Genomic DNA, 57,367 nt, shown 5'->3' with positions numbered 1-57,367 from the left:
AGAATCTTGGCAACCAGCAGCAATTTCTGAAGCCAAACTATTAGAATCTCAAATAATTGCTAGAAAAGTTACCGATGCCTTAGGAGGAGCCGGAATTTTTGGCGTAGAGTTTTTTATCACCAAAGATGAAGTAATTTTTTCGGAACTTTCCCCCAGGCCCCACGATACAGGCATGGTGACATTAATTTCACAAAATCTCAATGAGTTTGAACTACATTTAAGAGCTGTTTTAGGGTTACCCATTCCTAACATAGAACAATTCGGACCATCAGCTAGTGCCGTAATCTTAGCTTCTGAAGAATCAGATTCGATTGCTTTTACAGGCGTAGCAAATGCTTTATCAGAAAAAGATGTAGATATCCGGCTATTTGGTAAACCAAGCGCCTATCCTTATCGACGCATGGGAGTAGCTTTGGCGAAAGGTGTGAATGTGCAAGAGGCACGAGAAAAAGCAACGAGAGCAGCCAGTAAAATTAAATTAGTTTGATAGACTTCTTTAAGAATTTGTGATCTGCTAATCCTCAAGATGTTGACAGCGCAATAAGTAAACAGATAAATACTAAAGCTAAGAGCAAAAGCAAGGCTTGATTGCGTTTTATCCAAGTTTTTACAGTTATGCCAAAGCTTTTATGAGAATCCTGCTGTTGTGATTGTAATTTACTCTCTTCAATATTTTGGTAAAGAGTACAATCTTTAGCGTAGGGACGTTGGGGAAAATTGCAAGTATCATCAGCATGATAGGTGCAGCTATCGCACAGATACTCGTTTCCAGCAGCACGGTGCAATGGAATACCAGGATGCCCGTAAGCTTTGAGAGTCATGCGGCAATAAGGACAAGTTATAGCCTGACCATCGACGGCTTGATGGCAGCGGGGACAAGATACAGTAGCCACAACTTAAGCGTAAATAAGTAAACAATTTGATTTTAGCTATTTCCCAGGCGAATGTTGAGTTGAAATTTTTCTCTAAAAAGTAGGGTTGGCATTGCCCACCTACACTTACTTTAAATTCTGATTGCTACAAGTACATGATTATCAATTTTGCTTCCATAACTCAGAATTTCTTAGCAAACTTAACCATTCATCAAAGTTATCATTTACCAGTAAATTCTTATCTATAGCGTCTACTCCTTCAGATCCTACAGTAGTAGCAATTACAGGTAAACCTGCCTCTAACATTTCCAGAGTTTTTAACTTAATACCAGCCCCTTGCAATAAAGGTACAATCCCTACCTCCGCTTTCTCAAAATATGGAGTAGGATTTTCTACAAAACCTGCGATCATAATCTGCTGGCTGGCTAATGCTAAAACTTTTTTAGAGGGACTAGCACCAACAATATAAAGTTTAAATTTTGGATCTTGCTGCTGCAAAGGTCTAAAACATTTATTGATAAATATCAAAATGGCTTGTTCATTTTCTGGCCTATTCATAGCTGCCCAAAATAGCAAACTTTTTTTTTCAATTTTGGCTGGATGACGCTGGACTTGATAAACAAAACTACTGATTTTGGGAGGTTTAATAAAAATTTTTGCTTCAGGAATGCTAAATAGAGAGTTCAAAATATCGCGGTCTTTTTTAGATAGTACCCATAGTTCATTGACAGAATAGTATAAGGTTCTTTCATAAGAAAATAATCTGGCTGCTTCTATGCCAAAAAGTAGATTATTCTCTGCTTTTCTTAAAAAAGATTGAAAAATAATATCATGTATACTAATTATAGTTTTAGTAGACTGTAAACTAATTAGCTGTTTTACATATTCAAAGTAAACAGCTGCATGAGAATATTCAAAATGAATTACATCATAGTGATTGTTTTGCAGCAACTCTAGCAATTTTTCTAATACTGCATTTTGCCAACGAGTAGCAAACTTAAAGGGAACATAAAAATGAGATAAACAACTTATAATTTTATTGATTCTTTTAATTGGATAAGTATAAACATTAATGCCAACTAGCGAAAATAAGTCTGTAGCAGTAGTGATTTCTATTTGATTAGCAATAACTAGAACATCAACATTTACCCCAGTACTAATATAGTTCTTAAGATGCCTCAATGCTATCTTTTGCCCAGCTTGAGGATAGATTTCTGTAGGAGCATGAGCACAGATAAACAAAATTTTTGCCATAAATTAACTACCATTTACCGTAATCATCGGAAATAGGGCTTTTAATATATCTATTAATAAATTTTTTCGCTTTTCTTGCTAAGGGTGGTTTGAGAAAATATCTGGCTGGAATTGCAAATATCTCATGAAATATCCATATTATATAAGCTTGTATCCTTTGTGATTGTAATTCTCTACCCAAGTGTAAATATGCTTTGTTACTCACTAACCAAGATTCTCTAATTAATCTGGCTCTATCCCAAGGTTTAGTAGAGGAACTCATTCCATTTAGCGAATAAGCAGCCAGAGGAGAATTAACAAAATGAAACTTGAGATTAGACAAATATAAACGCAAAATTAAATCATAATCTGCTGTAATTTTATATTGTAAGTCATATAATCCTACTAAGTTATAAGCTGTTTTTTTAATAAAGCAGCTAGGATGATTTAGTGTAAATCTAATTGGTAATTTATTTAAATTACCTGGAAGAAAGGTAGCAATATACTTTCCAGAGAAATAGTTATCTACAGGTGCATAAATGATATCAATATCTGGTTTTTTACTAAATTCTGTTTCTATTATTTTAATTGTACCTTCATAATACCAATCATCAGAGTTAATAATCCCGATAATGTCTCCTGTGGAACGGCTAACTCCTTTATTCATGGCATCATAAGGTCCGGCGTCAGGCTCAGAAATAAATAAATCTATTAGGTTTAAATATCTTTTGATGATTTCACAGGTGCTATCTGTAGAACCGCCATCAATTATGATATATTCTATCGATGAATTATTTTTTTGAGAAATCACGCTCAGTATTGTTTTTTCAATAGTTCTTTCCGAATTAAAACTGGGAGTGATGACAGTGATTTTCATCTTAATATCCAAGCCTATTGAATAATGCTATTCTATTTTGTTTCTCATTATCAATAGACATGGCTAAAATACTAATAAAAAGCAATGGAGCAATTCCTTGCAGTCCAGTGTGTAGGAATAAACAGAAAAATAGATAGGAAAAAATAAACTTAAAATTTTCTTGAGTGCAGTAGCCGCTAACTATTCTTAAAAAGATGAAAAAGTAAAGGATTCCCAGAGGAATACCAGTATAGGCCATTACTTCTAAAAATGAGTTATGGATAATCGCACCAATTGGTCTGAATACAGATTCGTAGTTTTCACCGTAGCCTTTTAATGCTAAATCTAAATTGTTAGCATAAGAATTAATTAAAAACCGATTTGCTTCAAATCTAAATAAATTGGATTGGTCGTTGAAAGAAAATAAGCGATTTATACTTGTATCGTAAGCAAATCCAACTTCGACTCTGTTTAAAAAAAACTCTCCTACAAGCAAACCAAATAGATTACCTAGGATAAAGATAATAGAGATATTAATTTTATTGACTATTCTAAATAATGGTTTTTCTAAAGAAGTTAAAATAAAGAAGATGCATAAACTGATAAAATAATTACGGCTGGCGAATAAAACTGTAGATACCAAAGCTAAAATTATACCTGGTTTAAATTTAATTTTTATACATAAAAAGAAGAAAATCAGCATAAATAAGCCGGAGACATTAGGATCGCCATTACTTAAAGCGATTCTTTGGCTACCATCAAACTCTAAACGTCTATAAAATATCATTTGGTAAATCATCGCTACAGTAGCGCACCAACATAAGCCAACTAAATAGCTGCGTTTGATATGAATTTGAGGGCTACCACTAAAACAGATGGCAATTAGACAAATGGGTAAACTATATCGAAATAGCTGATATGTAGAAAAATTCAAGAACGTTACTACTAGAACAAGACATACAGCTAAAATATCAACAATTAGTAATTTACTTCTGTAATAACAGAGTTGGAGAATTAAAATAATTGTCAGTAAAGGTAGACAAACTTTTGCGTATGGCAGTTTTAGTTCATAGGGAATAAGATATAAAACTACTATGCTATAAAAAATTAAGCTGTAGAAAAAATAGTTGGTTTCTGTCTTGGTTATGTTGGTGTTGATATTCAAGATATCCTCTCTAGGATTTGATTTTAGATGCAGAGTTGAATATTGGTATCGTTGTAAGTGTTACTTACTAAGCATCTCACTAAACAAATGAGAGTAGCGTCGTGCTTGCAAATCTTGTGAGAATTCTTGTTCGGCTTTTTCACGGGCACGTTGTCTGAGGCGTTGTAGGCGATCACTATCTGCTAAAATCCAAGCAATGCCATGTGCAAAGCTTTCTACTTCAAAAGGTTGAGCAAGGTAGCCATTTTGCTGGTGTTCAATCATATCGGGCATTCCGCCAATGTTGAAGGCGACACAGGGAGTACCGCAACTTAGCGCTTCCATAACAGTATTTGGCAAGTTATCTTGCACGGATGGGGCGACAAAAATATCTCCAGCTGCATACACTAGCGCCAAGGTTATATCATCGTTGAGGTTGCCTAAGTAATGTAACTTAAAGCCTAAATTTTTCTGTTCGTTGGGTGGGGATGAACCAAAAACAACTAATTCAATCTTGTCTTGATATCCAGCTTTGTGTAAACTTTCTATTGCCGATAATAAGTAGTGGAAACCTTTTCTGGGATGATTGGTTGAGGCGGCACCAAATATTAGTAGTTGCTTATCTTGGGGGAGATTTAGCCATTCCCTTGCTATTTTTCTATCTATCGGTTTGTATCTTTGAATATCTAAGCCGTTGGGGATAACTTCAATACGAAAGTTTTGCAACAGAGAACTTTTTTTAGCACAATCAGCCAACCAAATACTTGGTGTGACAATTGTACAATTCATCTGCTTCCATGCTTTAGCTTTGCGTTGCCAGATCCACCGCGATAAATCCTGCTGTTTTTGACTTTGAAGTTGTACACAAGCACCACAGGATTTGAGGTAGCGATCGCAATCCAAACTATAATAGCAGCCACCTGTAAACATCCACATATCATGCAATGTCCAAACCAATGGCTGAGTAAACTTAGCAACAGTCTCAATTTGTAGATAACCGCAAGCCCAGTGGATATTAATAATATCTAGAGATAGTCGTTTTATTTTAGATTGAATTAAATCAGGGAACCATTGGGGAGAAAATTTCCCAATGGTATCATTTGCATACAAATTTAGTGGTAAGTTATCTAAAGTTGGTCGCATCTGATTAAGCCATTTCTCTGGCTTGTTTTGCGCACCAATTACTGTGCGATCGCTGCTAGTCTTATACTGTACTAGCATTTGGGAATCTATATTTATTTTTCTTAGTCCTTGGTGAAGACGAAACGCTGCACGCGCCGCGCCGCCAGTGATATCAAAAGTACTAAGAAGTAGAGATTTCATTTAAATTACACCTTTTTGGAGCAGAAAACGTAGCTATCAAATATGCCATTTTTCCTATCGAGATAATTAGAAAAATCTATTTTTGTTACAAAACCGATATTTTTTAGTAAATCAAAAATATCAATGCCAAATGTTCGATATGCCAAAATCTTTCCGCGAATTTTGTCTCCATGATATTCTGGCGGTAGGAGATGAATATCTTCTTTCCCAGAAGTATCAACACGAACAATAGTTTCTCTATCAAAGTTACAAGGAACTGTAAAAATATGATAACTACCCGGTTTTAAAATGCGGTGTACTTCCTTGAATCCCTGTTGATGATTTCTGACATGTTCAAATATATCTTCGGTAATGACAATATCAAATGTTTCATCTGCAAAAGTCAAATTTTCTAAATCTTGGCAAAATACTCTTGGACGCATTTCTGAGCCAGGTTTAAATTCAGGAGAAAATGTAGAACAGATATATAAGTTGCGTTGATGTAATACTTGATAAAATGCATCATCGATATCGGCATTATAAATACTCAATGCTTGTGTTTGGGGAATCTCGGCTATTGTAGAGACAGTTTTAATAACTTCATGAATAATGATTTTAGCCACGTGTCTTTTACGTGATGAACTGCGGCAAAAGGGGCAATACATATTATTGCGAATCGATTGAACATCAATACAAAGAAAAGCAGTGTTTTTACCACAGATATTACATTTACCAAATTGGTGATTGTCTAAGTTTTGGAGAACTCTTGGAACTACATTGATAAGTTTCATCTGGCTAATGTATTGAGGAGATGCAAAAACTCTAGTGAGTTTAAAGAATTTTTTATCACGCTGAGACGCAGAGGTGTAATTAAGAGTTGGCTTTCCGGCAAAATAGCTGGGTAATTGTGATTAAGAAAATTTTAAAATCTTGCCACAAAGACCAATGTTTTAAGTACTGCTGTTCTGCATTAAATTTATCTGCTAGCGATAAGCCAAATTGTTTTTTTACTTGCCATACTCCTGTAATACCTGGCAAAGCATTTAATAACTGCTGTTGTGGGCTAATATTGATAGCGTCGTACAAAGTCTGACGGTATCGTCCCACAAAACTCATGTTGCCTTGAAGGACATTGAATAACTGGGGTAATTTATCTAAGTTGTATTTCAGCATCCAACTCCCCCAGGTTGTAGTGCGAAAGTTGTAAAGGTAAAATAGTTGGCCTCGTTTGCCTACGCACCATTGCTTAGTTATTACTGGTTCTGCTGAACTGATGCGAATTAGGGCAGCCAGCACGATAAAAAGCGGACTCAGTATAATTAATAAACTCGCTGCGATCGCCCAGTCAAGCGATCGCTTTAAGCACCAGCGAATTGGGCTAAAGTATTCAGGTAGTTGTCGGTATCGTGGTATCCGCAAGAATATTCTTTTCCCAAAACGGTTACATAGGTTTGCCCAAGTTTTTAGCTTTAACTCGCCAAAAGCTGTATCTATACGTACCAAACCAGCTGGAGAGTATTGCAACCACTCAGCCAAAAATTGCTCATTGCGATACGACAGCAGATGAATTTCTTCTATTTTATCAGCCTGTCTGACTAGCAGTTGTCCTTGACGAAGTTTGACTTTGTAGCCGAGGCTGGTATTTCCGACACTAGATTGAGTAGCGTATTCTTTAAAGCTAGTAGCTTGATAATCCCAATTCACCTGTGCTAAAAATTTGTTCTTACCAAATAACTGCTTATCCAAGTCAGGTGTAGCAGTCGCAGATGTTGACTTGTGTGAATCAGCCATATTTTGCACAGTAATATTTTTATCACCTATGTATACAGGTCATTTACAAGGCTATCTGCTAAAACTGATAATTGCATAGACTTTGCTATCCCAATCACAGGTGGATAGACGTCCGAATATCTGCATCAGTTGAATCAAAGCTAGCTAAAATACTGTGTACCTTGCTTAATTTCATACTTATCATAAGGAATAAAGAATCTATTTGGACTTAGTAAAGCAAGGTTATATATTCTGTAGTATTTTAAACATGTTCAACAGCCTCAGCAGATATCTTTCCACTGTTTACAAATGATTAGTAATACCTATAGCTTCTTCAAAGTAAACATAAAAACAATTAATGAGCATCTCACTAACTCCATTGCTTGATCTAACACAACTTGACTCAAAATTCTAGCTATATTACCGCAGAGATCCTTAGGTATATTAATCAAGCCTCATTGGTATATAACTTCCAGCAAGCAATTTTTTAAATCTACTCTTTTTACTTGCTAAATAAATTCCCTACGGAATTATAACTTTGATTATACAGGAAAGTTAACTTATTAACTGGGTACTTATGTGTATTTTCTCAAAAAGCTGGATTTTACTTATACAAGTTTGGATTTTAAATTTGAGATTTGAGATTTGGAATCGCCTTCTGCGCCTGGGTTTGCTGAATTCAGTCGTTGCAATTATTTTTTAGATTGGTATTACTTTGTGGGCTAAAAATTTAGATAGATAAATATTTTTTTGTAAAATAAAATACATAAAAATATTTAATGTTAACAGTTAGATCTGAAGTTTTTCGGCTAGTCAACAGGATTTTCTACAATATCATCACCAAAAAAATGTATAAAAAAATATGATTTTACTGAGGTTGTAAAGTAGTAAATTAGTGAGAAGATAGTAAAATTCAGTAGAAAGAGTTGACTCTGTAAAGACTTTTATTCTAATCTCGATATTCTCAGTTGAATAAAATTAATACTTCGATGAGGAAAATTGTGATTATCTAACATAACTAGTTGACAAAGTTGCTTGAATATCCTAAGTGTGTAGCATGGATTGCTATCTATATAGCTATATATAGGTAGAAAATAATTCAGTAATTAAACGTTGTATTTTACTGCCAAGATGTTTCCAAATTAACTTCGTGGAGGTAAAACCGTAAATTATTGTCGGTATCAATTTATCCAAAATTTAGTTAATTGGATGCAGAAGGCAGCGTCATCGCCTTTACACACAAAGGAGTGTTTATTAAGGTGTGTAGATAAATGACATTGATCAACGAGCTTTCTTTTATTATTGTTTCGTGGAACTCGGCTCAGACTTTAAGAGGTGCAATCGAGTCATGCTTGACTGTAATTCACCAATACTATCCACGTACAGGCAGAATTGTAGTTTATGACAATGCCTCTATTGATACTTGCCCTCAAATTCTTGATGAATTTACCAGAAAATATCCCCACACGTTTATTGGAATTAAAGGTAAGCAAAACTTGGGCTTCGCTACAGGTAATAATCGAGCAGTTGCAGCTTCACCCAGCAGAATGTATGTATTGGTAAATCCAGATGTCACATTTAAGGCTGAGGTAATTACCAAGTTAGCAACCACATTAAATTCAGATCGAGATATTGCGATCGTTTGCCCCAAGCTAGTTTATCTTGATCGTTCAGTACAACCTTCAATCCGTAGATTTCCTACCTTTAGTTACTTATTGCTCAAGCAGTTATTAGGTGAAACGCTGCAAACTTTATTACATCCCTTTGACTACTACTACGATCAGATGCCTCCTCCTCAAAAAGCGGTTGAGGTCAACTGGGCAATAGGAGCTTTTATGATGGTATCAGGAGAGTACATTGCACGGTATGGTTTATTTGATGAACGTTTTTTCTTATACTTTGAAGATGTAAGTTTATGTTTGGATGCTTGGCAAAACGGTTATAGAGTTTTATTTCAACCCGAAGCATCTGCACTACATCTTTATCAACGCTCGAGTACCAGTTCACTATTTAACTACCTGCGGCTAGTACATATAGTTTCAGCCTTGAAGTTTTTTGCTAAATATAGACCTTATCAAAAAAGATGGCAGTTAGTACTCTGGCTGCTAGAGATGAATTCTAAAGTAAAAAATTCTCTGCGGTTACTAACCTCAGTCATACCTCGAAGGTTGCAAAAAAATATTGTTTCTATCAGGCGACCGATTTAATCAGTACTACCAGCAACCTAAAATTATTTATGCAAATTGTGCTGCCTAAACTTATCCACAGAATCCTCTTAAAAACCAAATTTTGGCAGGAAAACTATCTAATTATCAAATTGTTTCAGCCATTGAAAGGAATTGCCACTATAGCGGTAGTACTCACCTTGATAGGAGCGTTTCTAGAGGCAACTGGGATTGGTTTGGTGGCATTTTTATTACAATGTTTAACCAATACTAACCAGCCACCGCTACAAACTGGTATCGGTTGGTTAGATATTTGGATTTTAGGGACAAATGCTACTGTATCTGAGCGAATATATCGCATATCCGGGTTGATTTTAATCAACGTTTGGGCGCGTGCTATCTTTACTTACTTGGGACGTTATTGCGCAAAATACTGTGAAGTAAGTTTAATAGATAGTCTGCGAAAACAGATTTTTGAGCAGTTTCAAAATCTCAGCTTAAGTTACTACACACAAAAGCGTTCTGGAGAACTATTTCACACATTTTCAACTGAAGTGAGTGAAATTAGCTACGCTTTAAATGAAGCGATCAATTTTGTTAGCAAAAGCTGCATTATTTTGGCATATACTATTGCCATGTTTGTAATTTCTTGGCAATTGACCTTAGCCACAGTCATTCTATTTAGCTTACTAGCAGCAGGAGCGTCAAATTTAATCCGGCGAGTTCGCGCAGCTAGCGTAGAAATGACAACTGCTGCCAGTGAGTTAGCATCTACGGCTGTAGAATATGTTGGGGGCGTGCGCACTGTACAAGCATTCTGGACTCAAGATTTTGAACGTAGACGTTTTTATAAAGTCGCAGGGAAGGTTTTCAAAGCTTGGATGAAAATGAATTCAATTAGTGGAGTTGTTCAACCATTAATTGAGGCGATTGCAACAACGATTTTAATTGCGATGATTCTAGTGGCAGTCACTACCCTCGTAGCTAGTGGTAAACTGCATGTAGTCTTGTTGCTAGCTTTTCTGTTTGCCCTGTTTCGCCTGTTACCGATTATTGCCCATATGAACAGTTCTTGGGGCTTAATTGCTACTTATTACGGTTCAACAAAAAATGTCCAAGAACTGTTAAGAACTGATAATAAAACTTACCTGGAAAATGGGGAATTAGAGTTTTCTGGATTAAAGCGATCGCTCGAATTTATATGTGTATATTTTAGCTACGACGATCGCAAGTTAGTATTAGAGGATATCACGCTGAGCATCGAACGCAATCAGATGGTAGCATTGGTGGGGGCTTCTGGTTCAGGTAAGACTACCCTAGCAGACTTGCTGATGCGCTTTTACGATCCGACAGCAGGCAAGATTTTAGTTGATGGTATGGACTTGCGGCAATTCCGGCTAAAATCACTGCGATCGCGCATGGCGGTAGTCAGTCAAGATACGTTTATTTTCAATACAACCGTACACAACAATATTGCCTATGGCTTAGAAGGAGTGGACGATGCAGAAATTGAGAAAGCTGCTATACAGGCGAATGCGCTGGAATTTATTTTAGAGTTACCGCAAGGATTTAATACAAAACTAGGCGATCGCGGAGTTCGTTTATCTGGGGGACAACGCCAACGCATTGCTATAGCCCGCGCCCTGTTACGCAACCCAGAAATTTTGATTCTTGATGAAGCCACCAGCGCCCTCGATTCCGTTTCCGAACGCTTGATTCAGGATTCACTGGAAAAGCTAGCGGTGGGTAGAACAGTAATTGCGATCGCCCATCGGCTATCTACTATTTTTAGAGCAGACAAAATTATCGTACTAGAACAAGGGCACATCGTAGAACAGGGAGGATACCAAGAACTTTTGCAACAGCGTGGCAAATTCTGGCAATATCACCAAATGCAGTATCAGTTAGGCCAAATTAGCTCTAATTGAAAATTCAATTAAGCTGCTGCGGAACTTCAAAACTACTTTTTATCTCCTATACCTCTACGTTTAAGTTCAGTAATCAAATCGGATTGCTATATTTTTAACTCATATTTCAAAAAATCTCATGTTCTCATGAATCAAATAGATTTGAAAATGTAGTTATGAACACGGCTGTTGCCTTAATCATCTTTAATAAACCAGCTACTACGGCAAAAGTGTTTGAGGTAATTCGTCAGGTTAAACCTCCCAAACTTTTAGTGATTGCTGATGGGCCTCGTTCACACCATCCAGAAGATATCGAAAAGTGTGCTGCTGCCAATAAAATTTTGGAGAGAATTGATTGGAATTGTCAAGTAATTATAAAATCTTCTCATATCAATCTTGGCTGTAAACAGCGGATAGCAACTGGTCTTGATTGGGTATTTCAGCAAGTAGAAGAAGCAATTATTTTAGAAGATGATTGTTTACCGCATCCGACATTTTTTGACTATTGTGAGGAATTATTAGATAAGTATCGCCACGACCAACGCATCATGACAATCTCCGGTAATAATTTTCAGTTTGGTCGCCGACGTACCGAAGATAGCTATTACTTTTCTCGCTATCCACTAATTTGGGGATGGGCAACTTGGCGAAGAGCATGGCAACAGTATGATTTAGAAATGAAGCATTGGATAGCTATTAGAGATGGTAATTGGCTACAAGATATACTTGATGATTCAACCGCTGTTCGCTACTGGCATAGAATTTTTCAAAATTGTTATCTAGGCAATATTGATTCCTGGGCTTTTTCCTGGACTTTGACATCTTGGCTACAAAATGGTTTAACTATTCTGCCAAATATTAACTTAGTTTCTAACATTGGCTTTAGTACCGAAGCTCACAATACAAAAGATATTTACAGCCCCTTTGCTAATCATCCAACTCAAGCAATGGAATTTCCTATTAAACATCCCCAGTTTATAATTCGTGATGCACAGGCTGACAAATTTACACAGCAAACTCAGTTTCGTTTTAGTCTGATATCCCAGCTTAAAAGTCAAGTCAAAAAAAAACTGCAATTTTTCAGTTAATTCATTGTTTACAAGTAGGGTAGGCAATGCTCATCCTACAAGTATTTTATGTGACAACATAAATTATGAAAACTGCTGTTGTTTTTATCATCTTTAATAAACCAGACACCACTGCAAAAGTGTTTGAGGTCATTCGTCAGATTCAACCTCCCAAACTCTTAGTCATTGCTGATGGGCCTCGTCCGCATCGCCCTGATGATGTACACAAGTGTATTGCTACTCGAAAAATTATTGAACAACTTGATTGGGATTGCAAAGTATTAAAAAACTACTCTGATAAAAATTTAGGAACTAAGATACGTATAGCAACAGGACTAAACTGGGTATTTCAGCAAGTAGAAGAAGCAATTATTTTAGAAGATGATTGTTTACCACATCCGACATTTTTTAAATATTGTGAGGAATTATTAGATAAGTATCGCCACGACCAACGCATCATGACAATCTCCGGTAATAATTTTCAGTTTGGTCGCCGACGTACCGAAGATAGCTATTACTTTTCTCGCTATCCACTAATTTGGGGATGGGCAACTTGGCGAAGAGCATGGCAACAGTATGATTTAGAAATGAAGCATTGGATAGCTATTAGAGATGGTAACTGGCTACAAGATATACTTGATGATTCAACCGCTGTTCGCTACTGGACAAAAATATTTCAAACTTGCTATCAAGGCAACATTGATACTTGGGATTATCCCTGGACTTTGACATCTTGGCTACAAAATGGTTTAACTATTCTGCCAAATATTAACTTAGTTTCTAACATTGGCTTTAGTACCGAAGCTCACAATACGAAAGATATTTACAGCCCCTTTGCCAATCATCCTGCGCAAGCAATGGAATTTCCTATTAAACATCCACAATTTATGATTCGAGATACAAAGGCTGATAAATTTACACAGCAAACTCAGTTTCATTTGAGTCTAATATTTAGACTGAAAAGCAAAATTAGAAATCTACTTGTCAAGAGTTATTTTCGTTTACTAAAAACCAGCTAATTGCTTTTTATTTGCTTGATAATATTTTAGCCAAGCTATGCAGATTTTTACATAGAATGTTTGGTATCAATTACAGCAAAAGAGATTTATCAAATTGTTTTTATTTTAGTTAGATATAAAACATCAATTATAATTAGTCTCAGTGTAATCATTGAAAATTGTTTATTTCTTTGCGTGAGGAATCCTTTAGACTAAAATGGCGTCTATAGTTTAATCAAAATTCACCTCAAAAAGATTTTTTTAAAATCTTCCTGATTTATTATTTCAAGATTAGAGGATTTTATAGTGACTAACACTAGTCTAAATCAAGGGCAAATGCTCAATAACTCTCCACAAAACGCGGTTGACATCAAACAACTCACTACAATTCTGTTTCACAGACGTTATCTTATATTGGGTATTTCCTGTGCAGTGATGTCAGTTGCAACCCTGTTGGCTATCTTTGCCAAACCGACTTACCAAAGCTCGATGCAGATACTGGTAAGTTCTAACTTATATGAAGGAGTACGCTCAAATAATGTTCAAGGAGGTGCAGACAGCGATTTTACAGATCCTAACTTTCAAGTTGTGGACTATACAGCTCAGTTAAAACTAATGCTGAGTTCTAAGTTAATCCAGAAAGCTGTAGATGTGCTGCGTCCTAATTATCCAAATATTAGTTTAGAAGATATCAAAGGAAAAAAAGAAAAGGGACAAAAATCACCTTTAGATGTAACGCAGATAGAAGGTGGAACGGGGATTAATAAAGTACCCAGCCAAGTATTTGAGGTTTCATTCAAAGATAAAGATCCAGTTAAAGCACAAAAGGTACTGCAAGCACTACAAACTGTTTATCAAAACTACAACATAGAACAACAAAACGAGCGTTTACATAAAGGACTTTCTTTCGTTAATGCTCGCTTACCCGAAATCAAAAAAGAAGTCAGCCAATCTGAAAAAAATTTAGAAGAATTCCGCAGCAAGCATAATTTACTCGATCCAGAAGTACAAAGCAAAATTCTGCTAGAATCTTTGGCGGATATTCAAAAACAGTTACAAACTACTCGCGCCCAACTTCAAGATATACGAGCTCGCCAAGCAAACTTAGAGCAAAAAATGGCGTCTTCATCCCAAAACGCCATAGTTTCTTCTCGTTTGAGTCAGTCAACACGCTACCAAACGCTACTGAATGAGATTCAAAAGACTGAACTAGAGCTGGCTCAGCAGCGGCTACGGTATACAGATAATTCTCCAGTAATCCAAAATCTCAAGCAGCAACGCCAGAGTCAAGTGGCGCTACTCCGGCAAGAGGTAGGAAGATCTTTAGGAGATAAAATTACAGTTACACCAAATCCCCGGCAACCGCTATTGACCCAAGGGCAGATGGTAGGTGTCGACTTGAAACTGGTAGAAGAGGTAATTGAAGTACAAACAACTTCCCTAGGGCTACTTGCGAATGAAAAGAGTTTAGTTGAGTCCGAACAGCGACTCCGCTCTGAACTTAATAAATATCCTCGCCTCATAGCCGAGTACAATCGTCTGTTGCCACAGGTGGAAACAAATCGTAAAACCCTGGAACAACTGCTCCAAGCGCAACAGTCTTTAGGGCTAAAAATTGCTCAGGGAGGATTTGATTGGCAAGTATTAGAAGAACCAGATCGGGGAACCTATATAGGTAGTGGCAGATTATTCTTGTTAGCTGGGGGATTAATTATTGGCCCGATTTTAGGTATTGTGGCAGCCTTGATTTGGGAACTATTTCATGATGTTATCTATTCGCCACGACAATTACAAAGGCTGACAAACCTGCGATTACTGGGAACAGTGCCAAATATTGCCGAACGTGGTCTGAAGAAGCGCCTTTCTCGGCTTTCTTGGAATAAGCAGCAAAAAATAAGTCCTTTAGGAGTAGAAACTAGCCCCAGGTTGCCATATCACGAAAATTTAGATATGGTCTACCAAAACATTCAAATATTAAAGTATCCTCTGCCTTTTAAATCGCTAATGTTGACTTCAACACTAGCAAGTGAAGGAAAAACTACCATTACTTTGGGACTTGCGGCTAGCGCGGCTCACATGCATCGCCGGGTACTAGTGATTGATGCCAATTTGCAGCATCCTAGCCTGCACAACATCCTTGAACTTTCCAACGACTGGGGTTTATCTCTGTTATTAGTCGATGAAACTAATACCCCGGTTGCAGATTACATTCAACCTATTCATCCAGACATTGACGTGTTAACTGCTGGCCCTACACCAGAAGATACAGTCAAGCTACTCAGTTCGGCACGGATGAAAGAGCTAATTGAGGTGTTTGAGCAAACCTACGATTTAGTGCTAATAGATGCTCCGGCAATTTTGGACACAGTTGATGCCAGAATCGTGGCATCCTTATGTAATGGGATTGTGTTGGTAGGGCGTATGGGTCAGATTACTCAAACTGAACTAATTCAAGCTAGAGACATTTTGAGCAAGTTGAATTTAATTGGCGCGATCGCTAATGATGTCAAAGATTCTCCCAAGGTATAACTGCTTTGGAGAGTTCGCTGAGGTCAAGTTCAACAACAAAGCAAACATTTCAAAGATTTTGCTACTAAAAGGAATGGTAGCTTCAAATGGTCGCTTAATATTTTGCTTTTTGAGTCCATAATTGCTGTAATTTTTAATACTTTGGGTATTGCAGGACTGTTAATTACTAGCGATCGCGACTGTTTTTGGGGAATTTACGTTATTGATTTGGACTTTTACTAACTTTTGATGATTAGATAGTTTCACTATTTTGCCTAAAAGCATCTTAATGAAGTGTAGCCGCATTTGGGTTTAGCGATATCAACAACGCCTACTATCTTAGGTATGAAATTAATTAATAACTTTAGCTAGTAACAGAAAAAATACAACATAGATAACATAGCTTAAATATACTTTGAAATCTTCTGTTGCCAATGCTGGGTAATAGATTGCCGTGACTCGAAAAGCAATAAAAACTAGCGGAGCATAATCTATGAAGCCAGATGAACTTCTAAAAAACTATGCCGCAGGCACAAGAGACTTTACTGGTGTTAACCTCAGCGAAGCAAATTTGAGAGAAGCCAATCTCAGTGGAGCAATTTTAAATAGAGCGATTTTAGATGGTGCTAAGCTCAGCCATGCTAATTTAACCAAAACTAGTTTGATTGAGGCAGATCTGAACGGAGCAGATTTAAGCAATGCCGATCTCACTGGTAGTAATCTCACTGGAGCCATCTTAGATGGAGCCATTTTAGATGGTGCAGTTTTGGATGGAGCAAATTTGAGTCAGGCTGATTTAACTGTCGCCAAGCTGATTGAAGCTAACCTCAGCGAAGCAGAATTGCATGAAGCAACTTTGGTAGCTGCAAATTTAGATGGGGCTGATTTAAGTGGTGCAGACTTAACTGTAGCTGACTTGACTCAGGCGAATCTTGCTCAAGCGGACTTGAACCAAGCCAATTTAAGCGGTGCAAATCTAGATAAAGCTAATTTGGAAGGCACAATCTTGGATGAGAATGGTTAAATTGGGCATTAGTCATTTGTTCTTTGTCATTGGTAATTTGTCTCTCTTGTCCTCCCATTCCCTACTGCGGAAATTCTTACGGTATGATACTGAGGACTAGCTTGTGATTGCGGCGCAGAACTCTGAATTGCGATGTTTCACGACAAGCCGCTACGCGTCTACGCACTTTCACTGTTTCGGGTGTGAAAAATTTGTGCGTCATATCAAGTCCGTTTGAACACTTTTCATTGCCTAGGCGAAGCCTTCCCCAAGGGTACAAGGAAAACCAGGGAGGAATTTCTTCACTAAATCCCCCTTGTCCTCCCCGTCTTCCTACTTTCCTGTTTCTTCTTTTTTTAATCCTGGCAAGAAAACCCGATTTGACTACCGTCCGATATGACGACTAGCCAGTTGAATGGCGTCAGAGATATCAACATCGCCATCATTGTCTGCATCCAGGAATGAGTTAAGTACTGGATTTCCGCCTGATTGGGGATTTTGTGCATTCGCACCAGACTGTAAGAAATTCAGTACCACAGGCACTACGAAAGGTAGTAATTGTTGAATCATACCAGTATCCAAGCCAGTCCGCTGAGCAACAACCTCAGCCACTTGTTGAATACCACCACCAAATACTGAATCAACAGCTTGAGAGTTAGGAGAAGTACCTGCAAATTGATTGACTATAGATTGCACTTCTTCATTGCCCTGTGTGGCTTGCTTTTGTTGTAAAGACGATCGCACTTGACTACCCACAACTGACAACACCGATTGGATAGTAGAAGGGTCTACACCAGTGCGATTACTCAACTGATCTACAGTGCTAATAATACTTCCCAATTGCCCTAAACTGCCTTGTTGATTGGGATTAGCAACGGCACCGAGAATTTGATCAAAAAGTCCCATAAGTTTTTTCTCCTTGTGTTAGTCTCAACACCAGTGGTTCTGGACACATTTGAGATGAACTACGCCTAAAAGAATAGTAGAAGAATCACCAATGAGACATCAGCCGCTAGCCGTGATGTTAGTAATGATTGCCGCGATATTAATAACGTTATGCGGATGATGCTGATTTGAAACCCAATGATGCCTCAACTCATGTACCAACCACCATTGACGTTTATTGTTTGCCCTGTGATGTAAGCATTTCGGGCAAGCATCACTGCCACGTCTGCCACTTCTTCGACCTCCCCAAATCGACCGACTGGAATTAGGTCAGGACGGATACGAGGATTATCGGAGATCATGTCTGTAGCAATCAGTGCAGGAGCGATCGCGTTCACTGTAATTCCTTCTTTCGCCAAAATAGAAGCATAAGCGTGCGTTAGCCCCAAAAGACCAGCTTTGGAAGCGGCATAGTGCGGACCAATCACCCCACCTACTTGAGCCGCAACCGAAGACAAATTGATAATTCGGCCCCATTGCTGCTGTCGCATAGGCGGTAAAACTGCCTGAGTGACCAAAAAAGCAGATTTAAGGTTCACGTTAATTAATTCATCCCAGTCGGCAACGCCGATCGCCTCTAATGGTTGAGGACGTGCAATACCTGCGTTGTTGACGAGAATCGCCACTGTTCCCAAACTTTGCTCAATTGTTTCCACAAGGCGATCGACATCAGCCGAGTTTGAGACATCCGCTTGCACGGCAATTGAGCGACCGCCGAATTGTTCAATTTGTTCGCATAGGCTATTCGCTTCGTGCTCACCATTGCGATAGTTAATTGCGACGTTAGCCCCAACTTGAGCCAAAGCTTGAGCAATTGCTCGCCCAATCCCGCGATTTGCCCCAGTCACAAGTGCTACTTTGCCTGAAATAGAATCCATATGTCAAATCAGCACGTACCAAAATCTAAAATTAAAAATAGTATAAGCTGGTAACAGTTTTCACCAGACTGGGATTAGCGAATACCAAGCTTTACATTTGCCGCAGCAATCCACAAAAGGAGCAGATACATGACAGCGAAGAACACAGCGCTGGTACTGGGTGGACAAGGCATTATTGGGCGCAATTTGATCCATTACCTTGAGGGCAGGGAAACATGGCGAATCAAGGCTATTTCCCGCCGCGCTCCTGGTTTTGAAACGCGCGCAGATTTCCAATCTATCGATTTGCTTGATCCAGATGCGATCGCCAAGAAACACGACTGGCTCAAGGACATCACACATATTTTTTATGCTGCCTATCAAGAATATAAAACTGCCGCCGATCTATCGAAATATAATGTTGGTATGCTGCGTAATATTGTCGAAGCGGTGGAAAAGGCAGCAGACGGCTTCCGCCATATCACATTCATCCAGGGCGGCAAGGCTTATGGTGCGCATTTCGGACTGTACAAAACGCCAGCGAAGGAAACCGACCCACGCCATTTCCCTCCCAACTTCTATTACGACCAAGAAGATTACCTGCGCGATGCAGCCAAGGGCAAGCGTTGGGGATGGACGGCGCTGCGACCTGACATCATCTTTGGGTTTGCAGTTGGCAACCCGATGAATCTCAGCAACTTGATTGCCGTCTATGCGAGCCTGTGCAAGGAGCTAGGCGTGCCGTTGCGCTATCCCGCTAGCCCTAAAGCCTACCAGATTCTCGCCAATGGCACTGACGCAACCTTGCTAGCGAAAGCGATGGAATGGGCAGCGTTGAACGAAGCGTGCTATGGCGAGATCTTCAACATCACCAATGGCGACGTGTTTCGCTGGAGCCAAGTCTTCCCACAGATTGCCGAATCCTTTGGCATCAAATGCGCCGATCCGCAGACCTTCTCACTGACTGAGGCGATGCAGGATAAGGAACCAATCTGGTTCGAGATGGTGCAAAAATATGGACTTGCACCGAATTCACTGAAAGACCTTGCTAACTGGCCGTTTGGCGACTTCATCTTCAACGTCGAGAATGACGCTTTCTTCGACGTGAATAAGGCGCGGCGCTTTGGTTTTCACGAGATGCACCTCGACAGCGGCGAGGAGATTGTAAAGTTAATGAGCTATTTGAAGGAACAAAAGATCATCCCGGTTTAGAACAGCTTGTTTGATTGAGATGAACTTGCACGCTCTAAGTGTACAAAGAGCGATCGCTTTTCCCAAAAATCCAGAAGCGATCGCACTTTAAAATAGGTAAGGTGAATTATAAATATTGCCCAGAAGCTTATTTTGTAAGTGTTTGGGTTTAATATCCTGCTGTGAGGATTTCTTGATTATTCAGTAATTTATTGGGCTTTACCAACTTTTTGGAACTTTTAGTTGGTAGATTATGAACTAATAAATTAAAAAACCTTGAGATACTGTAAATGCATAGTAAACGTATCTTGGCTTTTGTAAGTTGGGTGCTAGCCTCGTTGGTACTATTCATTGCCTGCAATCAGACGAGTACACCTAACCCTACCTCAATTGCTAATCCAAAAGCCCAAGCGGTAAGTTTGACGGTATCAGCCGCCGCTAGCTTAAAAGATGCAATGAACGAAATCAAGCCTCTTTACAGCAAAGAGCAGCCAACGGTAAAACTCACCTATAACTTTGGTTCATCAGGTGCTTTGCAACAACAGATTGAACAAGGTGCAGGAGTTGACATTTTCATTTCAGCAGCAAATAAGCAAATAGATGCCTTAAATCAAAAAGGTTTATTAGTTGATGGCACCCGCAAGGACTTATTAAAAAATAAATTAGTGTTAATTGTGCCTCAAAGTTCTAATGATGTAACTGATTTCAAAGATTTAACTTCCTCACGCATTAAGAAAATTGCTTTGGGTGAACCCAAGAGTGTACCGGCGGGACAATATGCCCAACAAGTTCTCACTTCCTTAAAAATTGCCGACCAAATCAAAAGCAAATCAGTTTATGCCAAAGACGTTCGTCAAGCCCTTAATTATGTAGAGTCTGGTAATGCTGATGCTGGGATAGTCTACCTTTCAGACACGAAAAGCACTCAAAAAGCAAAAGTTGTAGCAACTGCACCTGAAAATAGCCATTCCCCCATTGTTTATCCCATTGCTGTACTCAAAAGCAGTAAGCATCTTGATGCTGCGAAAAATTTTGTGCAATTTTTATCTGGAAATGCAGCCAAAAATGTATTTGAAAAACAGGGTTTTAGCCTAGCTGGAAGTTAAAAAAAGATAATTTTTGACGGCTATGTATTAATTACTTTAGTACTTTTTTAAGCCTTAAAAGTTAGACGAAGAATTATGGTGAGTATTGCCCAACTGACAACTCTACCTTCTACTGAAATTCTCCATAAAAAGCTATGCCCCAGGATTTATCTCCTCTGTGGATATCACTGAAAACTTCTTTGTTAGCAACATTCATTACTTTCTTTTTAGGTATTGCTGCTGCCTATTGGATGTTGGAATATCGCGGCAAAGGTAAATCATTAATTGAGGGTATATTTATTGCGCCTTTAATTTTGCCTCCTACAGTTGTCGGCTTTTTGTTACTGCTGTTTTTTGGCAAAAATGGCCCTGTAGGGAAACTTATGCAGCAGTTTGACTTCACAATAGTTTTTACTTGGTATGGTGCAGCGATCGCAGCTACAGTTGTATCTTTTCCCTTAATGTATAAAACTGCATTAGGAGCCTTTGAACAGATTGATAGAAATCTGCTGCGAGTAGCGAAAACTTTGGGTGCTACAGAGAATAATATCTTTTGGCGCATCAGTTTACCCTTAGCACTGCCAGGAATTATCGCCGCCACAACTTTGGCTTTTGCAAGGGCTTTGGGAGAATTTGGTGCAACCTTGATGTTGGCTGGTAACATTCCTGGGCAAACCCAGACGATCCCAATGGCGATTTACTTTGCCGTAGAAGCAGGTGCAATGGAAGAGGCCTGGTTTTGGGCGATCGCAATTATGGTAATTTCTCTATCGGGAATTATTGCAGTCAATTTCTGGCAGGAAGTTAGGGGGATTGGGAGGCTAAAGGACAAGGGGACAAGAGGACAAGGGGGACAGGGGAGTGAATTATCTTTGTTATATACACCATCCTCTTCAGTAGGGCTATTTGTAGATATTGAAAAACGACTGCCGAGTTTTCATCTCAAAGTTACCTTTAATACTGATCGGCAACCCTTGGGATTGTTGGGGAGATCTGGTGCAGGTAAAAGCATGATTCTGCGTTGTATTGCTGGGATAGAAACACCGACCAGAGGACGCATAGTTTTAAATGGTAGAGTACTGTTTGATTCAGAACAAGGAATTAATCTGCCTAGCCGCGATCGCCGCATCGGTTTTTTAGTGCAGAATTATGCTTTGTTCCCACACATGACTGTGGGTGAAAATATCGCTTTTGGTTTACCCAAGGGACTATCTAACGGCAGTATCCGCATACAGGTTGAAGAGCAATTATTAGCGATGCAGTTACAGGGATTGAGTGAACGCTATCCGCACCAACTTTCTGGCGGACAGCAGCAAAGAGTAGCTTTAGCAAGGGCGTTAGCTAGTCAGCCGGAAGCATTGCTTTTAGATGAACCTTTCTCTGCACTCGATACCCACCTGCGGAGTCAACTAGAACAGCAAATGACAGAAACTCTAGCTAATTACCAAGGTGTAGCTTTGTTTGTCACCCATAATATGGAAGAAGCTTACCGGATTTGTCCTAATTTGTTGGTATTAGAACATGGTAGAGCAGTTCAACATGATTCCAAATACGATATTTTCGAGCATCCTGTAACTGTAAGTGTTGCTCAAATCACTGGTTGCAAAAACTTTTCCCGTGCAGTGCTTTTGCAAGCATCACAAATAGAAGCGATTGATTGGGGCTGTAGCCTCCAAGTTCTGGAACCCATTCCTCAGGAATTATCTCACGTCGGTATTCGTGCCCATCAAATCACCTTTACCACAGACTCCAACCAAGAAAATACATTTTCCTGTTGGTTAGTCAGAACTAGTGAAACACCCCACCGGATAACTTTGTTTTTAAAACTGCATTCTCCTGCTACTAGCCCTCATGATTATCATTTACAAGCAGAAGTCTTCAAAGAAAAATGGGCAACCATGAAAGACCAGCCTTTTCCTTGGTATGTGCGTTTAGATTCCCTACGCTTGATTTTGATGGAATAAACTAAAATCAGAACTGGAATTTTATGAAAAATCTAAATTTTGGGGAATCGAAATTATAAATTCAGTGCCACCTTCTGGACAAGAGACGCATTGTAATGAACCACCATGTTTTTCTTTAACAATCTGATAACTGATTGCCAATCCCATTCCAGTTCCTACACCAATTGGTTTAGTTGTAAAAAAGGGATCAAATATCTTTTTTTGAAGCTCTTTTGGTATTCCTGGTCCATTATCAGCAATGCGAATTAGAACTTGATTATCTGTTGCTTCAGTACGAATGTGAATTGTGGGATGTTCATTATTTTTCTGATTGATAGTTAATAATGGGCAACTACGTAATGATTCTTCCAAAGCATCAATAGCATTACTAATAATATTCATGAATACCTGATTTATTTGCCCAGCAAAACACTCTACTAGAGGCAGGCTGCCGTATTCTTTAATGACCTGAATTCCAGAGTTACCAGGCTTACCCTTCAGCCTATGCCCCAGGATCATCAGTGTACTATCAATACCCTCATGAATATCAACATCTTTAATTTCCGATTCGTCTAAGCGAGAGAAAATTCGCAAAGAAAGAACAATATCTCGAATCCGTTTCGCTCCAATTTTCATTGAGTCGAGTAATTTGGGTAAGTCCTCAATGAGAAAATTCAAATCGTTTGCTTCTATTTCTGCCTGAACCTCAGAAACAGGATTGGGGTAATACTGTTGATAAACTTGTACTATTCTAAGTAAGTTATGAATATATTCTTGAGCATAGGTGAGGTTGCCATAGATAAAATTAACTGGGTTGTTAATTTCATGGGCCACACCTGCTACCAATTCACCCAGGCTAGACATCTTCTCACTCTGGATAAGCTGGGTTTGTGCTTGTTGTAATTCTTGGAGTATTTTCTGGAGTTCAATTTCTGCTTGTCTGCGTTCTGTTACTTCTTGGAGCAATTTTTCTTGAGCATTCCTAAGTGCTAAGTGAACATTAACACGGGCTAGAACTTCTTCAACTTGAATTGGTTTAGTAATGTAATCTACTGCTCCCATTTGTAGCCCTTTTACTTTATGCTCTACATCAGATAAAGCAGTCATAAACATTATAGGAATATCTTTTAGGCTTGCATCTGCTTTCAACCGACGGCAGGTTTCAAATCCATCAATACCAGGCATCATCACATCTAGTAAAATCAGGTCTGGCTGGATTATTGGCACTTTTTCTAATGCCATTTCACCACTCTTAACGACTGAAATATCGAAGCCATCTGCGTGTAAAATATCAAATAGCAACCGGATATTCATTGGAGTATCGTCAACAATTAAAATAGAGTTTTTTTCAACAGTTTCCATAATTTATTTATTTGATATATATACTTCGACTAAGGAAGCGATCGCTTCTATTTCAAACTCCTCAGCAAGCGCCAATAACTTATCAGCAAAAGCTGTATACTTCGTATCTATTTGCTTGATGTGGTTAGTCTCTAATTGGATATTGGCAACATCACAACGTTGAACAGCTTGATAAAGCGCCATGAGTTCGGATGCAGGAGGTATAACCATTTCTGTAACCGAAGCTGAAGCATTTTGATTTTCATATTCATAAATCCATGTCAACTGCAAATGGTTTTGTAATTTATCCAGCAACTCTTGAGCTTGTATGGGTTTAGGCAGAAAATCATTGCAGCCAGCGTCTAGAGCTTTTTGGCGATCGATGTCAAATACACTTGCTGAAGAACTTATGACGATCGCATTTTGCAGAGCCTTTGACTGGCGTAGGTGTTGAGTCATCGTCAACCCATCCATGACAGGCATTGCCAAGTCGGTAATTATTAAGTCTGGCAGAAGTTTGGCAGCTTGTTCTAAACCTTCTTGACCGTTGCTAGCTTCAAAAATTTCAAAACCGATGGGTTCGAGTAAATTCACTACAACCGAACGATTTTCCCAACGATCGTCCACAATCAAGATTTTCCTGGTTTCGCCTTGAAAACCGACAATATTACTTTTAGGAGCAATGATAGATGCTTGTGTCCATTCTTCAGTTTCAGCTAGCTCTACCTCAAACCAGAAAACGCTACCTTCTTTGTATTGACTTTGGACATTAATTGTACTGCCCATGAGAGCCACAACCTTTTGGCTAATAGCTAACCCCAACCCTGTACCTTCTGCTTGCTGTTCAACGCTACCAGCTTGCTCAAAGGGCCGGAAGATTTTCTCTAGTTGTTGGGGAGTCATACCTACGCCGGTGTCTGCAATTTGAAAGCGAATTTTTTGCAGATTTTGTTGGCGATCGCCTACGACCTCAACATTAAAAGTAACGCCACCGCGATCGGTGAACTTAATCGCATTACCCAAAAGGTTAATCAAAACCTGTCGCAGACGTTTTTCATCAGCACAGATGTTTCGAGGAAGTTGTTTACTTGGCTGATAAATGAAGTAAATTCCCTTCTGTTCAGCCCGGATGCGACAAATTTCCACTACACCTTGCAGGAAGTTGAGAAATGGAAAATCTTGAGCATGAAGTTCCATTTTTCTAGCTTCGATTTTCGAGAGGTCAAGGATATCGTTAATTAGTGTCAGTAGCTGAGAAGCACACTGATGAATAATATCAATACCTTTGTGTTCCTTCTCTGTTAAAGTTTGGGAGCGTTGGAAGATTTGAGCATAGCCGAGGATACCGTTGAGGGGGGTACGTAGTTCATGGCTCATGTTTGCCAAGAATTCGCTTTTGGCTTGGCTTGCACCATCAGCCAGAATTTTAGCTGCTTTGAGTTCAGCAGTACGCTCTTCTACCCGTTGTTCTAATTCATCTTTTGCTTGTTTGAGTTTTGCTTGTGCTTTCCTATTTTCATTGAGTACAGCCGAGAGTACAAAGGTAGTTAAGGCAACAACACATATAAAAGATTGCAGTAGCAAAAGAGATTGATATACTGATTCTTTTGCAAAAGATCCAAAACCGCGAGCTGTTCCAAAAACTGCGATCGCTGAGATGACAATCACAAGCAACGTTGATTCCCGTTGTCTAAATCTAAAAGCTGACCAGAGTAACAGTGGAATCATCATATATTCCACAGGAAACCCACCCCAAAAGGCTATCCGACTGATAACAATCAACGATAACAGTAACAGTGCAAACTCTATAATCTGTTGTTTTTGGAGTCTTTGCTCCTGTGGTGGCTCTAGTAACCATGCTAGGACTACTGGTGTAACGATCAGTGTACCGGCAAGAACCGCTGTCAACCAAGCCCGCCAGACATTTCCATATTCTGCCCAAGGAGTACTGCCAGTTAGACAGAGTACACCAATGGCAACAGTAGAGCTAATCACAGGATAAGGTACAATCAGCACCACAAATTTGAAAACATCCTGTGCCCTCTCCAGCAAATTGCGACGACCGATAAAGCGATTGATCAAAAAAGCCATCATTAATGGATCACTCATGTCGATCAAGGAGATGCTGATACTGCTTAGAAAGTTGTTTTGATAAAAAATTAAAAAATTAGCAATTAATTCACTCAGAAGAATAGCAGGCCAAATACGGTACCCAAACACTAGAATAGTACCTAAATAGACACCTGTTGATGGCCAAATTGGCGCTGTTCCATCTTGAAAAGCGATTGTTGCTGATAACTTACCAAGACAAAAGTGAATAACAGGAAGAATTATAAAGGCTATTAATACAGCGCGGTCTGTAATAAATTTAAATCTTTTGTACATAGAAATTGGTTACATCACTCTTCTTCAATTAGGTATGCTACTTAATTAGTAAAACTGAGCAGATATAAGGCTGAATTCAGTAATAACTAAATGAGGGGTGTTGTTCAGCAATTCCACACCTTAGATGTGCAACTACGCTACCCTGAAAGGCATTACTAAATGCTTCAGTTCCGGCCCATATTCAATAATTCCCAAAAAATGTACTCAATTAACAGTTTGGTAATATAGGACTCATATTTGATTTTTGAAAAAAACTCAGTACACTTTTATTCCTTCTTCACTGTTCCCTGTTCCCTCCCTACGCAAATAATTTCAGGCATCAAAACGGATTCCTATATCTATAGCTCATATATTTTTAAAGTGATTGAAGAGGTTAGGAATCTGCGGATTAATAAGCTAACCCGCCTTTAAGTTGCAGAATCCTTAGCCTCAGAAAGACGCGGCGACGCGGAGAAAGGGAGACGCGGAGATGCAATTTTAATGATTATTAGCTTAGTGTCCCAAGCAGCTGGGTTTTGACTGCGCTCAACCCTCAGCCGTCGAGAGTTGAGCGCAGTCGAAGCTCGGTTTACTGGTACTTTATTTTCATGCAAGTTCCTTATCTTGCAGAAAATGTAAAGATTGACGAATCAGATAATAACTTTGCCTCTGACTGTCAGAAAATTATTAATATTAATTAAGTTTATAATTTATAAAATCCTTGATTTTAACATTCAAATATGTGGAAAATATGAGGAAATCAGAAAATAGTTAAGATTAGTAATTTGTTAGTAGGAATTTATTACCTAAATCTAGAATTAAACCTCATCCAAGTTGAGAATTCAAGTTTTTCAAAAGGGAATAGAAAATTGGGAATATAGGACTTATATTTGATTTTTGAAATTAGACGTAGGGGAGCCAGCGCCGTGCGTGGGTTCCCCCCGTTGAGGCGACTGACGTTGCGTTAGCCTTTGGCGTAACGCACCAAAACCTTTGATTGGTGTGTTAGGCTACGCCATAATACACTCTACACATACTTAGATTGATTCAAGAATCAAATCAGATTGCTATAGTATAGAATTTGGAAGCAAAACTTGCTCAAGAAAAAACTCTGGGTTTCAAAGTAGACGCAGTTTAGTAAATTTTTTAAATCTTTGCTGATTACTGGTAGTGTTTTGTAGGAAGGCTTGGGAGTCGGCGTTTTCGCCAACGTTGAAGCCGAGTCCACAGCAACACGCAGGCGAACACCAGGGTTGAAAGTAACACTACACTAGCTCCAGAGGCGATGTCTAAGTAGTAGCTGAGGTAGATGCCTACAAAGGCGATCGCAGCGCCTAAAATCCCAGAAAGAATCATCATCAGACCAAAGCGATCGCTGAGCAGCCGAGCAATTGATGCGGGGATCACTACCGCAGAGATAATTAAAGTTACTCCCAACACATTCAATGTTGCCACTAGTAAAGTTGCTAGCATCAAAGCAAATAAGGTATCCATTGCAACTACAGGGACACCATGAACTTGAGCAACTTCTCGGTCAAAAGACCAAAACAGTAAAGGGCGATAAAAGAAAAATACCAAACTCAAAAGCACAACAGTTACTACCGTCACCACCCACAAATCACTAGGTGAAACACCCAAGACATTACCAAATAGAGCCGCTTCAAAGTTTTGGCTAAACTTGCGATAAGTGCTGATGACGGCTACCCCTAAGGCAAAGCTAGCTGTTGTGACAATTCCAATGGCTGCATCCGAGTAGACTTTGCGCCCTGTCAAGTACTGAATTAGTAAAGCGGCAGCAAAACCCCAAATTCCAGAACCAATATAGAAGTTTAAGCCCAGCACGTAACTCAGCACAGCTCCTCCCAAAATCGCATGAGATAGACCGTGAGCAATGTAGCTCATGCGACGAGTTGTGATATAAACTCCCATCACACCGCATAATAATCCCGCCATCATCCCAACTAAGATGGCACGACTAAAAAAATCGTAACGAAAGGGCGCTAGAAGAAAATCCATAAGTCAATTTTGGATTTTGTGATTTGAATTTGCTTGCTTCAAGATTTGAGGCAAGTTGTCTTGCATTTGATGGCGTAGGGAAGTCCCGCCACTAGCAATTAAAATCCGGTCTTCTTGTTGAAAAACTACCATTTCTCCACCAAAAGTCTTTTCTAGATTGGCGGGAGTAAAGATATCAATCGGTTGACCTTGACTGATTAAGCCGTGGTTGAAACATATCACCCAAGGTAAATGTGTTGCTACTGAATTGAGGTCGTGGGTAGAGAGCAAAATTGTTAAGCCTTGCTGATTCAAATTAGCCAACAGATGCAAAAGTTCGTGTTGAACGTGTAAGTCAGAACTACTTGTTGGTTCATCAAGAAGGACGATTTCTGGTTCTCCCACTAAAGCGCGGGCGATAAAAACCCGTTGTTGCTGTCCGCCAGATAAATCGCCGATAGGTTTATGGGCAACATTAGCAACTCCCACACGTTCTAGAAGTTCTTGCGCCGCAAGGCGATCGCTTAATGAAGCCCAAGGAAACATCTTCTGCTTTTGGTAACGCCCCATCATCACCACTTCCAAAGCTGTGACTGGAAAAGTCCAATCGACTGTTTCCACTTGCGGTACGTAACCCACCTTTGGCGGTGCTACTCCTGGTTTTAGCCGCCTTCCCCGGAACCAAATTTCCCCAGCCCAAGGATGAACTAACCCTAAAATTGCTTTGATGAAAGTGCTTTTACCGCAGCCTGAAGGCCCCACCAAGCCAGAAAGTTGACCAGGATATAGCTTCAAATCTACCGCCGTAAATACTGGCTGATTTTGATAACCGCAAGCTAAGTTTTTAACTTCAAGTATTGGTTGCATTTAATTGCGATACCTTTTTACTTAGCTGTTGTGGTTGTGGCGGTTGCTGTTGGGCCTACGACATTGGTTGTATTGAGACTGTCAACTAGCTTGGAGTTACCCTTCAAACCATCAGCGATAATTCGCATATTGTTAGCCATCATGCCAATGTAGGTGTGCTGAGGATTAGTATTTTGCATTGCATTCGCCGCTCCCTGTCCAGGTAACTCGTCATCAGCAGTGTTGGCTGTTTTGACCTTAGCTTCGCGGGCAATTTGCTCTTCTACCTTGCTAGGGTAGACTTCAGAGCCAAAAATTGCTGGAACGCCGACTTTACGCACCTGATCGATCAGCTTTGCCACATCTTGGGCGGAAGGTTCCTTAAAATCTGAAGGTTGAATAGCACCAATTACTTCAAAACCATATTCTCGTGCCCAATAAGCCCAAGAGTCATGGTAGGTCAAAAGTTTGCGGTTCTTGGCAGGAATACTGGCTACAACTTCTCTTGTTACTTTGTCGAGTGCATCAAGACGTTGCAGGTAGTTTTTCAAATTAGTTGCATAGTAATCCTTACCAGCAGGGTCTAACGCAGTTAACTGTTGAGCCGCTAGTTTAGCGTAAGCCTCAGCATACTTGGGATTTACCCATAAATGTGGGTTAGGGTCTCCCTTTTCTTTAGGAAAACTGAAATCAAATAACCATTGGTCTTTAGTGATTGTATTACCACCAAGTTCGTAGATTTTAGTGTCTTTAGGTTTAGAAGCTTTAGCTAGTTTTTCCGTGGGGCTTTCCAAGTGTAATCCATTAACAATTACCAAATTAGCCTTGGACAGCACATCACTATCGCTAGGACGTGGTTCAAAAGTGTGGGAGTCGGTGCCTTCAGGAATGATACCTTTAACTTCCACGCGATCGCCTGCAATATTACTAACAATATTGGTCAGTGGAGCTACTGTTGTGACCACTAAAAGTTTATTTTGGTGGTTGTTTACAGGTTTTGCAGCCGTGGAATTTTCTGATGGGCTAGGAGCTACAGCTGTGTTCTGAGGCGCACTGCAAGCTACCAGTGTTAAATTCATTACTAACAGCAATGCAGAGATCTGTTTCATTTCTAAATAATTAATGAAAATTTTGATAACTAAATTATCAGTAGACCAATTTCTAGTTTGGTCAAGCAATGCCCCCTTAGGGCATTTTTAGGCAATTTTTAGGTTTTTTTAAGCTATATCTGCTTTTAGATGGAAATATCGTATGAATAATATTGATAACTTCCTTCTTTAGAAGGTAGATTTTTTTAAAAAAATGCGATTTTGTAAACCAGCTGCTAATTGCTGTCACTATTAATGGTGTTCCATCACTCTGGAAAAAGAAAAATTGAATAACATTTCTATACTTAGTGAAGTAACCTGAGTTCGGGTTAAGCCAGAAGCTAAAAAGCTTATTGTGTATAGATTGAGCAAAATTCTAAGTGGTAAAAGAAGTGATTAAAGTGGAATCGTTTCGTCAATAAGGTTCACAAATGAGATTAATATCAACAACATGCCTTTTTGAAAATATATGAAAACAAAGTTTCAGACCGGACAACGAAAAATCAAGGGGTTTGAGGATTTCTTATCCCGAACTCAGGTTGAAGTAATAATCGCAGAACAGTGGGAAGCCTCTTTGCGTCTAACCTCCACTTCGTTGCACTCGCTGCGGACAGATCACAAGTAATTTGCTGAACATGATATTACAGATGCGATCGCTATATCCTAATGCAGACATCTACAGTAATCAGGCGATCGCAAATCATACCCAAGGCTCTTTCTAACACAAATTTTAAATTAAACCGTATTTATAAGTAAGATAAATAGATTTTTTAGTATCATTGTATCCATTTATCCAAGACATAAAACTTACATTTTCCCTCTTACCCAGTTGGAGAGCTTTTCCTTTAGCTTTATCCAATCTTTACCATAATCATCAGCATTATGCCAAATGAAGATGACATTTCGATTCCTCTGCCGATATGCTTAATTTATAACGAATTTGCATTTAGAGCGAACCAGAATGCTTACAAGTAGCGTCATGCAACGATTGACCTGTAGTTCTCTAATTATTACATCTTTCCTAGCAATAGCAGGACAGTCCGCTATGGCGCAAAGTCCGATAAATCATCCTCAAATGGGGATCAAGTATTCACAAATATCTACCGAGTTAGATAATAACACTGATATAAAAGTTTCACAGACAAGTAGCAGAATTGATGAAAAAGCAGCTTTTAACTTAGTTTGGAAACTTCCTCAAGTCAAACGTAAAGCAAAGGAAATTGAACGCCTTTCCAAAGGAACTATCCGCGTTGCGGCAATTGTTGATAGTTCACCAACCCCAGAAACGCCTTACTACACAATTCGAGTAGTGGAAAATCATGTAGACCACGTTGACACAATATATTTATTTCGTGTCTTAAATCCTACTGGCGTCATCCAAGTTTACGATATTCTCAAGGATGAATATATATCATTACAAGATTGGAAACCTAACTGATTTTAAAACAGATAAATATCTGTGCTTTGATATCCAGAATATCGACTTTTGATGAGTAGTAAGATTCCTGACTTTTTCAAGAAGTCGGGAATCTGGTAATTGTTGGATTTCGCTACACAGTTGAGATGGAGCGAGCAAATAGCTGTTAAGCTAAAACTTGTTAAACTACATCTATTTTGAGAACCATAGTTTTAAAAGTAGTGGGAGCATCTTGCTCTCTGCTCTTCGTAGCGGGAAAGATGCGCGCACTACTCCAGGTTTCAAAATGGACAAGGTTTAAAAGATAATTCTTAACTTTGGTTGTTCACAACAATGTCCGACAAAAAGCCCGTAAGTCCTTGGAATTACAAACCGTGGTGGTGTCAGCCCTGGTCTATACTGCTCACAGGTGTAAGCATAATTAGTGGTAGTTGGTTAATATTTAAAATCATCTGGCTAACAGTTCTAATCTCTATACCTATATTGATATGGATGGGCTTTTTTATATTAATCTGGCCGCAACTAATTATTCGTAGTGGCATTTTGGATTCATATCAAAGTAACATTTTAGACGATTGATAACTAAGTGGGTGGAGTTAAACCGAAGTATATATAGTTTTCTCAGGGAAAGGATTTTTTACTTTCCCCAAGCAAAATATAGTTATGGTTATGTATATTTATCTAGTCACGTCAAGCATTAAATCTCGTAGAATGTCTAAAAATTTCTAATTTCCTGATTTATACATTATTATTAATTTCTCCTCAGCCTCTTGGGGTATGAGAATGATTCATAAGATATATTTATAATATATTTAATTACAAAGCAACTTAATATAAAACAGCACTTTAGTTAGAAGTTTAGTAAATAATTAACTATTAATCTATTTGTTGTGCAGTTAACTTAAATTTCTGATTCTGAAAATTTTGCTTCTAAGGAACAACCAGAGCTATTTTTCAGGGACATACATAAGTAGTTAAACATAATTAATTACCCAATGTCATTGCGCTAAGCGAAGCCATGCCCGAAGGGCTTTATGTAGCAAAGCGAAATGTAGACGCGCAGCGGCTTCCCGCAGGGTAGCAATCCCAACCCCCATGATTGCTACCCTGGGGGAACGCCTTCGGCGCTAAGCGAAGCTATGCCCGCTAGGAGAAGGCTTTACGCTTCGCTCGCAATGACTGTAATTAATTTTGCGTGGTTACTTATCACAGATGAAGGTTTTTTACTTAACCTGCACTATTCAAATTTAATTACCGAACTTGTTTGAGAGGTTACTCTATGCAAAAAGCAAATGACCAACAAGGCTATTTCCTGAAATACCTTTCCCTCGCACCTGTGCTTGCGGTTCTGTCGATATCAATTGCTTTTTCTACTTGGGCAGTGTTTAACTTTATTTTTCCAGATCTGCTTTTCCATCCTATGCCATAAGGGGTACTGGAGTTAAACTAATCTTTGTCTTAGCAAAGCCAGAGAAAAGGAACAAAACAATCTGCGATCGCTCTTGTAAAGCTGTGACAACAAAGCCAAGTCAGGGGCGATCGCTCGTAGCTAGTTTATACTATTTAATTTCTTGCATATTTTTCACAATTTTCGTTACTAGATTTCTCGGTGTAAATCTAACAATTTCAGCAAGTAATTTATTTTTTAACCCAGGAATAGCAACAGTTTTACCTTCCATTAAAGCGCGATAACCGATTTTAGCTACTGTTGCTGCTTCCATCATGTTATTATTTTCTACCTGTTTAGCACCCGCAATCCCTGTTCTTTCATGAAAGGCTGATTCTGTTGGGCCTGGACAAAGGGCTGTTACAGTAACACCTGTACCTTCTAATTCGCTCGCCAGTGCTTGTGAAAATGATAATATATAGGCTTTAGTAGCGAAATAAACTGCCATTAAAGGGCCTGGTTGAAAAGCAGCAGCAGAGGAAAGATTTAATATTTTTCCTTCACCTTGCTTTACCATATCTTTCAGGAATAACTTAGTTAAATGGGTAAGACATACTAAATTTACCTGTAGCATTTCTAATTCAGTATTCAAGTTTGTTTCATTAAATAATCCATAAATACCAAATCCAGCATTATTCACTAGCACATCAACTTTGATAAATTCTTGTTGTAACTCAGTAAAAATCTCTTCAGGTGAGGTTTTTATAGATAAATCTTTGACAATAGGTTTAACAGAAATACCAAATTCGTCTCGGAATTTATTAGCAACTTCAGCTAATTTGTGCGCCATTCTGTCTACTAATACCAGATTGTAGCCATTAAAGGCAAAAATATATGCTAGTTCGTAGCCAATCCCATTAGCTGCTCCAGTAATAAGAGCAGTTTTTTTGGGGTTTCGTTGATGTGTTGTGTTCATAATAGAAAATATGTGAGTTTTACTTGATGAAGCTTTCATACATTTCTAGTATTGCTCTATTACCATAGTGGCTATTAACAATAATCTTGGAACAAACAAGAAATGTTTTTGGTCGTTACTTTTATATATACTTGTTTGATGTTGTACTTAAGGCTTAAATTGTTCTAGTAAGACAAACACTTGGATAATAAATGTTCAGTTTGTACGCATAAGACTCTAGTAAATTGCCACAAAAGATTTAACGAAATCTCAAACTTTCAGTTAAATTTTTAGCTTCTAAGTTTAGAAAAGCCAGGATTTAAGCCAGTCTATTTTGAATATACTTTGCTGAAGAGAAATCTATTGTATTTATGAGAACAAACTGAAAATTTTATAAAGTTATGGCTTGCCAACAAAAAAATTATCTAATACCAAAGTAGGATTCTTACAATCCGTAGAGTAATTTTTTGTATTTCAGATATTTTCCCACCTAAAATGCGCTAAAATAACTTAATTTTTTAGAGCTTGATGTTTTTACTCTGAGTTCTTATATCTACATATATTAAAAAAAACTCATCCAAGGCTGACGTTTGATTATTAACAAGTTCATGTATGGATATTTATATAGGTATAAAAACTAATTAGTAATTAAAGTAACAATAAAAATTCCTCTTAGTTAGGTGGTAATTTTTTCATATTTATTGCCTACCTAAGAGGGTAAAAATATAGTGATTTCTAATTGAGTAAAGTACAAATTTTTAAGGTAATGCTTACCTATTTCCTGCTTTCTGTGGTTTATCGAAGTCAAAACTTCTATAAGTAATTACGTTGCTAATTTACCACCTGGCTACCATGACTGCGTGGATCATCTTGGCTAGTTGTTGGTGCAACTGGTGCTGAGAATTTGGAAACTTGTCCGCTAGCTTGGGCGTAAGGTAAAGAGGAATCAGTTACTAAAGCTTCTAAGTTGCTAGCCATGACAGCGCGTGGTTGATCGCCGATCGCCTGCGCTATAGTTTCCCCGTTTTTACCCAAGAATACAAAATGGGGAATTCCATCAACCCGATATTTCAACATTTCCGGCAGCCACTTGGTGTTATCCACATTCAGCATGACAAAATTTAGCTTGTCAGCATATTGCTGTTCTAACTCAGCCATATCTGGTGCCATTTTTTGGCAGACAGTACACCAATCAGCGTAAAACTCCACCAGCGAGGGCTTACCGTTGCTGATAGCGACTTCTAAGGGTATTGAGGCTTCATCTAACTTAGTCAGGGAAGCCGAAGTTGTCTCAGTTCGCAGCCCTAAAACCAGGGCGACGCTGAGGGCGATCGCGACTATCGCAATTAAGAAATTTCTCACACGCGCCCCCATAGTAGATTCAGGCTTTGCTGGAGAATTAACAGGTGAATCCGGAGTCATAACAGAATTATTAAAACTTATTAAGCAGTATGATCTTCACTCTAGTAAGTTACTGGGATATTAACAACCCCTACATTACTGTAGGGGTTTAGCATCAGGTTTTAAAAATCATCACAGTTTTGACAGTACCAAACCTCGTCAAAACTTCCCCAGAAAACAGAATACTGCTGACATCTTGGACAGTATTGTGGTTCATTAATGCGTTTATCGCTTAACCACTCATTATCTAAATCGTCCGTTGGGTCATAGCCAAACTGCATCTCCGTATTCATTTGACTTAATTTTTGAGATGACAGACGGGCATAAACTGGATAATCTTGTTGTTCACTCATTTTGCGATCGCTCTGGACAACTCCCGAAACAAAATATTGGCAACTTTGGCCATCAGCTTATTTTGCAAATGCTTACCGTTAAGTAACTGCTTACCAGACGCATCAACAGTGCTTTTAAGCGTGTTCTTGTAATCACCTATTTCCTGACCGATAGGACTGTCAGGTAAGCGTCCGTCAATTTCAATTTTGGTGATCACGTACTGCCAAAAGTTCATTCGGCATAGGGATGATCCACTACCTTTTTCAACTAGCTTGTCTCCCGACTGCTCTAAAACGGTTCCCATACCTAGCCTGAGCTTGAAAGCATCCCTGGAGCGATTGCGTTTAACCCGCTTCACGTCGCCAGGAAGAAACTTAACTACAGATTTCCCATCTTCACGGCTTACCTGTTTTTTCTTAACTTCCCGCACTTCCCGCTCAATCAACGGCTTGCCGTTGGTAAGGAACGCTTCAAATGGGTAAATTCGACTCAGCAGGCGGGCGCGAATTCTCAACCCAAAATTGAACTGATCAAAAATTTGGTTGTAAATTTTGAATTGCTCATCGTTGACTAGGGGTTTGAGTTTGGCTTCTAGCCGCTGCTCCTCAACATCGATGTCACACAACCAATCAGCATGAAGTCGCACAAGTGGATCTATTTGCAGTCCAAGTTGTACCGCTATGGATTGCTGGTATTGTTTGGTAAGCGATTTGTAACTTTGGGGATGTACCTCCAATTCGCGCTGCGCTAACCAACCCCATAACGGTGGGACATTGCCCAGCTTGGTGCTTTCGGTCTTACTGTGTGCCTTTTCTGGGAATTGCCAAGCTAGTGCTTGACGGGTGTAGTTGACAATTGGATTCTGCACACGGTTAAGGTGTTCTAGTTGCTGTACCAGTTCCCGCAGTTGGTCAATTGACTGTGGTCGGTGCATAAGAAACGATCGCGGGTTAAGTTCGCCAGTTTCTAAATAGTTTTCTTGATCCAAAGCATAGGACGCCATAGCTAAAGCATCAGCAGCATCGGATTTGTTTGGGAGGTTTTTACCACCGCGATAGCGACGTAGTTCAATGTGACCAACCCAAAGGATTTTTATTCCTAAGCTTTCGAGAATGCTTGCCCACAGCCTAGAGTAATGATTACCTGTAGGTTCCAAAATAGAGACATCAGGCTTGTTTTCTCGCACATAATCAGCAAAGTCAAAAGCTGATTTTTGATTGCTTTTAGGCTTAGGATTGGAGTAGAAGCTGGGAAATAAATTATTAGCTTTAGTCCTGGTTTTTTGCCAATAGTTCTTTAATCCTCCGACTGGATATGATGTTAAAATATGACAAGTAATGCTTGATTTACTAACATCAACTCCCAAAGATGTAATCGATTTAATTGTCATGGTTCTGCTGATAATTGGGGTTTGCTATTCGTGTGCCACCACGAAAATTTAAAAGCCCAGTTTTGACGCTTGAATCCCCTAACACCCCATCAATAGAAGGGCGCGATTCACTCTTAACGCTGGGTTTAACCCGGTAGCCTTAGGATTGGTGCGCTTGAAGATCACAACACCCCAAAAAATAGGCGTGCGATTCAGTTTTAACGCCCCACTTCCTAAAACAGTGGGGCGGATTGCTGTGGACACAATCCGCGACGGTGGGACGTATTGCCCACCGTTTCGGCTACTGTGTCAGGTAGCCATCATCAGGCGGTTAGTCATCGTCATAAGCTAATTGCTCAACAATTTCTGTTAGCTTTTCAGAAGTTGGATTAAGCAAAATTCTTATCTGCTCGTCTATTTCAGAGTCTGCATCCTCGTTGTTTGCTATGAGCTTTAAAGCAGCATTAATTTTGGCTTTAATATGATGTAATGAATGCCAAAGAATGTAGTAATCCCATGCTGGATCTGGTTGGGGAATATTTTCAATTTCTGAATTTTCACTATTCATAAATGTCATCATCCTCATCTACTTCATCCCAACCCACAAGTGAATAATTGTTATCAGGGTCAGTTGCATTGAGAATATCCACCATTGCCCGACCAGTTAACATATCAAAAAGTGAGTAACCACTAAGCATTTGATTAATTCGGTTTTGTTCCAATGCTTCTTCCTGACCGTCCATTCGCAGGCGGGGGTCGATATCTTCAACTGAATTAATTGGTTGTGGTTCCTCGTTACCTGAGATCCACCGTTGGTGTTGGTCGTCGTAAAATTCTTGCCAAGCTTCGGTTGATAGTGGTTGAGTTCTTCTTTCTAAGAAATCAGCCATTTCCTTACCTCGCTGGAAACCTTCGGGGCCACAAGCCATTGATTCTACCCAGTGGTAATTCATCGCAAAGCCACCTTTGGAAGCTGCCTCGGCTGCAACTTCAGTTGGGGTTGCGCCGCGATGGCGAGCGATAATTTGAGCGAGTGCAATTGCTTGAACACTGCTGAGGCGTTCTAAATCAATGATCATCAAAGCTACTTTTGCATCGGCTGATAGCTCAAGCGGGAACGGATCGCGCATGGGAATCATGCCATCTGGGAATAAATCCAGAATTGGCTCATAAGGATTGCCGGGTTTTAATTTCACCCAGGTATCATGTTTAGTCATAATTTCTCTGGTGTGCAATTACAACGGTCTTGGGCATCCTGCCAAGCTTGGAGAATGGCTGTAGCATCTTCACCTTGAAAGGGTTGACTATCGCCGTTAACCCAGGTGATGACTACTAAATCGTCATTGAAAGTCTCACCGGCTGGTGAAAATTGCAGTTGGCGAATTTGGGCCAAATTTATCCATCCGGAACCGGGGGTTTTGCAAGTGAACACGGTGGGAACTGATATTATGGTGTGCATGGTTCAGGCTTGAATCCAATAGCTAAGTTGGGTTGAGCTTTTGCGATCGCGCTCTTCTCCCAAAAACCGCGATCGCAAAAAAATTAGTTAAAAATTGCCGGGGTCGCTACTTGCAGTACCCCCAGTCTCAAAAGGGATATCGGGGTTATCCTCCTTTGCTGGTTCATCCTTGATTTTTCCAAGCTTGATTAGCTCTTGCTTGAGGTAATAAACCTCGTCAGATAACTTGTTTCTTTGGGCTTCTAAATCCAAAATCTCTTTCTGGAATTGCTTACCAATCTGGGAACGGATGTTACGCTCTACCAATTCCATCAGTTCCAAAATGGCAGCATTTTCATCTTCACCTAGCGCTACTTCTGCAAACAACTCCAGGTGCTTATTTTCGTAATTCCCTAGGTTTAAAACTCGTTTGTAACTGATACTTTTAAGCTGCATAATTTACCTTGTACACGTTTGACGTGTTTGAATCAAAAGCGATCGCACTCCCAAAAAAAGCGCGATCGCTTTTGAGTGAGTTATCCTTGTGAAACCTCAACTGGTTTATCGAAAACCACCTCAAACCTGACACCAGGATTTAGCCCGCGTAAAATGCTCATGTAGGCTTCGGCGTCAGAACGAGCGCGAAAACGATTAACGCAGACATTCTGAACTGTGGATTCACAGCGAAAAACACCCCACGGCTTGAGGTCGGCGCGGTAAGTCATAATTTAATTTCCAATTTTTCAAAAAAGGCCAGCGCAAGCTTTACCAGCCAGCGCTGGTGTTTCTCAATTGCGTCTGTAGATTACAAGCTCCCCCAGGTGGAGGAAAGCGCCAGTAGTAACCACTGGCGAATCATGGTTTGATTTTGAATCGCAAACTGAGAGATAAAGATTAGCGTCTAAATTTATACCTCCAACGAGACAGCATGACTGTGCAGCGCCGGGTGAAGCGAAAGCGCTATTTGACTGCGAACATTACATAGTTAACTGCGAACATTGCACAGTTAACTCTGATGATTACGAAGTTAGCTCCGATGATTACGCAGTTAACTCCGCGCTAATGACCAATAACTATTGACCATTGACTCTGGACTTTTGACTTAGGGTGTTTCCGCGCCGGGGCACTTTGGCAGTGGCGCGGGTGAGTTGCTCCGGAACACACGCAAGGTCTAGGCGTGGGGGAGTTAAAAAAAGTATTTTGCTAATGCAGAATACATAATGTATATTAAGCATGAGCAGAACTCTTGTCAAGCATTTTGCTCATGCTTAATTATTCTGCTCATGTAAAATGGAGGAAATGCATGGATAGCGTAAATGGCAAGACCAAAGAAATCGGCAGAAGACGTAACCACAGTGGGACTCAAGCTGAGTCAAAGCGCATGGGAGGAGTTGCAGAAAAGAGCCAAAGCGATGGGACTAACAAGATCAGCGCTAGTGGAGAAGATAGCAACAGGGGAAATACCGATTGGAAGCTTGCCACAGTCAGAGACACAACTGCTGGGAAAATCCTAGAGCGCCTGGAAGCCCTGGAAAAGCGGCATTTAGAATACGTGCATTCTCACCAAGCTCGGCTAAGGGCGCGGCTGGGAGAAAGTGAAGAAGCTGAAAATGAATTTAAGGAAGAGTCAAACCAGATAAAAAGCGACATTTATCACCTGGTGGCTCGCGAAAAGACTGGAGATGACGTAATACAAGTCAAGTAAAACCGTCCTGCCCGCATGGGTGAGGGCGGTTTTTAATGGGTGCATCGCCCCTCACCTCAAAGTGCGATCGCCGTTGACTAATGACCAATGACCAATGACTAATTCCCCCGATTTCCTCGATCCAAAGAAATACACCCAAGCAAACTACTTAATCTGGGTATACGCCCCAGACCTTGGACTTAATGAGCCACAAATTGTTGACAGAGAACTGCTTTTAGAAATGATGTTAAAACCCTCACAGATTGAATTCGGGGGTTGGTGTTGGCGAGAATGTGCAGATTATTTTGAGGAAAAGTATGGCTATGAGTATGGCTCTTAGTAACAGCTAACAACCTGATTTTTAATACATAAAAAATTAAAATGCCTCCTAGAGTTACCAGCTACTAAGAGGCAAACCATCAAAATCTCTACTCTCATTATGACATTAAAAGCATCAAAAACTCTGTCACCCAGGACAGAAAAAGAACTCGCATTTTTCCTAGAACAGAACACAATTCCATTGACTCAAGCACTGTGGGAATGGATAGCATTACAAGGAAAAATCGGTACACAAATAGAAATTGATTTAGAAGAGTTTGAGCAATTTGTAACTAAACACCGTGGTACTAAATTTGCTCGGTGGTGGCTCAAGAAGCGCTTCAAATGGCTGATAAACCATAGAATAATCCAAGTAATCAAAGAGTTCAGTAGTACAGCTTACAGAATAGTTTTAAGACCCTTTGACTGGTTAAAACCACGTAAAAAAAATTCGCAAAATCACTTGCAAAACTGCAACTCGTCTTGCGATTTAACCACCTCAAACGACCAATCAGTAAGGGACGGGGTTAACAACAACAACACTTATATTCCTAAGATATCTGAGAGCGAACGTGAAGAGTTAGGGAAGATACTTGAGGTAGTTAAACTCTGCGAACAATACGGTTATCAACCACCTATTACGAAAATACCTGTTAACCTTTCCATTGCTGAAATCAAGGCTTCTTTAGAGCAATGGTCAAGTGAACAATACCAAGAATTAGAAAGACGCTACGACATATTAAAAATTTGTGCTGACTATGGGATTTATTACCATCCCCATACGACAGGCACTCAAGAACTATTCTCTTATCAGATTGAAGAAGTTGAACTAGCTATAAAACACTTCATTAAAGCTGGTGGATTTGAAAAGCGCGGCAATGGCAAACCAATTATTTCTAATCCTCAAGGTTGGTTAATTAAGTGCTTACGCGAATGTTGGTACTTCACTTGGCCGGATAAAGTTGAAGACTTTTTCAATATCTTGGGCAATTTATTACCACAGAACATCCCTAGAGATTATTCCTAAAACCCAATGAGAAAAAAATAGCCGCGAAAAGCGGCGCACTATTCAAAGGAGATTCACATTATGAATGATTCACACTACTTGTTCGACCACCAACAGGTGGAAATTTTCAAAAACTGGATTCGCAGAAGATTCATTGATGAAGTTGACTTTCAACAGATGCCAGTAGCTTTTACCCTGGCTTGGTCAGCTGCACTCAAAGAATTGTCCGAGACAGTTACTCACTCCATAGTCCCGTTTCACCGCCGTGGGGGTGAGTCATGAGTCCTGAGCAGCTAACTTTGTTTAATTTGGACGCGATCGCTCCTGTTGCGGCTGCCCCTGTATATGACCGTGCTTGGGATAAACATGATACATTTGACCATCAATTAGCCAGTAAAAAGGTAGATAATTCCTCTGCTCCTGAGTGCCCATCATCTCAGGAGTGTTTTTCTGACGATCGGTGGAATCCTGCTGATTTCGGGGAAGTGCCACACAAGGCAGACGGCGATCAGCTGACAATTTTCTACGATGACAGCAACGAACCGCCCGATCCGGACGATTACCAAAATCTCGCTGAGTATGAGCAAGCCTGGTACGAGTGGCGATTACGTGTTGGTGAGCAAGTAGAGAGTGATACTAAACCCAATACCGTAAATTCTCTTGTTGGTGAGCAAGTTACCACTAATACTAAAAAATCTGCTCACCAACACGATAAGCAAACCCATTGGGTAGAGAAGTACTGGGTACAGCGTGAAGGTAACAAGTATTGGTATTACCGTTATGCCTGGATGCTCGGGCGAAAAATTCACCGCCGCTACATTGGCTCGGTTGAGAGTGCGATCGCCAAAAATCGAAAATCTGAGGTTGAAAGTGCGATCGCTGATGGGGAATCGCCCACAGAGATTGAAAATCTAATTTGCTCCTGGCGTAAGTCCTAGCGCTTCTGGATTCTCTTGTAGCAGCTTCTTAAACTTCCGCAACTCATCCCAGGCACGAGTATTAATGTCCAGTTCTCTGGAATTTTGATTCGGGTGGTAGTTGGTACGCTTGTAATCAATGTACTTTTCGATTACTTGCAAAATCAAAAAAATATCCCCCGCGCGCTGGGAGATATCGCCTCCATTATGTGAGTCAATCGCTCTAGCATAATCCATCACTGGTATTTCTAGGGCAATGGGTACGCGGATAGTTTTAGTTTCGCCATGCTGCCATCTGCTACCACTGTCCCAGGTCGTGCTAGTCCTTGCCATGCTATCGCCTCAAATGCCGTGTTACACGGCAATTTACCATGATGTTTATTGCCAATTGGCAATAAGACATCAATATTCCCTGTCCCCTTGTCCCCCTATGCCCCAATGGAACACTATTATTCAGTTGGCGATCAAGTTTGTATTTGTAATAGCAGATGGGGCACGGTAGTTGAACTCCTGCCATATCAGAACATTCCTAAATACAAAGTTGCAGTTTTGGCTCAAATCCAAAGCAACATTAAACTCAAAATCAATTGCACAGTTTTAGAAACTCAGATCACATCATCCCTAGTGTCAAGCATTCTCAATAAGTAGAAGCTGGGCGATCGCCGTTTTTGAGGCCCATCAACAGCGGTCAAAGTATTGATTTTTTGTTAGCAAAGTGCTTAAACGCAAATTTTTTATTGCTAGCTAATGCCAATAGTGTCTGATGAAAAACGCGATCGCCTTTTTTAGAAGCCCATGCTAAAAATGTGAAGTTCAACTACCTGATGTAAAAAAAATGGACTTCACCGCAATCAACGCTCTGTTCGATGCAGCTGTAGCTTTCATCTTGGCTGCCGTAGAGCGAGAAAACAGCTACAAGCAACAGTTAGCTGCAAAAGACGAGCAACTTGTCCAAAAAGACCAGCAAATAACTGATTTACAAGCGCAACTTACCACAGCTAATGCTCTTGTCAGTGCAGATACAGCCGAACTCACCTCACTGCACGATAAGCTTACTCAACTGTCTGGTATTCTCATCCCAACCGAACCAGCAGCAGTTTAGTTTTTAAAATATTTCCATTCAAGAACTCACTTGTTGGCATCTAGGTAAAATCTAGATGCTTTCTTTGTTTAAGCAAAAAAATATCCCCCACGCGCCGGGAGATATTGTAAATCTTTCCTCTAATGCAGTTAATGAACCCAGTAAAAGCGATCGCCAAAATCCACAGCAGCGATCGCGGTTTACACCAGGGTGCATCTACCGACTACACGATAACCCCTAAATTTTTAGGGGTCAATTCTGAGACTGGGTTGCAGGCTATCAGCAGCCACATCGTAGGCAATGCCTAAAATCCGTTGTAGCTCAGTCTTAATAGTTTCTAAGTCTGTAATCCGTCCGTTGAGTACCTTGGGTGCGAAGATAATCACTTCAGCTGCAAGTGTCTGGTTCATAAAGTTGCTAGTTTTTTCTGTTTAAATAACAGTTATTCGTGTATAAATCAGTACAGTTTAGATGAAGTTTATTTAAAGAGTTGCGATCGCCCCTTTGACCTCATCAATTTCAACATCTATATAAGGATCAAGTCCTTTGTTGTCACGGTGTCCGGTGATTTTGCGAATCACTTCAGTTTTAGTGCCTTTTTTACGAAGTCTGTTTACCAGACTCCGGCGGGGCGTGTGCGTAGAAATTCCCTTTGAACCGAGTCCGGCCCCTTCAGTAGCTCTTTGGAGAATATCGTAGGCATTTCGCCAGGTGATTGGTTTAGTCCCGCAGCGCGAAGGAAAAAGCCATTCGCTTTCGCCTGGTTCAAACCTAGAGAGCGATTCGCGCAACACCTCATGAACTGGAATTTCTACATTGTCCGCACTACCATCTGGTCGGTGCTTGCGAATGATGCCACGAAAAATCAGCATCTCCTTGGGACGGCCATTCTTCTGGTACACATCACTCACCTTCAGCTGAATCAGCGCCCCCCAGCGCTCACCCGTGTACCATGCCAAGTCCCAAAGTAATTTATACTTATCAGTTTTAATTTGGCGACGAATTTTTGAATATTCACTGTCTGTAATTACAGCAGCTTTCCCTTTCCTGTTAATCTTGGGCATAAGAATTGAATTTCGCGTATTCCGCTTTTACCTTAAGAACAGGTGAAAGCGGAATTTTGTTAATATTCACTATTAGTAAATATTTGCTCAATCCTAGTGCTGACAATAGTTACACGCCATCGGTGAATATGCCACTTCTACATAAAACTGGAATATTTACATAACTTTGAATCACTCATAAAACTGATTTATTCACTTCAATAAAAATCAGCTTTTATGGCAGAACCAACTTTAGCGCAAATTTTTGGCGCGAACGCCGCACAAAACTCTACTACTATCACAATCGCCAAAGCAGATTTAACTAGTACTGGATTTGTTGCCTCAAGCAGTAACACGGCTGAAAGTATCCTTGCTGCCATCGTTGCATTTGCCCAACCAACACTAACCAGCACAAATCAAGCATCTAATACAGACCAATCAGTAACGATCAGCGATAGCAACGATTCACTAACAACTCGTTCAAGTGTGACTTACCGCCGAAAAACCAAAATTATCACCTTTGACAAGACTGATTCTGGTTCAACATTCAACCCTGGCGACTACTAAATGAATCTCACTTTGGCTCAAGTATTTGGCACAGGAGCCAGCCAAACTGCAACCACAGTGACGATTCAAAAATCTGGGTTAGTCGGCTTGACTCCTAATGCCAACAATCGAGCCGAAGAAATTTTCGCTGCAATTATCAAAACAGCTACTCAAAATTTTGAGGGCTACTTAACAGATCCATCTGGAAACGCTGTCCTTTCTCCCAATCAAATGAGCGTTGATTATGACAACAGTGTTTTGTATGACGTAGCTGGTTTACATCAATGGCAGACAGCAATTTTTAACAATAAATGTCGGTTTACTTTCTTGCTAGATAGCTACTCGACTTATGCAAATTAAGGATTATCCCCTTAAAAGTTCTCCGGTAGGTTCAGATTTATTGCTGCTCCAAGATTCATCTGATAATTCCTATGAATCAGCCCCAATCAGTTCAATATTAAGTCTTGTCCCAACTGGAACAAATCTAAAATACATTCAACTTCTAGATTCTAGAACCAGTGGTACGGCTGGCGGTAGTTTTACTTCCGGCTCTTGGCAACCAAGGACTGTTAATACAGTCGCAACAGACCAAACCTCCCAAGTAACTCTTTCTAGTAATACTTTTGTGCTTCCGGCTGGTACTTACTGGTTGGATTGCAAAGCCGCTTTTTATCTAGGAAACGCCACAAAACTAAGATTACAGAACACTACCGACAACACAACAATACTACTTGGTTTAAGTGCATGGGGGTTCAATTCTTCCTTTGATTCAATTAATTTTTTAAGTGGTTGTTTCACAATCGGTTCTAGTAAAAATCTGCAAATTCAATACAGGGTATCAGGTACAAATATTCAATCACCAAACTTAGGCGATGCAGTCAGTTTTGGTGTGAATGAAATTTATCTGATTGCTGATTTATTAAAGTTTTCATAATTAATTATGTTTTGTCAAAATGCCAAAAAAGGCAAAATTACTGTTAAGGCAAATAACACTACTCAGGAAATAGAAATAACAACAATTCCATTCAATATTAGCTGTAGTGCTAATGGTGTTTGTGGACAATCGGGTACAAGGACTATCACATATTACGGTGCTAATCCTAGTACAAATTGTATTAATAACACTGGTGAATCTTTTAGTAGTTTTAGAGATGAAACGCTATTTTTTAAAGCGATTCCTCAAGCTAGTGGCACGTATGACGGTAATAGATACGAGCTATGGGGTAAATGTCCTGACGGTAGCGAAAGACAGATAAGTTCAATCGTTTCTTTTAACTGTGGTGCTATCACTATCACATCAAATACTTTTACGGCAAATTTACAAAGCGGATTAATTGTCACAGATTCGCTAGGTAATGTTCTTTACAGCATCAATGTAGATAAATGTGATTTTAGCGTTTCATGTGATGATGATTGCCCTAATGGATACTGTAAGATTGATTGCCCAAGTTATCCCGGTTACTGCTGCATAAACGAAGCAAAAATTAAAAGTTTAACTAATCAATTAAATTCATAATCAATGGCTAGCTGTACTGATATTGAAAGTCTACTAAGTCAGCTAGTAGCTGATGTTAATTCTCTTAAAGGACAGGTTGCATCTTTAAGGGCACAACTTGCTGATATTTATCGTGCAATTGCTCAAAATGAATCAGAAATTGGTAGCGTTAACACCGAGCTACAAGACCTTAAAGCTAAATTAATTGCTTTTGGCGCTGGACTTGCAGCACTCGTTGCCGTCGCGGCTGCTCCATTAATTGCAGCAGCGCTTGAAGGTGTTTTGGCAGCAATTGCAGCTTTGGGGGTTGAAGTAGCAGCCGCATCAGCAGCCGTCGCAACAGTAGAAGCTGAATTTGTAGTGTTGGAAACTCAAATAGTATCGCTGACAGGTGAAGCAACTTCCGCCCTAGCATTAGCAGGCACAGCCGAGGGAACCGCAACTTCCGCCCTAGCATTAGCAGGCACAGCCGAGGGAACCGCAACTTCCGCCCTAGCATTAGCAGGCACAGCCGAAGGAACTGCAACTTCAGCCCTAGCATTGGCAGGTACAGCCGAAGGAACTGCAAATTCAGCATTAGGGACTGCACTACCAGCCTTGACCCTAGCGCAAAAAGCAGATTTAACAGCTGATTCAGCACTAGCATTAGCAGGCACAGCCGAAGGAACTGCAACTTCAGCACTAGGACTAGCAACGACAGCTGAGGGTTTAGCAACTACAGCCGAGGGGTTGGCAACGACAGCCGAAACAACTGCTAATGCAGCTATGGCAGAATTGCAACCACTAGCAGCCAGAGAACAAGCATTAGAATTGGCTTTTGCTGAGGAACGCCCAAAACTTCAACTTGCTCTCAACTTAGCAACCGATGCTGAGGGCAAGGTGATTATTTTAGAAAGCACCGTCGCAGCTGAACAAACAGAGATTGCAGGACTTCAGGGTGAAGTCGCAACAGCTCTTAATCTAGCAACTGATGCTGAGGGCAAAGTCATTATCTTGGAAAGTACAGTTGCAGCCGAACAGACAGAGATTGCAGCACTGCAAGCTGAAGTAGCTACAGCAATTACAACTGCTACCACAGCCGAAGCAACAGCAGCCGAAGCACTAGCCACAGCCGAGGCAGCACTTGCAAAACCACTGATTCCAGGACCTCCCGGACTACCAGGACCACAGGGTGAACCAGGTCCGCAAGGTGAACCAGGACCAAAAGGTGATCTAGGACCAGTCGGACCGCCGGGACTACCAGGTGAAACAGGATTAGGAGAGCCAGGACCACAAGGACCACCCGGAATCCCTGGTGAACCAGGACCAGTCGGACCACCTGGAATTTCAGGTGAACCAGGACCAGCCGGGTCACCAGGACCGCAAGGTGAACCAGGACCTCAGGGAATTCCAGGTGAACCCGGACCAGCAGGACCGCCCGGACTACCTGGTGAACCAGGACCATCAGGACCCCAAGGCGAACCAGGACCAAAAGGTGAACCGGGCGACAGTATTTTTGGACCACCAGGACCCCAAGGTGAACCGGGTCCTAAAGGTGAACCGGGCGACAGTATTTTTGGATCACCAGGACCCCAAGGTGAACCAGGTCCCAAAGGTGAACCGGGACCACAAGGATCAGCCGGTGAGAATGGCAAGGACGCAGAAGTGAATTTATCTACAATTACCGTTCCAGTATTTGTTGGTTGTAGTGATACCCATGAGCCAAACTACGAAGCGCGACCTATAACCGTGATTCAAGGCACTGAAGTTCAAGAAATATTGAAGTTTCAACAAATTGCTCAAATTGCTGGCGAACAATGTAAATTAGACAACTCTCGCTCATCAAATGTGATTGCTATAGCGTCGTTACCTGAACGCTATCAACTTTCGCCAGAGGGGCATATTCCGCAATTAGTTTGTCTATTTCGTGAGTTAAAAGGTGATGGTTCATTAGGTAGCGATTGGTATCCAATCACAATTCCACATCCACAGAACACCATTGAAACTGAACAAACCTCTCTACCAAATTACAAAAAAGGTTCATGGGAATTAATATTAGTTTTAAAAGACAATAGCAAAGTTTTTGTCAACGCATTCTCTAAAGATGATGCCGAACAATTGCTGACATCTATTAAGACTCAAATTAATCCTACCTATTTGGAAAATGCTACTCAAAAGATAGGACAGAGAAAGGGACAAGCGTTAAAAGAAATAACCGTTAAGATGGTCCGGGCTGACTATTACCCTCAAGGCACTGCCAATTCCAAGCCAGAGTGGTCAAAAAGGTTTGTCTAACGGCTCTCGTTGAGCATACGTTGCTACGGAGCCTTAAGCGCTCCGTTCGTTTGAGAGTCGATGACGAGGCTATCTTTGATGAAAAGCCTCAAACATACTTCTCATATGGCTAATCTGAAATCTTATTTACTAGTAATAGACTCTATCAATTACGCTTTGCACCTTGATAGCAATATATATGAAGGCATCAAAGATATGGTAGGTCTTCAAGACATGCCCGCCACACCTCCCGCATCTTTGCGACAAACTTCAATTGCTGAACTAGAAAAAAATGGACTAGCACACAAGATTAGTGTGGGACTTGCAACGACAGCCAATGGCAAGATTACAAAGCGAAAAATAGTAATGTGCCCATCTACTAAACCATTCAAAAACATGATTGGTAAACAGATTGCTAGCCTTTACGTTAAGTCTGCAAGTGTTAGAACTCACCGTAATTTCATCTAACAAATAACGTCGTAATTATCTCCAATAAATATCAAGAACAATATCAGGAATAATCGAAACAATATATGGCAGGACTTTACGCAATACTAGCGGTTACTGGTAGTCAATTGGCAACTGATGGAACTGAAAAGCCTTTCACTTTTTATTTTCGTGGTGCTAAATCTCTTTACGAAGATGCTACTTGGAAGACAGCCACAGGCATTACTGATGTAACCGCAACTCATGCTAATCAAGTTGTTCTCACAGATGTGGGCGACTTGCTTTTACACGGCATTTTAAGAACAGCAGAAGTTGAACTCATCGATTCTGACAGCAAAAAAGTTCTAGCAACGAAACGTGTACGATATGCCGGAACTAAAGCGGCCACAATTGAAAACAAAACTGCTGACGGTGGCATTGTTGGTCTGACTTGGAAAGGCGCTGGTAAATTCAACGGTAAGCCAGTCGGCGCTGTTATCGAAACCAGAACAGCAATTGTTGACTAAATATGAGTAACCCAGTTTTGGATCTGGGTAATTCAGCTAATTGGGAACAGCTTTATTTCACGTCAGTTGATGCGGTGGGTGCAAATAGTGCTTTATTTGTGCCCATTCCCCCTATCACTGTTCCCATTTTGATTGAATCCCATATAATCGCTCTTTCTATTACTTCTACTAATGCCAAAAGTAGCTGGAATTTTGGCGGGTTACTTTCTCAAAAAGTTGCACTAGGGTTAACTGTTGGCGGATTACCTGATTCAGCAGCAATCCAAAAATATAAGCTTTATCTCAACCATTTAACTTTACTCATTCTGCCAAAACTTACCACTAATTATTCTGTAGAAGTTGCTATTCCAAAATGGTTTAAACAAGTATCGCTCGTACTTTGGCAGTACATTGGAACTGAAAGTGATACTACAGAAGATTTGATCAACCAAATTAAGACTGTAGATTTACCCAGGATTGAAGGGAAGATCGATTCTATTAATGATGTGTTGGGGGGTTAAATGCCGTATACAGTCAATGATGATTTAGACCCTAACAATCTACCCAACCCTACAAACATCATTAAAGCTATTAATCTCCTTGCCTATCAAATTAAGCAAATTACCGGTAAGGAAAGCTGGCTAGTAAAACCTGATATTTCAATCTCCCAACTTTATGTAGTACCAGTACAAGAGCATACCTTGAGCTATGTTTCAGATGGTGATACAAACGGCGTTTTTTATTACCTGGGAACAAGTAAAGGAACTCAGGGATGGATAAATCCGCACAACTCCGGTGCTCTTGAAATATCAATGAGTTCCAAGCTTGCTGGTTTTGACACAACGATAATGGAGTCAAGAGTTGTAGACAGGCACCCGACAGACCAGATAGCTACGAATAATGTACCCGATGGGTACATTGATATCGACCTAAAAACAGCCAGGCTGAAGCTAAAAGATTACACAGTCCTAGGTAGGAATTGGTCAGATAATCACCCGTTCCATTGGCTCGTAAAAGGTTCCAATGACCAAACTATGTGGACAACATTACAAGATAGAAATGGCGCTGCTTTAATTCAAAACACTTGGGACCATGAGGACGTGAATTCTAGCACCGCATATAGATATTTTAGGTTTCAGCAAGTCGGTATAAATGCAAGCTCTCAATACTATTTTTGTATTGGTGGATTGGAATTATATGGTGATATAAGCTTCTCGTAACAATCCTACAAAAGATTTAATTTGATGTTCTAAGGAGTCCTCCATGATTGGTATTGATGTTGCCGCTGCTGGTTTATTTTTGGCAGCAATCACATTTTTCTTTAAGGCAACTGGAGAAATGAAAAAAGATGCGGCTGAAGCTGCTACGCATCGTGAGCGCACGTCAGGTCAGCTTGAAATTATTGTGTTTCGTGTAACCAGGATTGAGAAACACCTGGACGGGCAGACCAAGCAAGTATAAATTGTTGGAAATTCCTACTGTATAAAAATTTTCTGTTAGGAGAACTCATAATGCGAGCCAAATTTTATGTAGAAAGCGTAACCAAGCATTCTAGCGGTAGCACTTCAGTTACTCTCATGGCAGTATCCAGGGGACCCAATGAAAGTACAAGATTTTGGAGAGCCACACCAAATGGCAAATTAGAAATGTGCATCACTAATCCTGATGCCCAAGACTTTTTTAAGGTAGGTACAGATTACTACCTTGACTTCACTGCGGTAGAACCGAGTGGGGATTCAGTTTAACGGGGATTGGGGATAAGGGAGATGAGCAGGGGCAAGGGGATAAAAAATGCGACTCACTACAGCGCGACAGAAATAAAGATACGTTAGAACAGAGATAAAGTCTCTGCGAAATCAGTGAAAAAACGAGTTACTCTTACTTTTCCCAAACGCGCCATACAAATGCCAGTTACTTATCGGCTGGCAAAAGAGTTCAATGTTGCTGCCAATATTATCCGTGCCCAAGTCGCTCCCAATCAAATTGGCAAACTAGTTGTCGAACTTTTAGGAGACATCGATCAGTTAGATGCTGCCATTGAGTGGATGCGATCGCAAAATATTAATGTTTCTCATACATTGGGTGAAATTATCATTGATGAAGAGGCGTGTGTCGACTGTGGCTTGTGTACTGGGGTTTGTCCGACTGAAGCCCTAACCCTAAACCCAGAGACATACAAGCTGACATTCACGCGATCGCGCTGTATTGTCTGTGAACAGTGTATCCCCACCTGTCCTGTGCAGGCGATTTCCACCAATCTTTAAATTACCTCCACTATCAGGAAGTTAATTGTCAAGAGTCATTTTTCCTCCCTACCCTGCGGGAACGACTTTGTCGAACGGGTGATGCTCGTACCGACGCTCGTTCACCTTTGACTTCTCCCCTACTCCTCTATCTTTTTGTACTAGTCAAGTTGAACACATCGGCTATGACTGTGTTATCATCTACCAGCCGATTCTTGGCTATTATTGGATTTAGGTTTTTTACGCTTGTAGCTGTGGGAACCTACAAACCATAGGTAATAATCTGTACAAGCAAGCCCTTCAATATTAATTTCCTCAGTTTCTGGTACAGGTAAACTAATAAATTTTGCTACTCGAAAGTGTTGATAGTCTCCAAAGTTGTTAGTATCTATTAAATAGAGTCTTTCAATGGTTGAAGTTTCATTTGAACCCAACCAGAGCTACTTATGTGAGGTTAGCAGTAATGCCGAAAGGTCTTTTCTGCGTTTTTGAAAACTCTTTGTAAACCTCAGAAAGACTTCTTCTCTTAAATAAGAGTTATACATTTTACAATGTTTTTAAGTATTTGTCGCTTTGATTATTAAGCTAATAATCATTCAAATTGCATCCCCGAGTCTCCCTTTCTCCGCGTCGCCGCGTCCTTCTGAGGCTAAGGATTATGCAACTTAAAGGCGGGTTAGCTTATGTCAATATTTTAAATGATACTAATTTTACCTATATAAATATTAGCTAATTTACTTTTTTGCCAGTTATCATAGTTGATTTAAAATTAGCGATAACCACAAAAATCGTGGTGAAATTTACAGTGGATTTCCAGATAATAACTTCTTCAGTATTATACTAAAATTTTTTATAAAAATTTAACTTTAAAAAAATATCAAAAGTTATATATGCGATTTTTTGTCTAGTGCTATTATGCAATAACCTGATTCAGTATGAGATTGCTGTAAATTATGAAATTAGATACAAATGCAACGGTGCAAACTCTTGGAGACTACGCTTACCAGGCGATTCAAAAACATTATAAGAAAACCTTAAAGTGGGAAAAATCAGTTAAGAAAGATGAAGATCCAGAAGCTTTGCATCAAATGCGAGTAGGGATGCGACGGTTACGTACCGCTGTAAGCAGGTTTGTCATAGCCTTAGATTTATCAAAGCCGATTAGTGATAAAAATATCGGTAAAATTGCTCGCCGTCTTGGTAATCTCCGAGATTTAGATGTACTCAAAGAAACCCTAGAAAAAGATTATAAACCGCGTTTATCTAAAAAAGAACAGAAATATTTGCATACAGCATTTGATGCTATATCAAAGCAAAGGGAACAAGCACTATCTACAGTAGAAACAACATTAAAGGATGAATCTTACAAATCCCTAAAACAAGAATTGGAAGAATGGTTAGAAAAACCAAGCTATAAAGATTTAGCATCGATTACTATTCAGCAAGTTCTACCAGATTTACTTTTACCAGAAGTGAGTCAGTTTTTGTTACATCCCGGTTGGCTCGTGGGAACCGAAGTCGGAGAATCGGAGTTAAAAGTTCGCAAAGGGTGGGAAGCAGACAAGGTAGAACAACAATTAATAAATAACGGTGAAACACTTCATAATTTACGCAAACAAGCTAAACGGGTTCGCTATCAAATGGAGTTATTTTCTGATCTATACAGTGAGTCATACGCAGCTTATATTGTAGATGTCAAAAGTATCCAAGACATCTTGGGTGCGATGCATGATAGTGTGGTATTGACTGAGTGGCTAGAAGATGTGTTTAAGTCAGATATGCATAGTCATCTGCATGGATTGACTAAATTATTAGCAGAAAATCGTTACCAATTGTGGCAGCAGTGGCAACCATTACAGGAGCGCTATTTGAAAACCGAAACTCGACATGGTTTTCATTTAACGATACTGCATCCCAAGGAATCTGGTTTTTCCACTGAAGATGAAATTAGCGAGCAGACAATTGGATAGGAGCTTCAAGCGACAAAACATAAACACTGCTTTGGGGAATTTGGACAATACGGGTATTTTCTGCCGAACGCAAGCCTGAGACTAATCCAATGGCGCTCCCTAGCATTGCACCTCGGTCAAACTGTTCAGGATCTCCATTGCTCAAAAAGCCCAAGGTACTTCCGGTTAGTCTACCCCAAACAGAACCGTTTTCTACAGCTTTATCATTAGCTCGCTTTTGGGTAATAGTAGTGCCAGGAATCATCTGACTCGATGCTTTAATTGAGACAATTCGACCATTAATTACCAGCGATTGTGCAACAATTTTAGCCCCTCCATCAGTGGGTTTAAGAACAATGGTGACGGGAGTATTTTCTGGTGCTACAACATTACCTTGAGCATCTTTAATCGCACTAGCTAAAGGAAGTGTCAAAGGATAATCTTTCTTTTGCCCAACATCTACAGTGACAGATGCAGGAAACGAGACAATAATTGCTGTATCTTGAGGAATAGTTAGATCTTGACTGACTGCTTGGGGCTGAGGCTGCACAGTGGGTTGAGGCGATACGCTAGGAACTGGTTGAGCGCTAGCTGGTACTGTGAGAGCACCCAAAAGAGACATAGAACAAGCAAGGCTTAACAAAATTTGAGTTTTCATGACCGTTTTCCTTTTGATGTGAGCAGTGTTTTCCAGGTTTCAACCCCTTCACTCAATCAATAGGTTAGCGATCGCTAGTTTATGCAGTCTGATGTCACTCAGTTAGGTATCGATAATTGTAATTTCTCAATTGTATCTGCTGCGATGTCTGCGACTGGCTACGCCTACGCACTTCGCAAAATCGCTGTTAAGCTTTCTAAATCGGCAATTTGGGCAATTTGGGGCATTAGTTGTAACCCTTCACTGCCAAATTTCATCTCCAATGTCATTTCAATGTTCGCTAGCATTTGTTCACGTCTTCCGTGTTGTTCACCGCGTTGTTCACCACGGATTTCACCTTCACGCAGAATTTCTTGATACCAGGGTGACTCGCGCAATATTGTCATATCCCACCTCATGATTTGTTTAACTAATGCACTATCTATTACAAACGTAGCAAAAAATGCTAATACCGTTTCTAGTTGACTTAATTGTTCTTCAGCTTGCAATAAAAGTAATGCTTTGGTAATGATAGCCTTAGCGGTCTTATTAGAAATTACAAATAATATTTAACAGCTTCTGACATTTTAAAATGCAATAAACTTTCATGACCAAGTTCTTGGATTGCTTCAGGCTTAGAGGGAAGTATCCTCAGCGCCTTCATGATTTCTAATGCTATTGACTTGGCTAAAAAAGGAGGTACAGAGTTACCAACTTGGCGGAAGCCGTGCCATTTAGTTATATGAAATCTAAACCAATCGGGGTATGAATGCAGCCGCGCCGCTTCTCTAACTGTGATACATCTGGGCGTGAAAGGATGAATTGGTCTAGGAGAAGTAAAAGAACCTCGATACATATCTGTACCTGCTCTTAAGGTGTTACAAACACCAGATGGATGTAATTTATGAAAACGACTAATTGGTTCTCTTTCCCCTTGAACTGTAGCAGCAAAGCGTTCAATAGTTGCACTTGAGTGTTTAGTACGGAGGCTGGAAGAGAGAATTCGGGAATCAAATTTACGTGGGTATGAATAATCATTTTCTAAAGTCTTAATACTGCGAAGTGTCAGAGCATAATTACTGGGTTTGCCATACTCTGCTACTACCGAATCTCTTAGCAGTAACTCTGAATATTTTTCGACTTCCGGTAGATCTCCAATTGCATCCCAGACTGTAGGACTAATTGGCAGTAAAGATGAATTTTGTGAGGAGTGATTTGGCTTTGCTACTTGGGTAATGCGTTGGGGATATTTTGGTAAAGCTACATCCTCCCGTGCTCCTAGGAGAAATAATCTTTCCCGCGCTTGTGGTACTCCGTAATGAGCAGCATTGAGAACTTGGTAATTTTCTTCTACTTGATAACCTTTAATTTGAAACTCGCTAATCAAAGTTTTGAGAATTTGTTTATGTTCGCCGATTGTGATACCTCGGACATTTTCCATCACAAAAAATTTTGGTTGTAACTCCAAAACTAGGCGATGAAAGTGAAATACTAAAGAGTTGCGTGGATCGTCAAAAGCTCGTTTACCAATAATAGAAAAACCTTGGCAAGGACTCCCACAAATTACTACATCAATTTCACGATCGCCAATTTGCGATCGCTTTCTAATCTCATCCCCGGTTGTATCCACAACGTTTTGGCATAACACCGTCCAGAAAGGAAAGTTAAATTCGTGGATGGCACAATGAATCGGGTCAATTTCTACCGATGCGAGTACATCAAAGCCAGCTTGTTCAAAGCCAAGAGTCATGCCGCCTGCACCAGCGAACAAGTCTACCGCGATTGGTCGTTGCTTTCTCAACTCATGAGCCATGACACCTCTAAGCTGACTCTGAAATTTTTACAAATAACTCCCAATCTAAAATCTAAACTCTCATATCCGGTAGCATTTGCAAAATTTCTTGAGCAGCGCGATCGCATACTCCTACTTCTCCCAAACATTGCCGCATTTCTTGATAATCGGCTAGAGTTTGCTGTCTCTTATCGGGATTGAGCAGTAATTCCATTGCGGCTTGGATAATATTTTCTGCTGTAGCTTGCTCTTGTAAAAACTCTGGCACAATTTCCCGCATCACCAGCAAATTGGTTGGCGATGCAAAGGGGATAGAACCTTTAAGAATGTTACGGGCAATCCAAGCCGTAATTGGGTTTAGACGATAGACAACTACTTGCGGTACATTTAACAGGGCAAGTTCCAGGTTGACAGTGCCTGATTTGGTAATGGCAAAATCAGCAGCAGCAAAAACTTCTTTTTGTTGATCCGATACGACTGTGGCCCGTAAACCGTAACGCTGAATTCCTGCTGCAATTGGTTCTCGGAATTCTTCTAAAGATAGGGGAATCCAGAAATGAACTTCTGGTAATTTCGCTTGAATAGTTTGGGCAGCTTGAAAAATTACTGGTAAAAGATATTTTAATTCTTGATGACGAGAAGCAGGCAATAGAGCGATCGCAATCGCCTCTGGGGAAATACCCAATTTAGC

At 40.1% G+C, this 57,367-nt stretch carries 63 protein-coding genes and 1 pseudogene (2 of these 64 only partly in view); 33 read left to right on the top strand and 31 right to left on the bottom strand.

Annotated elements, in window-relative coordinates; genetic code table 11:
- On the top strand, nt 1-487 hold the 3' portion of the coding sequence (gene purT / locus BV375_RS16855) for a formate-dependent phosphoribosylglycinamide formyltransferase (RefSeq protein ID WP_086762431.1). Its footprint begins 683 nt before the window's first position; only the last 487 of its 1,170 coding nucleotides appear in the window; its start codon lies off the left edge, out of view; it ends in the stop codon at nt 485-487.
- Between the two features lie 34 nt (nt 488-521).
- On the opposite strand, the gene BV375_RS16850 is transcribed toward purT, so the two are convergent.
- From BV375_RS16850 to hepC, 7 genes are all read right to left on the bottom strand, one after another.
- Entirely contained in the window at nt 522-893 is a 372-nt protein-coding gene (locus BV375_RS16850) for a zinc ribbon domain-containing protein (protein ID WP_086762429.1), read from the bottom strand.
- Between the two features lie 141 nt (nt 894-1,034).
- Nucleotides 1,035-2,126: a glycosyltransferase family 4 protein gene (locus tag BV375_RS16845; RefSeq protein ID WP_086762427.1), complete on the bottom strand. Its 1,092-nt coding sequence runs from the start codon at nt 2,124-2,126 to the stop codon at nt 1,035-1,037.
- 7 nt (nt 2,127-2,133) lie between these two features.
- On the bottom strand, nt 2,134-2,982 hold the full coding sequence (locus BV375_RS16840; RefSeq protein WP_086762425.1) for a glycosyltransferase family 2 protein: 849 nt from the start codon (nt 2,980-2,982) through the stop codon (nt 2,134-2,136).
- A gap of 1 nt (nt 2,983) precedes the next feature.
- On the bottom strand, nt 2,984-3,895 hold the full coding sequence (locus BV375_RS16835; protein WP_208099139.1) for a hypothetical protein: 912 nt from the start codon (nt 3,893-3,895) through the stop codon (nt 2,984-2,986).
- Between the two features lie 291 nt (nt 3,896-4,186).
- The gene (locus tag BV375_RS16830; RefSeq protein WP_086762421.1) at nt 4,187-5,428 is read right to left on the bottom strand and encodes a glycosyltransferase family 4 protein; all 1,242 of its coding nucleotides are present in this window, start codon (nt 5,426-5,428) and stop codon (nt 4,187-4,189) included.
- Nucleotides 5,429-5,433: 5 nt separating this feature from the next.
- Nucleotides 5,434-6,030, bottom strand: a complete 597-nt coding sequence (locus BV375_RS16825; protein ID WP_243713963.1) for a class I SAM-dependent methyltransferase — start codon at nt 6,028-6,030, stop codon at nt 5,434-5,436.
- Nucleotides 6,031-6,277: 247 nt separating this feature from the next.
- Nucleotides 6,278-7,198, bottom strand: coding sequence for a heterocyst development glycosyltransferase HepC (gene hepC / locus BV375_RS16820; RefSeq protein ID WP_086762417.1), 921 nt, complete (start codon nt 7,196-7,198; stop codon nt 6,278-6,280).
- Between the two features lie 1,250 nt (nt 7,199-8,448).
- Between hepC and BV375_RS16815 the strand changes: the two genes are divergently transcribed.
- From BV375_RS16815 to BV375_RS16790, 6 genes are all read left to right on the top strand, one after another.
- Nucleotides 8,449-9,384, top strand: a complete 936-nt coding sequence (locus BV375_RS16815) for a glycosyltransferase family 2 protein (RefSeq protein ID WP_086762415.1) — start codon at nt 8,449-8,451, stop codon at nt 9,382-9,384.
- Between the two features lie 29 nt (nt 9,385-9,413).
- Nucleotides 9,414-11,270, top strand: a complete 1,857-nt coding sequence (gene hepA, locus BV375_RS16810; RefSeq protein WP_086762414.1) for a heterocyst formation ABC transporter subunit HepA — start codon at nt 9,414-9,416, stop codon at nt 11,268-11,270.
- Nucleotides 11,271-11,425: 155 nt separating this feature from the next.
- Complete coding sequence (locus BV375_RS16805) at nt 11,426-12,337, top strand: hemolytic protein HlpA-like protein (RefSeq protein ID WP_086762412.1); 912 nt, start codon at nt 11,426-11,428, stop codon at nt 12,335-12,337.
- A 65-nt stretch (nt 12,338-12,402) separates the two neighbouring features.
- Complete coding sequence (locus BV375_RS16800) at nt 12,403-13,335, top strand: hemolytic protein HlpA-like protein (protein WP_086762410.1); 933 nt, start codon at nt 12,403-12,405, stop codon at nt 13,333-13,335.
- A 285-nt stretch (nt 13,336-13,620) separates the two neighbouring features.
- Complete coding sequence (locus tag BV375_RS16795; protein ID WP_243713962.1) at nt 13,621-15,843, top strand: polysaccharide biosynthesis tyrosine autokinase; 2,223 nt, start codon at nt 13,621-13,623, stop codon at nt 15,841-15,843.
- Between the two features lie 472 nt (nt 15,844-16,315).
- Nucleotides 16,316-16,846, top strand: a complete 531-nt coding sequence (locus BV375_RS16790) for a pentapeptide repeat-containing protein (RefSeq protein ID WP_086762408.1) — start codon at nt 16,316-16,318, stop codon at nt 16,844-16,846.
- Nucleotides 16,847-17,209: 363 nt separating this feature from the next.
- On the opposite strand, the gene BV375_RS16785 is transcribed toward BV375_RS16790, so the two are convergent.
- Nucleotides 17,210-17,731: a DUF937 domain-containing protein gene (locus tag BV375_RS16785; protein ID WP_086762406.1), complete on the bottom strand. Its 522-nt coding sequence runs from the start codon at nt 17,729-17,731 to the stop codon at nt 17,210-17,212.
- A 185-nt stretch (nt 17,732-17,916) separates the two neighbouring features.
- Complete coding sequence (locus BV375_RS16780) at nt 17,917-18,648, bottom strand: 3-oxoacyl-ACP reductase family protein (protein ID WP_086762404.1); 732 nt, start codon at nt 18,646-18,648, stop codon at nt 17,917-17,919.
- A gap of 129 nt (nt 18,649-18,777) precedes the next feature.
- Here BV375_RS16780 and BV375_RS16775 point away from each other — a divergent pair, with 129 nt between their 5' ends.
- The 3 genes from BV375_RS16775 to modB all read left to right on the top strand — a co-directional run bounded on the left by BV375_RS16775 (nt 18,778) and on the right by modB (nt 22,867).
- The gene (locus BV375_RS16775; RefSeq protein ID WP_086762402.1) at nt 18,778-19,839 is read left to right on the top strand and encodes an SDR family oxidoreductase; all 1,062 of its coding nucleotides are present in this window, start codon (nt 18,778-18,780) and stop codon (nt 19,837-19,839) included.
- Between the two features lie 269 nt (nt 19,840-20,108).
- The gene (gene modA, locus BV375_RS16770) at nt 20,109-20,924 is read left to right on the top strand and encodes a molybdate ABC transporter substrate-binding protein (protein ID WP_086762400.1); all 816 of its coding nucleotides are present in this window, start codon (nt 20,109-20,111) and stop codon (nt 20,922-20,924) included.
- Nucleotides 20,925-21,058: 134 nt separating this feature from the next.
- Nucleotides 21,059-22,867 (top strand): molybdate ABC transporter permease subunit, encoded by a 1,809-nt coding sequence (gene modB / locus BV375_RS16765; RefSeq protein ID WP_086762398.1) that lies wholly within the window; start codon nt 21,059-21,061, stop codon nt 22,865-22,867.
- A 21-nt stretch (nt 22,868-22,888) separates the two neighbouring features.
- Here the strand turns inward: modB and BV375_RS16760 are convergent, their stop codons facing one another.
- The 5 genes from BV375_RS16760 to BV375_RS16740 all read right to left on the bottom strand — a co-directional run bounded on the left by BV375_RS16760 (nt 22,889) and on the right by BV375_RS16740 (nt 30,501).
- On the bottom strand, nt 22,889-24,208 hold the full coding sequence (locus BV375_RS16760; RefSeq protein WP_086762396.1) for a response regulator: 1,320 nt from the start codon (nt 24,206-24,208) through the stop codon (nt 22,889-22,891).
- A 3-nt stretch (nt 24,209-24,211) separates the two neighbouring features.
- On the bottom strand, nt 24,212-26,572 hold the full coding sequence (locus tag BV375_RS16755) for an MASE1 domain-containing protein (RefSeq protein ID WP_086762395.1): 2,361 nt from the start codon (nt 26,570-26,572) through the stop codon (nt 24,212-24,214).
- A gap of 1,140 nt (nt 26,573-27,712) precedes the next feature.
- A complete protein-coding gene (locus tag BV375_RS16750) occupies nt 27,713-28,567 on the bottom strand; it encodes a metal ABC transporter permease (protein WP_086762393.1) in 855 nt (284 codons plus the stop codon).
- Between the two features lie 3 nt (nt 28,568-28,570).
- Entirely contained in the window at nt 28,571-29,413 is an 843-nt protein-coding gene (locus BV375_RS16745; protein ID WP_086762391.1) for a metal ABC transporter ATP-binding protein, read from the bottom strand.
- A gap of 17 nt (nt 29,414-29,430) precedes the next feature.
- Nucleotides 29,431-30,501: a metal ABC transporter substrate-binding protein gene (locus BV375_RS16740; RefSeq protein ID WP_086762389.1), complete on the bottom strand. Its 1,071-nt coding sequence runs from the start codon at nt 30,499-30,501 to the stop codon at nt 29,431-29,433.
- A gap of 1,054 nt (nt 30,502-31,555) precedes the next feature.
- On the opposite strand from BV375_RS16740, the gene BV375_RS16735 reads away from it, so the two are divergent.
- From BV375_RS16735 to BV375_RS16725, 3 genes are all read left to right on the top strand, one after another.
- Nucleotides 31,556-31,918: a hypothetical protein gene (locus BV375_RS16735; RefSeq protein ID WP_086762578.1), complete on the top strand. Its 363-nt coding sequence runs from the start codon at nt 31,556-31,558 to the stop codon at nt 31,916-31,918.
- A gap of 312 nt (nt 31,919-32,230) precedes the next feature.
- Entirely contained in the window at nt 32,231-32,476 is a 246-nt protein-coding gene (locus BV375_RS16730; protein ID WP_086762387.1) for a DUF6737 family protein, read from the top strand.
- Between the two features lie 700 nt (nt 32,477-33,176).
- Nucleotides 33,177-33,326 carry a PsaJ protein gene (locus tag BV375_RS16725; protein WP_086762385.1) on the top strand — a complete coding sequence of 50 codons (150 nt, stop codon included), beginning with the start codon at nt 33,177-33,179 and terminating at the stop codon, nt 33,324-33,326.
- A 130-nt stretch (nt 33,327-33,456) separates the two neighbouring features.
- On the opposite strand, the gene BV375_RS16720 is transcribed toward BV375_RS16725, so the two are convergent.
- From BV375_RS16720 to BV375_RS16680, 9 genes are all read right to left on the bottom strand, one after another.
- On the bottom strand, nt 33,457-34,260 hold the full coding sequence (locus BV375_RS16720) for an SDR family oxidoreductase (protein WP_086762383.1): 804 nt from the start codon (nt 34,258-34,260) through the stop codon (nt 33,457-33,459).
- A gap of 810 nt (nt 34,261-35,070) precedes the next feature.
- The gene (locus BV375_RS16715; protein WP_086762381.1) at nt 35,071-35,661 is read right to left on the bottom strand and encodes a thioredoxin family protein; all 591 of its coding nucleotides are present in this window, start codon (nt 35,659-35,661) and stop codon (nt 35,071-35,073) included.
- 101 nt (nt 35,662-35,762) lie between these two features.
- Complete coding sequence (locus BV375_RS16710) at nt 35,763-35,993, bottom strand: hypothetical protein (RefSeq protein WP_086762379.1); 231 nt, start codon at nt 35,991-35,993, stop codon at nt 35,763-35,765.
- Nucleotides 35,990-37,363: a transposase gene (locus BV375_RS16705; RefSeq protein ID WP_086762377.1), complete on the bottom strand. Its 1,374-nt coding sequence runs from the start codon at nt 37,361-37,363 to the stop codon at nt 35,990-35,992. The genes BV375_RS16710 and BV375_RS16705 overlap by 4 nt, the downstream gene beginning before the upstream one ends.
- A gap of 310 nt (nt 37,364-37,673) precedes the next feature.
- A complete protein-coding gene (locus BV375_RS16700; protein WP_086762375.1) occupies nt 37,674-37,910 on the bottom strand; it encodes a hypothetical protein in 237 nt (78 codons plus the stop codon).
- Entirely contained in the window at nt 37,903-38,559 is a 657-nt protein-coding gene (locus BV375_RS16695) for a hypothetical protein (protein WP_086762373.1), read from the bottom strand. The genes BV375_RS16700 and BV375_RS16695 overlap by 8 nt, the downstream gene beginning before the upstream one ends.
- On the bottom strand, nt 38,556-38,801 hold the full coding sequence (locus BV375_RS16690; RefSeq protein ID WP_086762371.1) for a hypothetical protein: 246 nt from the start codon (nt 38,799-38,801) through the stop codon (nt 38,556-38,558). Before BV375_RS16690 ends, BV375_RS16695 begins: the two co-directional genes overlap by 4 nt.
- Before the next feature lie 87 nt (nt 38,802-38,888).
- Nucleotides 38,889-39,236, bottom strand: coding sequence for a hypothetical protein (locus BV375_RS16685; RefSeq protein WP_086762370.1), 348 nt, complete (start codon nt 39,234-39,236; stop codon nt 38,889-38,891).
- Nucleotides 39,237-39,316: 80 nt separating this feature from the next.
- Entirely contained in the window at nt 39,317-39,505 is a 189-nt protein-coding gene (locus tag BV375_RS16680) for a hypothetical protein (protein ID WP_086762368.1), read from the bottom strand.
- Between the two features lie 578 nt (nt 39,506-40,083).
- Between BV375_RS16680 and BV375_RS16675 the strand changes: the two genes are divergently transcribed.
- The 5 genes from BV375_RS16675 (at nt 40,084) to BV375_RS16655 (ending at nt 42,726) form a co-directional block, all read left to right on the top strand.
- The gene (locus tag BV375_RS16675) at nt 40,084-40,485 is read left to right on the top strand and encodes a hypothetical protein (RefSeq protein ID WP_143842102.1); all 402 of its coding nucleotides are present in this window, start codon (nt 40,084-40,086) and stop codon (nt 40,483-40,485) included.
- Between the two features lie 94 nt (nt 40,486-40,579).
- Nucleotides 40,580-40,804 (top strand): hypothetical protein, encoded by a 225-nt coding sequence (locus BV375_RS16670; RefSeq protein WP_086762365.1) that lies wholly within the window; start codon nt 40,580-40,582, stop codon nt 40,802-40,804.
- A 99-nt stretch (nt 40,805-40,903) separates the two neighbouring features.
- Nucleotides 40,904-41,809, top strand: a complete 906-nt coding sequence (locus tag BV375_RS16665) for a hypothetical protein (protein ID WP_086762363.1) — start codon at nt 40,904-40,906, stop codon at nt 41,807-41,809.
- Nucleotides 41,810-41,869: 60 nt separating this feature from the next.
- The gene (locus BV375_RS16660) at nt 41,870-42,070 is read left to right on the top strand and encodes a hypothetical protein (protein WP_086762361.1); all 201 of its coding nucleotides are present in this window, start codon (nt 41,870-41,872) and stop codon (nt 42,068-42,070) included.
- Nucleotides 42,067-42,726, top strand: a complete 660-nt coding sequence (locus BV375_RS16655) for a hypothetical protein (RefSeq protein ID WP_086762359.1) — start codon at nt 42,067-42,069, stop codon at nt 42,724-42,726. The genes BV375_RS16660 and BV375_RS16655 overlap by 4 nt, the downstream gene beginning before the upstream one ends.
- On the opposite strand, the gene BV375_RS16650 is transcribed toward BV375_RS16655, so the two are convergent.
- On the bottom strand, nt 42,700-43,038 hold the full coding sequence (locus BV375_RS16650) for a hypothetical protein (RefSeq protein ID WP_086762357.1): 339 nt from the start codon (nt 43,036-43,038) through the stop codon (nt 42,700-42,702). The two genes, BV375_RS16655 and BV375_RS16650, sit on opposite strands and share 27 nt — an antisense overlap.
- A 502-nt stretch (nt 43,039-43,540) precedes the next feature.
- Between BV375_RS16650 and BV375_RS16640 the strand changes: the two genes are divergently transcribed.
- Nucleotides 43,541-43,807 (top strand): hypothetical protein, encoded by a 267-nt coding sequence (locus tag BV375_RS16640; protein WP_086762353.1) that lies wholly within the window; start codon nt 43,541-43,543, stop codon nt 43,805-43,807.
- Nucleotides 43,808-43,862: 55 nt separating this feature from the next.
- Complete coding sequence (locus tag BV375_RS36915) at nt 43,863-44,027, top strand: hypothetical protein (RefSeq protein WP_166507461.1); 165 nt, start codon at nt 43,863-43,865, stop codon at nt 44,025-44,027.
- A gap of 4 nt (nt 44,028-44,031) precedes the next feature.
- Here BV375_RS36915 and BV375_RS36910 read toward each other — a convergent pair whose 3' ends face one another.
- A complete protein-coding gene (locus BV375_RS36910; RefSeq protein WP_166507460.1) occupies nt 44,032-44,196 on the bottom strand; it encodes a hypothetical protein in 165 nt (54 codons plus the stop codon).
- Nucleotides 44,197-44,268: 72 nt separating this feature from the next.
- Nucleotides 44,269-44,850, bottom strand: a complete 582-nt coding sequence (locus BV375_RS16635; protein WP_086762351.1) for a tyrosine-type recombinase/integrase — start codon at nt 44,848-44,850, stop codon at nt 44,269-44,271.
- 216 nt (nt 44,851-45,066) lie between these two features.
- Here BV375_RS16635 and BV375_RS16630 point away from each other — a divergent pair, with 216 nt between their 5' ends.
- The 12 genes from BV375_RS16630 (at nt 45,067) to BV375_RS16575 (ending at nt 52,319) form a co-directional block, all read left to right on the top strand.
- Nucleotides 45,067-45,396, top strand: coding sequence for a hypothetical protein (locus BV375_RS16630; protein WP_086762349.1), 330 nt, complete (start codon nt 45,067-45,069; stop codon nt 45,394-45,396).
- Entirely contained in the window at nt 45,397-45,735 is a 339-nt protein-coding gene (locus BV375_RS16625) for a hypothetical protein (RefSeq protein WP_086762347.1), read from the top strand.
- Nucleotides 45,725-46,309: a hypothetical protein gene (locus BV375_RS16620; protein ID WP_086762345.1), complete on the top strand. Its 585-nt coding sequence runs from the start codon at nt 45,725-45,727 to the stop codon at nt 46,307-46,309. The genes BV375_RS16625 and BV375_RS16620 overlap by 11 nt, the downstream gene beginning before the upstream one ends.
- Before the next feature lie 6 nt (nt 46,310-46,315).
- On the top strand, nt 46,316-46,891 hold the full coding sequence (locus BV375_RS16615; protein WP_086762343.1) for a hypothetical protein: 576 nt from the start codon (nt 46,316-46,318) through the stop codon (nt 46,889-46,891).
- Between the two features lie 3 nt (nt 46,892-46,894).
- On the top strand, nt 46,895-49,144 hold the full coding sequence (locus BV375_RS16610) for a hypothetical protein (RefSeq protein WP_086762341.1): 2,250 nt from the start codon (nt 46,895-46,897) through the stop codon (nt 49,142-49,144).
- A 105-nt stretch (nt 49,145-49,249) separates the two neighbouring features.
- Nucleotides 49,250-49,591, top strand: coding sequence for a hypothetical protein (locus BV375_RS16605; RefSeq protein ID WP_086833608.1), 342 nt, complete (start codon nt 49,250-49,252; stop codon nt 49,589-49,591).
- A gap of 65 nt (nt 49,592-49,656) precedes the next feature.
- Nucleotides 49,657-50,076, top strand: a complete 420-nt coding sequence (locus BV375_RS16600; RefSeq protein ID WP_086762337.1) for a hypothetical protein — start codon at nt 49,657-49,659, stop codon at nt 50,074-50,076.
- Between the two features lie 2 nt (nt 50,077-50,078).
- On the top strand, nt 50,079-50,576 hold the full coding sequence (locus tag BV375_RS16595) for a hypothetical protein (RefSeq protein WP_086762335.1): 498 nt from the start codon (nt 50,079-50,081) through the stop codon (nt 50,574-50,576).
- Nucleotides 50,577-51,275 carry a hypothetical protein gene (locus BV375_RS16590; protein ID WP_086762333.1) on the top strand — a complete coding sequence of 233 codons (699 nt, stop codon included), beginning with the start codon at nt 50,577-50,579 and terminating at the stop codon, nt 51,273-51,275.
- A 43-nt stretch (nt 51,276-51,318) separates the two neighbouring features.
- Entirely contained in the window at nt 51,319-51,516 is a 198-nt protein-coding gene (locus BV375_RS16585) for a hypothetical protein (protein WP_086762331.1), read from the top strand.
- A gap of 50 nt (nt 51,517-51,566) precedes the next feature.
- Nucleotides 51,567-51,800 carry a hypothetical protein gene (locus BV375_RS16580; protein WP_086762329.1) on the top strand — a complete coding sequence of 78 codons (234 nt, stop codon included), beginning with the start codon at nt 51,567-51,569 and terminating at the stop codon, nt 51,798-51,800.
- 114 nt (nt 51,801-51,914) lie between these two features.
- Nucleotides 51,915-52,319 (top strand): NIL domain-containing protein, encoded by a 405-nt coding sequence (locus tag BV375_RS16575; protein WP_086762327.1) that lies wholly within the window; start codon nt 51,915-51,917, stop codon nt 52,317-52,319.
- A 176-nt stretch (nt 52,320-52,495) separates the two neighbouring features.
- Here BV375_RS16575 and BV375_RS16570 read toward each other — a convergent pair whose 3' ends face one another.
- A complete protein-coding gene (locus BV375_RS16570) occupies nt 52,496-52,732 on the bottom strand; it encodes a DUF3616 domain-containing protein (protein WP_243713961.1) in 237 nt (78 codons plus the stop codon).
- A 519-nt stretch (nt 52,733-53,251) separates the two neighbouring features.
- Between BV375_RS16570 and BV375_RS16565 the strand changes: the two genes are divergently transcribed.
- Nucleotides 53,252-54,268: a CHAD domain-containing protein gene (locus BV375_RS16565; RefSeq protein ID WP_086762325.1), complete on the top strand. Its 1,017-nt coding sequence runs from the start codon at nt 53,252-53,254 to the stop codon at nt 54,266-54,268.
- On the opposite strand, the gene BV375_RS16560 is transcribed toward BV375_RS16565, so the two are convergent.
- The 4 genes and pseudogenes from BV375_RS16560 to lpxB all read right to left on the bottom strand — a co-directional run.
- Entirely contained in the window at nt 54,246-54,905 is a 660-nt protein-coding gene (locus BV375_RS16560) for a hypothetical protein (protein ID WP_086762323.1), read from the bottom strand. The two genes, BV375_RS16565 and BV375_RS16560, sit on opposite strands and share 23 nt — an antisense overlap.
- A gap of 164 nt (nt 54,906-55,069) precedes the next feature.
- Nucleotides 55,070-55,423: pseudogene (locus BV375_RS16555) on the bottom strand (transposase); the annotation flags it as partial.
- Between the two features lie 17 nt (nt 55,424-55,440).
- Entirely contained in the window at nt 55,441-56,697 is a 1,257-nt protein-coding gene (locus tag BV375_RS16550; RefSeq protein ID WP_086762321.1) for a DNA cytosine methyltransferase, read from the bottom strand.
- Nucleotides 56,698-56,749: 52 nt separating this feature from the next.
- Nucleotides 56,750-57,367, bottom strand: partial view of a lipid-A-disaccharide synthase gene (gene lpxB, locus BV375_RS16545; protein WP_086762319.1) — the 3' portion only. The gene runs 552 nt beyond the window's last position; 618 of the gene's 1,170 nt are visible here — the last part of the coding sequence; its start codon lies beyond the right edge, outside the window; the stop codon is at nt 56,750-56,752.

This window comes from Nostoc sp. 106C, assembly GCF_002154725.1.
Lineage (GTDB): Bacteria > Cyanobacteriota > Cyanobacteriia > Cyanobacteriales > Nostocaceae > Aulosira.
This window is presented reverse-complemented; position numbering and strand designations above follow the sequence as displayed.

Bases quoted from the DNA above. Each gene is read 5' to 3' on its own strand.
- BV375_RS16635 (WP_086762351.1), bottom strand. From the start codon at position 44,850: ATGCCCAAGATTAACAGGAAAGGGAAAGCTGCTGTAATTACAGACAGT.
- BV375_RS16595 (WP_086762335.1), top strand. From the start codon at position 50,079: ATGAGTAACCCAGTTTTGGATCTGGGTAATTCAGCTAATTGGGAACAG.
- BV375_RS16805 (WP_086762412.1), top strand. From the start codon at position 11,426: ATGAACACGGCTGTTGCCTTAATCATCTTTAATAAACCAGCTACTACG.
- BV375_RS16620 (WP_086762345.1), top strand. From the start codon at position 45,725: ATGCAAATTAAGGATTATCCCCTTAAAAGTTCTCCGGTAGGTTCAGAT.
- BV375_RS16750 (WP_086762393.1), bottom strand. From the start codon at position 28,567: ATGGATTTTCTTCTAGCGCCCTTTCGTTACGATTTTTTTAGTCGTGCC.
- BV375_RS16610 (WP_086762341.1), top strand. From the start codon at position 46,895: ATGGCTAGCTGTACTGATATTGAAAGTCTACTAAGTCAGCTAGTAGCT.
- BV375_RS16650 (WP_086762357.1), bottom strand. From the start codon at position 43,038: ATGGCAAGGACTAGCACGACCTGGGACAGTGGTAGCAGATGGCAGCAT.
- BV375_RS16840 (WP_086762425.1), bottom strand. From the start codon at position 2,982: ATGAAAATCACTGTCATCACTCCCAGTTTTAATTCGGAAAGAACTATT.
- BV375_RS16615 (WP_086762343.1), top strand. From the start codon at position 46,316: ATGTTTTGTCAAAATGCCAAAAAAGGCAAAATTACTGTTAAGGCAAAT.
- modA (WP_086762400.1), top strand. From the start codon at position 20,109: ATGCATAGTAAACGTATCTTGGCTTTTGTAAGTTGGGTGCTAGCCTCG.
- BV375_RS16735 (WP_086762578.1), top strand. From the start codon at position 31,556: ATGGGGATCAAGTATTCACAAATATCTACCGAGTTAGATAATAACACT.
- BV375_RS16705 (WP_086762377.1), bottom strand. From the start codon at position 37,363: ATGACAATTAAATCGATTACATCTTTGGGAGTTGATGTTAGTAAATCA.
- BV375_RS16670 (WP_086762365.1), top strand. From the start codon at position 40,580: ATGACTAATTCCCCCGATTTCCTCGATCCAAAGAAATACACCCAAGCA.
- BV375_RS16745 (WP_086762391.1), bottom strand. From the start codon at position 29,413: ATGCAACCAATACTTGAAGTTAAAAACTTAGCTTGCGGTTATCAAAAT.
- BV375_RS16785 (WP_086762406.1), bottom strand. From the start codon at position 17,731: ATGGGACTTTTTGATCAAATTCTCGGTGCCGTTGCTAATCCCAATCAA.
- BV375_RS16715 (WP_086762381.1), bottom strand. From the start codon at position 35,661: ATGACTCCGGATTCACCTGTTAATTCTCCAGCAAAGCCTGAATCTACT.
- BV375_RS36915 (WP_166507461.1), top strand. From the start codon at position 43,863: ATGCTTTCTTTGTTTAAGCAAAAAAATATCCCCCACGCGCCGGGAGAT.
- BV375_RS16640 (WP_086762353.1), top strand. From the start codon at position 43,541: ATGGACTTCACCGCAATCAACGCTCTGTTCGATGCAGCTGTAGCTTTC.
- BV375_RS16775 (WP_086762402.1), top strand. From the start codon at position 18,778: ATGACAGCGAAGAACACAGCGCTGGTACTGGGTGGACAAGGCATTATT.
- BV375_RS16680 (WP_086762368.1), bottom strand. From the start codon at position 39,505: ATGACTTACCGCGCCGACCTCAAGCCGTGGGGTGTTTTTCGCTGTGAA.
- BV375_RS16710 (WP_086762379.1), bottom strand. From the start codon at position 35,993: ATGAGTGAACAACAAGATTATCCAGTTTATGCCCGTCTGTCATCTCAA.
- BV375_RS16725 (WP_086762385.1), top strand. From the start codon at position 33,177: ATGCAAAAAGCAAATGACCAACAAGGCTATTTCCTGAAATACCTTTCC.
- BV375_RS36910 (WP_166507460.1), bottom strand. From the start codon at position 44,196: ATGAACCAGACACTTGCAGCTGAAGTGATTATCTTCGCACCCAAGGTA.
- BV375_RS16780 (WP_086762404.1), bottom strand. From the start codon at position 18,648: ATGGATTCTATTTCAGGCAAAGTAGCACTTGTGACTGGGGCAAATCGC.
- BV375_RS16630 (WP_086762349.1), top strand. From the start codon at position 45,067: ATGGCAGAACCAACTTTAGCGCAAATTTTTGGCGCGAACGCCGCACAA.
- BV375_RS16580 (WP_086762329.1), top strand. From the start codon at position 51,567: ATGCGAGCCAAATTTTATGTAGAAAGCGTAACCAAGCATTCTAGCGGT.
- BV375_RS16665 (WP_086762363.1), top strand. From the start codon at position 40,904: ATGACATTAAAAGCATCAAAAACTCTGTCACCCAGGACAGAAAAAGAA.
- BV375_RS16600 (WP_086762337.1), top strand. From the start codon at position 49,657: ATGGCAGGACTTTACGCAATACTAGCGGTTACTGGTAGTCAATTGGCA.
- BV375_RS16560 (WP_086762323.1), bottom strand. From the start codon at position 54,905: ATGAAAACTCAAATTTTGTTAAGCCTTGCTTGTTCTATGTCTCTTTTG.
- BV375_RS16815 (WP_086762415.1), top strand. From the start codon at position 8,449: ATGACATTGATCAACGAGCTTTCTTTTATTATTGTTTCGTGGAACTCG.
- BV375_RS16655 (WP_086762359.1), top strand. From the start codon at position 42,067: ATGAGTCCTGAGCAGCTAACTTTGTTTAATTTGGACGCGATCGCTCCT.
- modB (WP_086762398.1), top strand. From the start codon at position 21,059: ATGCCCCAGGATTTATCTCCTCTGTGGATATCACTGAAAACTTCTTTG.
- BV375_RS16830 (WP_086762421.1), bottom strand. From the start codon at position 5,428: ATGAAATCTCTACTTCTTAGTACTTTTGATATCACTGGCGGCGCGGCG.
- BV375_RS16590 (WP_086762333.1), top strand. From the start codon at position 50,577: ATGCCGTATACAGTCAATGATGATTTAGACCCTAACAATCTACCCAAC.
- BV375_RS16755 (WP_086762395.1), bottom strand. From the start codon at position 26,572: ATGTACAAAAGATTTAAATTTATTACAGACCGCGCTGTATTAATAGCC.
- BV375_RS16845 (WP_086762427.1), bottom strand. From the start codon at position 2,126: ATGGCAAAAATTTTGTTTATCTGTGCTCATGCTCCTACAGAAATCTAT.
- BV375_RS16660 (WP_086762361.1), top strand. From the start codon at position 41,870: ATGAATGATTCACACTACTTGTTCGACCACCAACAGGTGGAAATTTTC.
- BV375_RS16605 (WP_086833608.1), top strand. From the start codon at position 49,250: ATGGCTAATCTGAAATCTTATTTACTAGTAATAGACTCTATCAATTAC.
- BV375_RS16700 (WP_086762375.1), bottom strand. From the start codon at position 37,910: ATGAATAGTGAAAATTCAGAAATTGAAAATATTCCCCAACCAGATCCA.
- BV375_RS16550 (WP_086762321.1), bottom strand. From the start codon at position 56,697: ATGGCTCATGAGTTGAGAAAGCAACGACCAATCGCGGTAGACTTGTTC.
- BV375_RS16690 (WP_086762371.1), bottom strand. From the start codon at position 38,801: ATGCACACCATAATATCAGTTCCCACCGTGTTCACTTGCAAAACCCCC.
- BV375_RS16800 (WP_086762410.1), top strand. From the start codon at position 12,403: ATGAAAACTGCTGTTGTTTTTATCATCTTTAATAAACCAGACACCACT.
- BV375_RS16565 (WP_086762325.1), top strand. From the start codon at position 53,252: ATGAAATTAGATACAAATGCAACGGTGCAAACTCTTGGAGACTACGCT.
- BV375_RS16760 (WP_086762396.1), bottom strand. From the start codon at position 24,208: ATGGAAACTGTTGAAAAAAACTCTATTTTAATTGTTGACGATACTCCA.
- BV375_RS16585 (WP_086762331.1), top strand. From the start codon at position 51,319: ATGATTGGTATTGATGTTGCCGCTGCTGGTTTATTTTTGGCAGCAATC.
- BV375_RS16790 (WP_086762408.1), top strand. From the start codon at position 16,316: ATGAAGCCAGATGAACTTCTAAAAAACTATGCCGCAGGCACAAGAGAC.
- BV375_RS16740 (WP_086762389.1), bottom strand. From the start codon at position 30,501: ATGAAACAGATCTCTGCATTGCTGTTAGTAATGAATTTAACACTGGTA.
- BV375_RS16720 (WP_086762383.1), bottom strand. From the start codon at position 34,260: ATGAACACAACACATCAACGAAACCCCAAAAAAACTGCTCTTATTACT.
- BV375_RS16675 (WP_143842102.1), top strand. From the start codon at position 40,084: ATGGATAGCGTAAATGGCAAGACCAAAGAAATCGGCAGAAGACGTAAC.
- BV375_RS16695 (WP_086762373.1), bottom strand. From the start codon at position 38,559: ATGACTAAACATGATACCTGGGTGAAATTAAAACCCGGCAATCCTTAT.
- BV375_RS16625 (WP_086762347.1), top strand. From the start codon at position 45,397: ATGAATCTCACTTTGGCTCAAGTATTTGGCACAGGAGCCAGCCAAACT.
- BV375_RS16685 (WP_086762370.1), bottom strand. From the start codon at position 39,236: ATGCAGCTTAAAAGTATCAGTTACAAACGAGTTTTAAACCTAGGGAAT.
- hepC (WP_086762417.1), bottom strand. From the start codon at position 7,198: ATGGCTGATTCACACAAGTCAACATCTGCGACTGCTACACCTGACTTG.
- BV375_RS16730 (WP_086762387.1), top strand. From the start codon at position 32,231: ATGTCCGACAAAAAGCCCGTAAGTCCTTGGAATTACAAACCGTGGTGG.
- hepA (WP_086762414.1), top strand. From the start codon at position 9,414: ATGCAAATTGTGCTGCCTAAACTTATCCACAGAATCCTCTTAAAAACC.